We start from the raw sequence: 56,172 nt of genomic DNA, 5'->3' as shown, positions 1-56,172 counted from the left end.
GGCATCCTTGCCTTGTTCACGCCTTTGATGGACATGGACAAAGCGGCCTCGCGCAGCGTCAGCCACACCGCGCTGGTCGAAGTGCGCGGCTTGATTGCCGATCAGGAGCCCGCCAGCGCTGACAACGTCGTCGGTGGCTTGCGCGAGGCGTTCAAGGATCCGAAAACCAAGGCGGTGGTCCTGCGCATCAATAGTCCGGGTGGCAGCCCGGTGCAGTCAGGGTACATCTACGACGAAATTCGCCGCCTGCGCGCAGAGTACCCAGCCATCAAGCTGTATGCGGTAATCAGTGACCTGGGCGCTTCCGGTGCCTACTACATTGCCAGTGCCGCTGATCAGATCTATGCCGACAAGGCCAGCCTGGTTGGCTCCATCGGTGTGACGGCGGCCGGCTACGGCTTTGTCGGCACCATGGAGAAGCTCGGTGTCGAGCGTCGTACCTACACCGCTGGCGAGCACAAGGCCTTCCTTGATCCGTTCCAGCCGCAAAAGCCTGAAGAGACAGCGTTCTGGCAGGGCGTGCTGGAAACCACGCACAAGCAGTTCATCGCCAGTGTCAAACAGGGTCGTGGCGAGCGCCTCAAGGACAAGGAGCATCCTGAGCTGTTCAGTGGCCTGATCTGGTCGGGTGAGCAGGCGCTGGCCCTGGGGCTGGTGGATGGTCTGGGCAGTGCCGGTTACGTGGCGCGTGAAGTGGTAGGGGAGAAGGAGCTGGTCGACTTCACTGTCGAAGAGTCGCCGTTCGATCGCTTCTCCAAGCGCCTGGGTGCCAGTGTTGCCGAGCGCCTGGCCATGTGGATGGGCTTTCAGGGGCCATCGCTGCGCTGATTGTATTGCCTGATGAAAAGCCGGCCCTTGGAGGCCGGCTTTTTTGTGCTCGCGGTATCAGGGCAAGCTCACGCCTTCAGCCAGCAGCATATCCACCAGGCGAATCAGCGGCAGGCCGATCAGGCTGGTGGCATCCACCCCGTGGGTGCTCTGGAACAGGCTCACGCCCAGGCCTTCGGCCTTGAAGCTGCCGGCGCAGTCGTAGGGCTGTTCGGCGCGCAGGTAGCGTTCGATGCGCTTCAGGTCCAGCTCGCGCATGTTTACCGTGAAGGGCACGCAGTCGACCTGGCAGTGGCCGGTAGTGCTGTTGAGCAGCGCCAGGCCGGTGAGAAAGCTCACATGATTGCCGCTGGCGGCCAGCAGCTGCTCGCAGGCGCGCTCGAAGGTGTGTGGTTTGCCGAGGATCTGCTCGCCCAGCACTGCCACCTGGTCGGAGCCGATGATCAGGTGCCCGGGATGGCTGTCGGCCAGGGCCAGGGCTTTTTCCCGGGCCAGGCGCTTGACCAGGTCAAGGGCGGGTTCCTCGGGCAGACGCTGTTCGTCGATATCCGGGGCGGCGCAGCTGAAAGGCAGGCGCAGGCGCTCGAGCAGTTCGCGCCGGTAAGGTGAGCTGGAAGCCAGTAATAAAGGCAGCATGATAGACTCCTGGGCAGGTGAAACGATTCTAACATGCTGAACGGAGCCGAATTTCCTTTGACAGGGGCGGGGGTCATCCCTAGAATGCTGCGCCTATGTTGAATGACCCGATTCCACCTCACGTTGACCCGCGCAAATTGGCCGATCGTGGTGTTTCCCTCGAAGGAACACTGCAGCTCGCCGATTTGGAGAGACTCTGCGACCCGCTTTCCGACACTGTCGGTACGGTGCAGGCTAAATTCGATTTTGAGCGCGACGAGCAGAAGGCTGTGGTTATCCACACCGACCTGAGCGTCGAGGTCAAGATGGTTTGCCAGCGTTGTCTTGAGCTGGTCACCCTGCCGATCCACAGCGAATGTACTTACGCCGTGGTGAAGGAGGGTGCGAATACCCAGTCGTTGCCGAAAGGTTATGACGTGCTGGAACTGGGCGAAGATCCTTTGGATCTGCAGGCCTTGGTCGAGGAAGAGCTTCTGCTCGCCTTGCCTATCGTGCCTGCTCATCATCCGGAAGAATGCCAGCAGCCGGCGGGCGCCGATGAGCCCGAACCGAGCAAGGACGAGGTAACACGGTCCAACCCGTTCAGTGTATTGGCGCAGTTAAAGCGTGACCCAAACGTTTAGGAGTTAATCAATTATGGCTGTTCAGCAGAACAAAAAATCCCGCTCTGCCCGTGACATGCGCCGTTCGCACGACGCCCTCTCGGAAAACGCTCTGTCCGTAGAGAAAACCACTGGTGAAGTGCACCTGCGTCACCACGTATCGCCAGAAGGCGTATACCGTGGTCGTAAAGTGATCGACAAGGGCGCTGACGAGTAATCCTTGTCCGCTCAGATCATCGCGATTGACGCAATGGGCGGGGACTTCGGTCCCCGCAGCATTGTTCAGGCGAGTATTGCTTGCCTGTCGGCTACCCCCTCGCTGCACCTGACCCTCGTCGGTCAACCCTCCCTCCTTGAAGATCTAGTCGCTGGCCAGTCGGCAGCGGATCGCGCGCGCCTGCAGATCGTGGCCGCCAGCGAGGTGATCGGCATGGATGAGCGGCCGTCCCAGGCGTTGCGCGGCAAGCCCGATTCGTCCATGCGCGTGGCCCTGGAACTATTGCGTGATGGCAAGGTTCAAGCCTGCGTGAGTGCCGGCAACACCGGTGCGCTGATGGCGCTGTCGCGCTATGTATTGAAAACCCTGCCCGGCATCGACCGCCCGGCCATGGTTGCCGCCATTCCCACCCAGACCGGTTATTGCCAGTTGCTCGACCTGGGCGCCAATGTCGACTGCAGCGCGGAAAACCTCTACCAGTTCGCCGTGATGGGCTCGGTGGCCGCCCAGGCCCTGGGGATTTCCCGGCCGCGTGTGGCCTTGCTCAACGTCGGTACCGAAGACATCAAGGGCAACCAGCAGGTCAAGCTTGCCGCGAACTTGCTGCAGAACGCCCGTGGGCTGAACTACATCGGCTTTGTCGAAGGTGACGGGTTGTACCGTGGCGAAGCGGATGTGGTGGTGTGCGACGGCTTTGTCGGCAATATCCTGCTCAAGTCCAGCGAAGGCCTGGCGACCATGATCGGTTCGCGCATCGAGGCCCTGTTCAAGGGCGGGTTCGGTGCGCGCCTGGCCGGTGCTGTGGCCATGCCGCTGCTGCGCCGCCTGCAGGCTGACCTGGCGCCGGCGCGACATAATGGCGCAAGCTTCCTTGGCCTGCAGGGCATCGTCATCAAAAGTCATGGCTCTGCCGGTGTACAGGGCTTTCAGAGCGCCATCCAGCGCGCGCTGATCGAGATCCAGGAGAACCTGCCGCAACGCTTGCACGGCCGTCTGGAAGACCTGTTGCTTTAGGTATATGCCTCAGGAAGTGGTTAAATGTGACCGCTTGGTCCTCGTTACCATCCAACTCTTCAGTTTCTTGTGCTCAGCCTGGTGCTGGGCGCTTTATTTCCGACGACAAGATCACTAGGGGCTTGTTCAATGTCTGCATCCCTCGCATTCGTCTTTCCCGGTCAAGGTTCGCAGTCCCTCGGCATGCTTGCCGAGTTGGGTGCCCAGTATCCGCTGGTCATTGATACCTTCCGTGAGGCCTCCGAGGCTCTGGGCTATGACCTCTGGGCGTTGACCCAGGCCGGTCCGGAAGAGCAACTCAACCAAACCGACAAAACCCAACCGGCCATTCTCACTGCCTCGATCGCCTTGTGGCGCCTGTGGCTGGCAGAGGGCGGTGCGCGTCCGGCGTTCGTTTCCGGTCACAGCCTGGGCGAATACAGCGCCCTGGTCGCCGCTGGCAGCCTGAGCCTGGGTGACGCTGTGAGGCTGGTCAAGCGTCGCGGCGAACTCATGCAGGAGGCCGTGCCGGCCGGGCAGGGCGCCATGGCGGCGATTCTCGGCCTGGACGATGCTGTCGTCGTGGGTATCTGCGCAGAAGCTGCCCAGGGCGAAGTGGTCAGTGCGGTGAACTTCAACTCGCCAGGTCAGGTAGTCATCGCCGGTGCCAAGGCCGCCGTTGAGCGTGCCATGGAAGCCTGTAAAGCCGCTGGCGCCAAGCGCGCACTGCCACTGCCGGTCAGCGTGCCGTCGCACTGCGAGCTGATGCGCCCGGCTGCCGAGCGCTTTGCCGAATCGGTCAATGCCATCGACTGGCAGGCCCCGCAGATCCCGGTGGTGCAGAACGTCAGCGCTGCCGTTGCAGCTGATCTCGATACCCTCAAGCGCGACCTGCTGGAGCAGCTGTACAAGCCGGTCCGCTGGGTCGAGTGCGTGCAGACCCTGGCTGCCAAAGACGCGGTAAACCTGGTCGAGTGCGGCCCGGGCAAGGTTCTGGCCGGCCTGAACAAGCGCTGCGCCGACGGCGTCAACACCTCTAACCTCAATACCCCGGATGCTTTCGCCGCGACGCTCGCGGCGCAGGCCTGATTTAGGAGAAGCTTGCATGAGCCTGCAAGGTAAAGTTGCCCTAGTTACCGGCGCCAGCCGTGGTATCGGCCAGGCTATCGCCCTGGAACTGGGCCGTCTGGGCGCTACCGTGATCGGTACCGCCACCTCCGCTTCGGGCGCCGAGCGTATCGCCGCGACCCTCAAGGAGCACGGCATCACCGGTACCGGCCTTGAGCTGAACGTGACCAGCGACGAGTCGGTCACCGCTACCCTGGCCAAGATCCAGGAGCAGTTCGGTGCGCCGACCATCCTGGTCAACAACGCCGGTATCACCCGTGACAACCTCATGCTGCGCATGAAGGACGACGAGTGGTTCGACGTCATCGACACCAACCTGAACAGCCTCTACCGTCTGTCCAAGGGCGTGCTGCGCGGCATGACCAAGGCACGCTGGGGTCGTATCATCAGCATCGGCTCGGTGGTCGGTGCCATGGGTAACGTCGGCCAGGTCAACTACGCTGCCGCCAAGGCCGGTCTGGAAGGTTTCAGCCGCGCCCTGGCGCGTGAAGTCGGCTCCCGTGCGATCACCGTCAACTCGGTGACCCCGGGCTTCATCGACACCGACATGACCCGCGAGCTGCCTGAAGCTCAGCGTGAAGCGCTGCAGATCCAGATCCCCCTGGGGCGTCTGGGCCAGGCTCAGGAAATTGCCAATGTGGTAGCTTTCCTGGCCTCTGAAGGTGCAGGCTATGTGACCGGCGCGACCATCCCGGTCAACGGTGGCATGTACATGTAAAATCGGATGTGACGGATTGCTTCAAAAAAATGTCATACGAGCTGTCTAAAATCCGTTATAAAGCTGCAACCAGATTCTAGTCGGTTGGCAGGTGTGGTCTTGCAAGGCGTGTTGCGCTTGAAAAGCAGACGTCTTTCTATACACTTACACACCGGCCAGCTGCCTGACATATGTCCATTAGGAGTGAAAACAAGGTATGAGCACCATCGAAGAACGCGTCAAGAAAATCGTCGCCGAGCAACTGGGCGTTAAAGAAGAAGAAGTGAAGAACGAATCTTCCTTCGTCGAAGATCTGGGTGCCGATTCCCTTGACACTGTTGAGCTGGTGATGGCTCTGGAAGAGGAATTCGAGACCGAAATCCCTGACGAAGAAGCCGAGAAGATCACTACTGTTCAAGCTGCTATCGACTACGTCAACAGCCACCAGGCTTAAGACGTTGTAGTCGTCGCTTCTTGTCATGGAAAAACCGCACTGCCTTTGCCGGCGTGCGGTTTTTTCTTTACAAGAGATGTAGTCAATTGAATAAGGAGAGTGCTGTGTCGCGTAGACGCGTCGTGGTCACCGGTATGGGTATGCTGTCGCCACTGGGTACGGATGTGCCGAGCAGTTGGCAGGGCATTCTGGCTGGCCGCAGTGGCATAGGTCTGATCGAGCATACTGACCTGTCTGCCTACTCCACCCGTTTTGGCGGCTCGGTAAAGGGCTTTGAAGTCGAGCAGTACCTGTCGGTCAAGGAAGCCCGCAAGCTCGATCTGTTCATTCAGTACGGCCTGGCTGCCGGTTTTCAGGCGGTGCGTAATGCCGGCCTGGAAGTAACCGATGCCAACCGCGAGCGCATTGGCGTGGCCATGGGCTCGGGTATCGGTGGCCTGACCAATATCGAAGAAACCAGCCGGACCTTGCATGACCAGGGCCCGCGGCGTATTTCGCCATTCTTCGTACCGGGTTCGATCATCAACATGATTTCCGGTTTCCTGTCGATCCACTTGGGGGTACAGGGGCCTAACTACGCTATTTCCACTGCGTGCACCACGGGTACCCATTGTATCGGCATGGCCGCGCGCAACATCGCCTTCGGTGAAGCCGACGTGATGATTGCCGGCGGTGCGGAGATGGCCGCCTGTGGTCTGGGCATGGGCGGTTTCGGTGCGTCGCGGGCGCTGTCGACCCGCAATGACGACCCGACCCGTGCCAGCCGTCCGTGGGACAAGGGGCGTGACGGTTTCGTGCTCGCCGACGGTGCCGGTGCGCTGGTGCTCGAAGAGCTCGAGCACGCCAAGGCGCGCGGCGCAACCATCTATGCCGAGCTGGTTGGTTTCGGCATGAGCGGTGACGCCTACCACATGACCTCGCCGCCAGAAGACGGCAGCGGGGCTGCGCGCTGCATGGCCAACGCCCTGCGCGATGCCGGCCTGAATGCCAGCGACGTTGATTACATCAACGCCCACGGTACCTCGACGCCAGCCGGCGACCTGGCTGAAGCGTCGGCGATCAAGTCGGTGTTCGGCGAGCACGCCTACACGCTGGCGGTCAGCTCGACCAAGTCGATGACCGGTCACCTGCTCGGCGCTGCCGGTGCAGTCGAGGCGATCTTCAGCGTGCTGTCGATCAACAGCCAGGTGGCGCCGCCGACCATCAACCTGGATGAGCCGAGCGAAGGCTGCGACCTCGATTTCGTGCCGCACCAGGCACGCAACATGCCGATCGAGGTGGTGCTGTCCAACTCCTTCGGGTTTGGCGGTACCAACGGCTCGCTGGTGTTCCGCCGGTTCGCCGGCTGATGCACAGCTGGGTCGACGGCCAGCCGGCAGATGCACTGACGGTGCAGAGCCGGGGGCTGGCCTACGGCGATGGTCTGTTCGAGACCATTGCCGTGCGGGCCGGTCGGCCGTCACTGCTCGAGTATCACCTCGATCGCCTGGCGCTGGGTTGCCAGCGGCTGGCGATTTGCGCTGATCACGGCCTGATTCGCGACGAGATATGCCGTTATGCCAGCCTGCTGGGTGACGGCGTGCTCAAGCTTATTGTTACCCGTGGCGACAGTCAGCGCGGCTATGCGCCGGCCGCTGGCGTGGCGCCACGGCGTATTCTCCAGGGCAGCCCCTTGCCCGGTTATCCCACGCAGCATGCCGAGCAGGGTGTTCGCTTGTTCGACTGCCAGACGCGCCTGGCCGAGCAACCGCTGCTGGCGGGTTTGAAGCACCTCAATCGCCTCGAGCAAGTATTGGCTCGCGCCGAATGGCAGGACGCCACGTACGCTGAAGGTTTGATGCGCGATGTTTCCGGGCGCATTATCGAAGGGGTGTATAGCAACCTGTTCCTGGTGCGTGACGGCCAGCTGCTGACCGCCGACCTGAGCCGCTGCGGTGTGGCCGGGGTGATGCGCGCAGCCTTGCTCGATCACGCCAGGGCAGTTGGAATCCCCCTGCGAATAACCGACCTGAGCCTGCGGGACCTGCAGCAGGCCGACGAAGTCTTCGTCTGCAACAGCGTCTACGGCATCTGGCCGGTACAGGCTTTTACATCGCTGAACTGGCCGCCGGGGCCGCTCACCCGTAAACTGCAGGCCATTGCCCGTACGCTACTGGATGCCTGATTTGTGAGACGTAAATTCTTGGTGCTGCTGGAGACCGGGTTGATCCTGGCCGGCCTGATGTTGGGGTATTCGGCCTGGAAGGTGAATTCGGCGCTGGAGCAGCCCCTGCACGTGTCTCAGGAGCGGTTGCTCGACGTGCCCACCGGTACCACCCCCAATCGTATGTTCTACCGCATGGAGAGCGACGGTGTGCTGGAAGATGCCTTCTGGCTGCGCCTGTACTGGCGCTTCAACATGGCTGGCGTGCCGCTGCACACCGGCGAATACCGCATGACCCCGGGCATGAGCGTGCGCGATCTGTTCGAAGTCTGGCGCCGCGGTGATGTGGTGCAGTACACCCTGACCCTGGTAGAAGGCTGGAATTTCCGCCAGGTGCGCGCGGCGCTGGCCAAGCACGAGAAGATCAAGAAGACCCTCGACGGCCTGAGCGACGCCGAGGTCATGGACAAGCTCGGCCACCCGGGCGTGTTCCCGGAAGGCCGCTTCTTTCCTGATACCTACCGCTTCGTGCGGGGCATGACCGACGTCGAGTTCCTTCAGCAAGCCTATGCGCGCCTGGAAGAGGTGCTGGCCAAGGAATGGGCGGAACGCTCCAGCGACGTGCCGTATCGCGACCCGTACCAGGCGCTGATCATGGCCTCGCTGGTCGAGAAAGAGACCGGCGTGCCTCAGGAACGCGGGCAGATTGCCGGGGTGTTCGTGCGGCGCATGCGCATCGGCATGCTGCTGCAGACCGACCCAACAGTGATCTACGGCATGGGCGAGCGCTACAACGGCAAGATTACCCGTGCCGACCTGCGCGAGCCGACGCCGTATAACACCTACACCAACGCCGGTTTGCCGCCGACGCCGATTGCCATGGTCGGCCGTGAAGCCATTCATGCCGCATTGAACCCGACCCCGGGCAGCAGCTTGTATTTCGTCGCTCGTGGCGATGGCAGTCATGTGTTCTCCGATGACCTGGATGCGCACAATTCGGCGGTGCGCGAATACCAGATCAAGCGCCGCGCCGACTACCGTTCGAGCCCGGCCCCTGTTACCGAACCCGAGGCCCAGCCGCAGGCGCCGCAAACCCCGGACGTCAGCCCTGCGCCGGCGCCCGAGCAAGCGGCGCCGGCCAGCGAAGCGGCCTCTTCGCAATGAACAACTGTAAGGACTGCCTGTGAGCGGCTTGTTTATCACCCTGGAAGGTCCCGAAGGCGCGGGCAAGAGCACCAATCGCGAGTACCTCGCCGAACACCTGCGGGCCCAGGGCCTGGATGTCGTGCTGACCCGCGAACCGGGCGGCACGCCGCTCGCCGAGCGGATCCGCGAGCTGCTGCTGGCGCCCAGCGACGAAAAAATGGACGCCGACACCGAGTTGTTGCTGGTGTTTGCCGCCCGTGCCCAGCACCTGGCCGAAGTGATTCGCCCGGCCCTGGCCCGCGGCGCGGTGGTGCTGTGTGACCGTTTTACTGATGCCACTTACGCCTACCAGGGCGGTGGCCGCGGCCTGTCGTTGGCGCGCATCGCCACCCTGGAGAATTTCGTCCAGGGCGATTTGCGTCCGGACCTGACCCTGGTGTTCGACCTGCCGGTGGAAATCGGCCTGTCCCGCGCAGCCGCCCGCGGCCGCCTGGACCGTTTCGAGCAGGAAGGCCAGGCCTTCTTCGAAGCGGTACGTCAGGCCTACCTGGCCCGCGCCCAGGCTGCGCCGCAGCAATACCGGCTGATCGATGCCGCGCTGCCGCTGGCACAGGTACAGCAGTCTCTGGACGCCTTGCTGCCGCAGATCCTGGAGCGTTGCCGTGGCTGAGGCCTTCCCTTGGCAGCAGGCCTTGTGGCAGCAACTGGCCGGGCGTACCCAGCATGCCCATGCCTACCTGCTGCACGGCCCGCAGGGCATCGGCAAGCGCGCCCTGGCCGAACGCCTGATGGCCCTGTTGCTGTGCCAGCGTCCAGAAGGGCTGCAGGCTTGCGGGCAATGCAAGTCGTGCCTGTTGCTCGCAGCAGGTAGCCATCCGGACAACTACGTGCTGGAGCCGGAAGAGGCCGACAAGCCGATCAAGGTCGATCAGGTTCGCGACCTGGTGTCCTTCGTGGTGCAGACCGCGCAGTTGGGTGGGCGCAAGGTGGTGTTGATCGAGCCGGTCGAGGCGATGAACGTCAACGCCGCCAACGCCTTGCTCAAAAGCCTCGAAGAGCCCTCGGGCAATACCGTGTTGCTCTTGGTCAGCCATCAGCCCAGCCGCTTGCTGGCGACCATCAAGAGCCGCTGCCAGCAGCAGGCCTGCCCGCTGCCGAGTCGGCAGCAAAGCCTGGCCTGGCTCGAGCAGGCCTTGCCCGACTGCGACGAGCAGGAGCGCCTGGAACTGCTCAGCCTGGCGGCCGGTTCGCCGTTGGCGGCGGTCAGCCTGCAGGCCCAGGGTGTGCGCGAGCAGCGCGCGCTGGTGGTCGATGGGGTGAAGAAGCTGCTCAAGCAGCAGCAATCGCCCAGCCAGCTGGCCGAAGCCTGGAATGCCATTCCTTTGTTGCAACTGTTTGACTGGTTCTGTGACTGGTCCAACCTGGTCCTGCGTTATCAGTTGACCCAGGACGAGGAGGGGTTAGGCTTGAGCGATATGCGCAAGGTGGTTCAGTACCTGGCGCAGAAGAGCAGCCAGGGCAAGGTCCTGGAGATCCAGGACTGGATTCTGGCCCAGCGCCAGAAGGTCCTGGGCAAGGCCAACCTCAATCGGGTGCTGTTGCTCGAGGCGCTGCTGGCGTCCTGGGCGATGTTGCCGGGCCAGCGTTGAGCTGCGCCGTCCCTTCATTACTTTTCAGCGTTGTCATGTGCCCATGCTTGTAGATTCCCATTGCCACCTCGACCGTCTAGACCTTACCGCCCACCAGGGCTCCCTGGATGCGGCGCTTGATGCTGCCCGCGCGCGTGGCGTCGGGCACTTTCTGTGCATCGGCGTCAGCGCCGACAACGCCCAGGCGGTCAAGGACCTCAGCGAGCGCTACAGCGATGTCGACTGTTCAGTGGGTATCCACCCGCTGGACCTCACCCCTGACGGTGCGCCGGCGCTGGACTGGTTGCTCAAGGAGCTTGAGCACCCGCACGTGGTGGCCATCGGTGAAACCGGCCTGGACTATCACTACGAACCGGAAGCGGCCCAGGTGCAGCAGGACTCGTTCCGCCTGCACCTGGAGGCGGCGAAGGTCACGGGCAAGCCGGTGGTCATCCATACCCGCGCGGCGCGTGCCGATACCCTGGCACTGCTGCGCGAAGCAGATTTGCCGCAGGCCGGCGTGCTGCACTGCTTCACCGAAGACTGGGACATGGCCAGGGCGGCGCTGGACCTGGGCTATTACATCTCGTTGTCGGGCATTGTCACCTTCCGCAATGCCGATGCACTGCGCGACGTGGCGCGGCAAGTACCGGCCGATCGCCTGCTGGTCGAGACCGATTCGCCGTACCTGGCACCCATTCCCTATCGCGGTAAAGCCAACCTGCCGCAATACGTACGGGAAGTGGCGGAGTTCGTGGCGATGGTACGCGGCGAGGGCTATGAGCAATTGGCCGAGCAGACCACCGCGAACTTCAAGCGGCTGTTTCCGTTGGCGCGGGTAAGCTGAGTTCGCCTGCTGAAAAACAGGCAAAAAAAACCCGGGTTCTGGGGGGTGAATCCGGGTTAAGACCATTAGGAGTAAAACAAAGGTACGCGGTCCCTGAGCACCTTTATCGACGCGCCACTTGGGGGGATGCGCCGCGTCAACACCTGAAGTATTGGTCAGGATTGGCGCGCCGCCAGCATCAGCTGCTCGTTTTTTAAACAGATTTGGAATACGGCTGCGGCTGCTGAGCACTCATCGCTCTGCAATCTGCCGCACAATCGCCAGAGTTTCTTCGATTATCTGCTTAGGTGTGTAGAAGTGCGGGGAAAATCGAACGCCCGGGCCTCGTGGGATGCATATCACCTGTTGCTGCTTGAGCTGCTGATAGACCTGCAGGTTTTCAACCCCTTCAATGCTGAAGGACACAATCCCTGAGCGGCGCGCCGGGTCTTGCGGGTTGTGCAGCGTTACCCCGGGTATTGCGGCCAGGCCCTCATTGAGCCACTGCACCCGTTCCTGCAGCTCGGCTGCCACGCGATCCATTCCCACGTCTTCGAGCAACGACAGGCTGGCTTCCAGTGCCGCGGCCCCGAGCATGTTCGGGCTGCCACATTCAAAGCGCCGGGCGCTGTGGGCCGGTTGCCATTCACTGCGGGTGTAGTCGCCCATGTGCTCGAGCATGTGCCAGCCGTACTCGCTGAGCTTGAGCAGCGGGCGCACCTCGGCGCGGCAATAGAACACCCCCAGGCCTTCCGGACCGAGCAGCCATTTATGGCCATCCGCCATGGCGAAGTCGCATTGATAGGCCTGGACGTCGAAGGGCAGGGCGCCCAATTGCTGGATGGCGTCGATGCAGAACAGCACTTCGCGATCACGGCAGCCTTGGCCCAGGCGCGGCAGGTCCAGGCGCAGGCCGCTGGCGAACTGCACGGCGCTGATCGCCAGCAGGCGTACCTTGGGGCCGCAGGCAGCCAGTAAGGCGCCTTCCGGGTCGCTGCCCTTGAGGCTGACCTGAATGACGCTGACGCCTTTGTCGGCCAGGGCCTCCCAAACGATCCGGTTGGAAGGGAACTCTTCGTCGCTGATGACGATCTGGTCGCCGGCCTGCCAGTCGATGCCGAAGGCGACGAAAGACAATGCCTCGGAGGTGTTCTTGACCAAGGCAATGTCATCCGTCGACGGTGCGTTCGTCAGGCGCATCAGGCGTTCACGTAGACGCTGCTCCATGGCTAGCCAGTCCGGATAGTCCCTTGCGCCGAGCAAAACGTTCTCGTTGGCGAAGCGCGAAACCGCCTGGCTGGCGCGTTTCGGCCAGGGTGCCACGGCAGCATGGTTCAGATAGCGAAGGCCCGGGGCCTGTTCAAACTCATCAAGAAACATAGACATGGTTGGATGATCCGTGCATTTTGGCGCAAGTTAGGCATAATAACCGGCTTCGATTTTGATCCAGTCCTTCTTATGCAGAAAGAACCTCGTAAGGTCCGTGAGTTTCGTCGCCGTGAGCAAGAAATTCTCGATACCGCGCTCAAGCTGTTTCTCGAACAGGGTGAAGACAGTGTCACCGTCGAGATGATCGCTGATGCCGTCGGTATCGGCAAAGGCACGATCTACAAGCACTTCAAATCCAAGGCGGAGATCTACCTGCGCCTGATGCTCGACTACGAGCGCGATTTGAACGAACTGCTGCACTCTGCCGACGTCGACCGCGACAAGGAAGCCCTGTCGCGCGCCTACTTCGAATTCCGCATGCGTGATCCGCAGCGCTACCGCCTGTTCGACCGCCTCGAAGAGAAGGTGGTCAAGGGCAACCAGGTGCCGGAGATGGTCGGGGAGCTGCACAAGATCCGCGCCTCCAACTTCGACCGCCTGACCCTGCTGATCAAGGGCCGCATCAGCGAAGGCAAGCTCGAAGACGTGCCGCCGTACTTCCATTACTGCGCTGCCTGGGCACTGGTGCATGGGGCGGTGGCGCTCTATCACTCGCCGTTCTGGAGCAATGTGCTGGAAGATCAGGAAGGCTTCTTCCAGTTCCTCATGGACATCGGCGTGCGCATGGGCAACAAGCGCAAGCGCGACCCGGATAGCACCGGTAGCTGAGACATTCAGCCAAACCATGGCGCTACTGGGATTGGGTGGCGAGGAATATACTCAGGTATGAGGCTTGCAAAAACCTGATTTTTGAGTCAGGTTTTGCAGGCCCGATTCACCCATGCCGGAGTCACCCATGATCGTCGACCGCCAAGGCAGGCGTTTTCGCAATTTGCGTGTCAGCCTGACGGCTGCCTGCAACTACGCCTGTACCTATTGTGTGCCGGACGGCAAGCGTCTGGTCGCGGCCCAGGACGAGCTCTCGGCCGAGGCCATGGCCCGTGGCGTAGCTTACCTGGTGGAGGCTGCCGGCATCGAGCGGGTGCGCGTCACTGGTGGCGAGCCGCTGGTCAGCCCCAAGCTTGAAACCTTCCTCGCTTCAATCGCCACCCTCGGCCTGGATGAAATCAGCCTGACCACCAATGGTCAGTTGCTGGCGCGCAAGCTGCCCTTGCTGCGCGCGGCGGGTATCCGTCGTCTTAACGTTTCCCTCGATACTCTTGACCCGGACGCCTTCCGGCGCATTGCCCGTGGCGGCGACCTGGCCACCGTGCTGGACGGCATGAGCCAGGCCAGCGCCGCGGGCATGAAGATCAAGGTCAACATGGTGCCGCTGCGCGGGCAGAACTTCGACCAGGTCCTGCCGCTGCTGGAGTATTGCCTGGCCCACGGCTACGAGCTGCGCTTCATCGAGCTGATGCGCATGGGGCACCTGGCTCGCGACAGCAATGCCTTTTTGCAGCAGTTCGTCAGCCTCGAGCACTTGTTGCAATTGATTGGCGGGCAGTACGAGTACCTGCAGGCCAATGCACCGGTGGATGCCACCGCCTTGCGCTATCAGATCCCGGGGCAGGGCTACTTCGGCATTATCGCCAACGAGAGCGTACCGTTCTGCCGCACCTGCTCGCGCTTGCGCCTGTCGTCCACCGGGTGGCTGCACGGTTGCCTGTCGTCGAGCAACCGTCACTATATCGGCGATCTGCTCGACAAGCCGCGCCATCAGGCCTTGCCGGCGCTGCAGGGCTTGCTGGTCAAAGCCCTTGGCGACAAGCAGTCGGTGGCGTTTTCCGGCGGCGCGACGGTGATGAAGATCATTGGCGGCTAAGACTGGCGCAAAAGCTGCATCTGCCAGCCGTTCGCCGGTTTTCCGTCACCGGCCACTGGAGGATAGATGCGTAGCCTGGTTTTGCTGCTGGCGCTGACGGCGCTGGGCGGCTGCATGAATGTCAGCGATATGGGCGAGGGCGCCCGATATCACATGAGCGATGCCGGTCTGCTCGATCACAGCGACACCCGTCGTTCGCTGTCGGTGCGCCTGCAGCCTGATTCATTCATTTACATTGGCCAGGGTGCCTTCGTGCCGCCGGGCAAGGGCCCGTATCCGCGCCCTAACGTGGTGGCCGAAGAGGCCTTCAAGGGTTTTATCGAGTACTTCCCCCTGGTTCGCCGCGCCCCGGCGCCGTTGGGCCTGGAGCAGGCGCTGATCGAGGCGCGTGAAGTCGGCGCCCATTACCTGCTGTACACCCGCTTTGCCCGCACCGATGATCGCATCGGCAATGGCGATGAGTGGTACGACGAACAGGCGGTTGACCGCCTGGGCATCGATACCGGGGTGGTGCAACTGATGCTGATCGAAACCAGCACCCGTTACCTGATCGACACCGCGCAGATCAAAAGCCGCGGCGGTTTGCTGACGTTCCATGACAACAAGCCGGAAGATTTGCTCAGGTCCCCGCTTGAGGATTACGCTCGCAGCCTGTTAGGCATGAGTCGTTGAGGAGAGGGTGATGCAAGATACCGGCAAGGCCAGTGATCTGCTGGCGCAGATTCCCAAGGCAGAAAAAGGCCTGCCGCCCGTGCATCTGTGGAACCCGGATTTTTGCGGCGACATCGACATGCGCATCGCCCGCGATGGCACCTGGTACTACCTGGGTACGCCAATCGGGCGAAAACCGATGGTGCGGCTGTTCTCGACCATCATTCGCCGCGACGGTGACGACTACTTCCTGGTGACGCCGGTGGAGAAGGTCGGTATCAAGGTCGATGACGCGCCCTTTGTCGCTGTCAGCCTTGAAGTGCAGGGCGAAGGCGAGCAGCAGCTGCTGCGTTTTACCAGCAATGTCGACGACCAGGTCGAGGCTGGCCCCGAGCATCCGCTACGCTTTGAGATCGATGCGCAAACCCAGGAGCCTTCGCCGTATGTGCACATGCGCAGCAACCTCGAAGCGCTGATCCACCGCAACGTCTTCTACCAGTTGGTCGAGCTGGCGGTGCCGCGGCAGATTGATGGCCAGCAGTGGCTGGGTGTCTGGAGTGGTGGCCGCTTCTACCCCATTGGCCAGGTTGCCGGTATGGAGCCTGGTGGATGAGCCGCTGCCGGTGACCGAATCCTATAGCCAGTAGCGAAACTTCTGTTCGGGCAGAAACGAAAAAACCTCCAGTGCTCAGGGCAACTGGAGGTTTTTCAGGTGTTTGGCTCCGCGACCAGGACTCGAACCTGGGACCCAATGATTAACAGTCATTTGCTCTACCGACTGAGCTATCGCGGAATCTGTGGCGTATCTTACTGATTGCTAAGGGGAAGTCAAGCCTCCCCCGTGCATTTCAGTAATTACAGAACCTCAACGATCGCCTTGGTCACCACATGGATGTTGCTTTGGTTGAGCGAGGCGACACAGATGCGGCCGGTATCCAGCGCATAGATACCGAATTCGTTCTTCAGGCGGGCGACCTGCTCAACGGTGAGGCCCGAGTAGGAGAACATGCCGCACTGGCGACCGACGAAGCTGAAGTCCTGCTTGGCGCCGTACTGGGCCAGCAGCTCGACCATCTGCTTGCGCATGCCGTGGATGCGCAGGCGCATCTCGGCCAGCTCGTCTTCCCACATCGTGCGCAGCTCTGGGCTGTTGAGCACGGTGGCGACGATGGTGGCGCCATGGGTTGGCGGGTTGGAATAGTTGGTGCGGATCACGCGCTTGACCTGCGACAGCACGCGAGTGGCCTCTTCCTTGGACTCGGTGACGATCGACAGTGCGCCAACGCGTTCGCCGTACAGCGAGAAGGACTTGGAGAACGAGCTGGAAACGAAGAAGTTCAGGCCCGACTCGGCGAACAGGCGTACGGCGGCGGCGTCTTCGCTGATGCCGTCGCCAAAGCCCTGGTAGGCCATGTCGAGGAACGGCACGTGGCCTTTGGCCTTGATTACTTCGAGGACGTTTTTCCAGTCTTGCGGGGTCAGGTCGACACCAGTCGGGTTGTGGCAGCAGGCGTGCAGCACAATGATCGAGCCGGACGGCAGGGCGTTGAGGTCTTCGAGCATGCCGCTGCGGTTGACGTCGTGGGTGGCGGCGTCGTAGTAGCGGTAGTTCTGCACCGGGAAACCGGCGGTTTCAAACAGCGCGCGGTGGTTTTCCCAGCTCGGGTCGCTGATGGCGACGACGGCGTTCGGCGACAGTTGCTTGAGGAAGTCGGCGCCGATCTTCAGGGCGCCGGTACCGCCGACGGCCTGGGTGGTGATCACGCGACCGGCGCTCAACAGCGGCGACTCGGCACCGAACAGCAGCTTCTGCACGGCCTGGTCATAAGCGACGATACCGTCGATCGGCAGGTAACCGCGGGAAGCGTGCTGGGCAGCGCGCTGGGTTTCGGCTTCGATCACTGCGCGCAGCAGTGGGATACGCCCTTCTTCGTTGCAGTAAACACCCACACCCAGGTTGACCTTGTTGCTACGGGTATCGGCGTTGAAAGCTTCGTTGAGGCCCAGAATGGGGTCGCGTGGTGCCAGCTCGACAGCGGAAAACAGGCTCATTATTACCTTGGCTCTGAATGGAGAGTGGAAGAGGTCGCACGCTCCAGTCGCTTGCACTAGAGCGGTGCACAAACGGGGAGTCAGTATAGTGATACTGGCTGGTCACGGCGACAGTCTGTCGCAGCTTTTCCTGCTGTTTGGCCGAATATTTTTCGACCGTTAGTCGATTTCACCGGTCCATCGTCAGAAATGCCCGCAACACTGAGTTGAAACTGGCGCTCGGGGCCCTAAATTCGGTATAACTACTGTCTATAAATACAGTTGCCCGCGCCAGCGATGAAACCATCGCGATCACACAGAGGTTTGTCATGTCCGAGTTCCAGCTCGTCACCCGTTTCCAGCCGGCCGGCGACCAGCCCGAGGCCATTCGCCTGATGGTCGAAGGAATCGAGGCGGGCCTTGCGCACCAGACCCTGCTCGGGGTGACCGGCTCGGGCAAGACCTTCAGCATCGCCAACGTGATCGCCCAGGTGCAGCGCCCGACCCTGGTGCTGGCGCCGAACAAGACCCTGGCAGCGCAGCTGTACGGCGAGTTCAAGGCGTTCTTCCCGAACAACGCCGTGGAGTATTTCGTGTCCTATTACGACTACTACCAGCCTGAAGCCTACGTGCCGTCCTCCGACACCTTTATCGAGAAGGACGCCTCGATCAACGACCATATCGAGCAGATGCGCCTGTCGGCGACCAAGGCGCTGCTGGAGCGGCGCGATGCGATCATCGTCACCACCGTTTCCTGCATCTATGGCCTGGGCAGCCCGGAAACCTACCTGAAGATGGTCCTGCACGTGGATCGCGGCGACAAGCTCGACCAGCGCGCGCTGCTGCGCCGCCTGGCCGACCTGCAGTACACCCGCAACGAGATGGACTTTGCCCGCGCCACTTTCCGCGTGCGCGGTGATGTGATCGACATCTTCCCGGCCGAATCGGACCTGGAAGCCATCCGCATCGAGCTGTTCGATGACGAAGTGGAAAACATCGCCGCCTTCGATCCGCTGACCGGCGAGGTGATCCGCAAGCTGCCGCGCTTCACCTTCTACCCCAAGAGCCACTACGTGACCCCGCGCGAGACGCTGCTGGAGGCGGTGGACGGTATCAAGGTGGAACTGGCCCAGCGCCTTGAGTACCTGCACAAGGCCAACAAGCTGGTCGAAGCCCAGCGCCTGGAGCAGCGCACCCGTTTCGACCTGGAGATGATCCTCGAACTGGGGTACTGCAACGGCATCGAAAACTACTCGCGTTACCTGTCCGGGCGTCCGGCCGGGGCGCCGCCACCGACCCTTTACGACTACCTGCCGGACGACGCCCTGCTGGTGATCGACGAATCCCACGTCAGCGTTCCGCAAGTCGGGGCCATGTACAAGGGCGACCGCTCGCGCAAGGAAACCCTGGTCGAGTACGGTTTTCGCCTGCCTTCGGCGCTGGACAACCGGCCGATGCGTTTCGATGAATGGGAGGCGGTCAGCCCGCAGACCATCTTTGTCTCGGCGACCCCGGGCAACTACGAAGCCGAACATGCCGGCCGCGTGGTTGAGCAGGTAGTGCGCCCGACCGGCCTGGTCGACCCGCAGGTCGAGGTGCGCCCGGCCACCACCCAGGTCGACGATCTGCTCTCGGAGATTCGCAAGCGCGTGGCGGTGGAAGAGCGGGTGCTGGTGACCACCCTGACCAAGCGCATGGCCGAAGACCTCACCGACTACCTGGCCGACCACGACGTGCGCGTGCGCTACCTGCACTCGGACATCGACACCGTCGAGCGGGTCGAGATCATCCGCGACCTGCGCCTGGGCACCTTCGATGTGCTGGTGGGCATCAACCTGCTGCGTGAAGGCCTGGACATGCCCGAGGTGTCGCTGGTGGCGATCCTCGATGCCGACAAGGAAGGCTTCCTGCGTTCCGAGCGTTCACTGATCCAGACCATCGGCCGCGCCGCGCGTAACCTCAATGGTCGCGCGATCCTCTATGCCGACAACATGACCGGCTCCATGCAGCGGGCGATTGGCGAGACCGAGCGGCGCCGCGACAAACAGATTGCCTTCAACGCCGCCAATGGCATCGTGCCCAAGGGTGTGGTCAAGGACATCACCGACATCATGGAAGGCGCCAACGTGCCCGGCTCGCGCAGCAAGAAGCGCAAGGGCATGGCCAAGGCGGCAGAGGAGAGCGCCCGTTACGAAGCCGAGCTGCGCTCACCGGGCGAGATCGCCAAGCGCATCAAGCAGCTGGAAGAGAAGATGTACCAGCTGGCGCGCGACCTGGAGTTCGAGGCGGCGGCGCAACTGCGCGACGAAATTACCGCGTTGCGCGAGCGCATGATCACGGCGTGAGGGCGACGATCGCGCCCATTGCTGGAGCCCGATGCCCGCTCCCTGTTAACATCCCGCCTTTGTTTCATCTCTAGTTCGAGACTGTCCATGACCACCGTTCGCACGCGTATCGCGCCATCGCCTACTGGCGATCCCCACGTCGGCACCGCTTACATTGCCCTGTTCAACTACTGCTTTGCCAAGCAGCACGGCGGCGAGTTCATCCTGCGTATCGAAGATACCGACCAGTTGCGTTCGACCCGCGAGTCGGAACAGCAGATCTTCGACGCCCTGCGCTGGCTCGGCATCGAGTGGAGCGAAGGTCCGGACGTCGGCGGCCCGCACGGCCCTTATCGGCAGAGCGAGCGCGGCGATATCTACAAGCAGTATGCCCAGCAGCTGGTTGACCTTGGTCACGCCTTCCCGTGCTTCTGCACCGCCGAAGAGCTCGACCAGATGCGCGCCGAGCAGATGGCCCGCGGCGAAACCCCGCGCTACGACGGCCGCGCCTTGCTGCTGTCGGCAGAAGAAGTGCAGCGCCGCCTGGCCGCTGGCGAGCCGCACGTGATCCGCATGAAAGTGCCGAGCGAAGGCGTCTGCGTGGTCCCGGACATGCTCCGTGGCGACGTCGAGATTCCGTGGGATCGCATGGACATGCAGGTACTGATGAAAACCGACGGCCTGCCTACCTACTTCCTGGCCAACGTCGTCGATGACCACCTGATGGGCATCACCCACGTGCTGCGCGGCGAAGAGTGGCTGCCGTCGGCGCCCAAGCTGATCAAGCTGTACGAGTACTTCGGCTGGGAACAACCGGCCCTGTGCTACATGCCGCTGCTGCGTAACCCGGACAAGAGCAAGCTGTCCAAGCGCAAGAACCCGACCTCGGTGACCTTCTACGAGCGCATGGGCTTCATGCCTGAAGCCATGCTCAACTACCTGGGCCGCATGGGCTGGTCGATGCCGGACGAGCGCGAGAAGTTCTCCCTGGCCGAGATGGTCGAGCACTTCGACTTGTCGCGCGTCTCCCTCGGCGGGCCGATTTTCGACATCGAGAAGCTGTCGTGGCTCAACGGCCAGTGGCTGCGTGACCTGCCGGTGGAAGAGTTCGCCGCGCGCCTGCAGAAGTGGGCGTTCAATCGCGACTACATGATGCAGATCGCACCGCACGTGCAGGGCAGGGTAGAGACCTTCAGCCAGGTTGTGCCATTGGGCGGCTTCTTCTTCGAAGGTGGCCTCAAGCTCGATGCCAAGCTGTTCGAGAGCAAGAAACTCTCGGCCGACCAGGTACGCCAGGTCATCCAGCTGATCCTGTGGAAGCTCGAAAGCCTGCGCCAGTGGGAAAAAGACCGTATCACCGGCTGCATCCAGGCGGTTGTCGACGCCCTGGAACTGAAGCTGCGTGACGCCATGCCGCTGATGTTTGCCGCGATCACCGGCCAGGCCAGTTCTGTCTCGGTGCTCGATGCCATGGAAATCCTTGGCCCGGACCTGACCCGCTACCGCCTGCGCCAGGCCCTGGACCTGCTTGGTGGTGTGTCGAAGAAAGAAAACAAAGAGTGGGAAAAGCTCTTGGGCACCATCGCCTGATTGCTTTTCAGGGCTGCTTTGCAGCCCATCGCTGGCAAGCCAGCTCCCACGGGGGAGCTTTGTGGGAGCTGGCTTGCCAGCGATGAGGCCAGGATGGCGGGTAGGGAATTAGCTGTAGTAGAGCGGTTGCACCCCAGTAAATACGGGGTGTTTCCCGGTTTCGGGCGGTAAGTGTTTGTTATCTCGGAAATTTTTTTTGAATTTTGTTGAAAATATATTTGACAGGTTCGCCATCCGATCTTAATATGCGCCCCGTCCACAGCGATGAACGAAACGAAACGCGAAGCACCCAGCCAAGCGGTTCAGTTCAAAGCGACATTGTGGGGCTATAGCTCAGCTGGGAGAGCGCCTGCATGGCATGCAGGAGGTCAGCGGTTCGATCCCGCTTAGCTCCACCAAATTCCGATTCGTAGTCAGCTAGGCTGACTGCGAAATCAACCGGGTTCCAGCGACCAGGTTGGTAAGGTAAGAAGGTTCGTCCCCTTCGTCTAGTGGCCTAGGACACCGCCCTTTCACGGCGGTAACAGGGGTTCGAGTCCCCTAGGGGACGCCAGTTTCACACAAGCAACGTCGAAAGAAGTTGCTGGGCCGCGAGGCTAAAAATCTGGGGCTATAGCTCAGCTGGGAGAGCGCCTGCATGGCATGCAGGAGGTCAGCGGTTCGATCCCGCTTAGCTCCACCAATTTTGCCAGGATTCGTGAAAACGGATCTGCACGAAGGTTACAAGTCCCCTTCGTCTAGTGGCCTAGGACACCGCCCTTTCACGGCGGTAACAGGGGTTCGAGTCCCCTAGGGGACGCCATTTTACCCACTTTGTGGGATTTCAAGGCTCATTCGATTATTGAATGAGCCTTTTGTTTTTGCCTCGAAAAAACTTTCCCCCCAACCCTCTCTTGCCTGACGCGACAAGCGGCAGCACTTTCTGCTTGCGGAAAAATATTATGAGAATAATATTCTAACCATAATATTTTGGAGGCGAGCATGAACGACAAAAAGGCGAAAACCCGCGAACGGATTCTCGATGCAGCCTGCAGTGCGCTGATTCAGCACGGCCCGGCCGAGCCCAGCGTCAATCAGGTAATGGGGGCTGCCGGCTTGACTGTCGGAGGCTTTTACGCCCATTTCGACAGCAAGGACGCGCTGATGCTCGAAGCCTTTCGCCAGTTGCTGGACGAGCGTCGGGCGCTACTCGCCGAAGTCGACCCGAACATGAGTGGCGAGGAGCGCCGTGCCCTGGTCGCCGCCTTTTATCTTTCTCGCAAGCACCGCGACGCCACCGAGCGCGCCTGCCCGCTGCCCACCTCGCTGGGCGAAATGGCGCGCCTGCCGGAGGCCTTCCGGGCGGTGCTGTCCGAGCACATCGAATTGATGATGGCCAATCTTGCCGACAGCCCTGAGGAGGCCGACAAGGTCCTGGCCGACATGGCCCTGATGATCGGTGGCCTGGCCCTGGCCCGCGCTTTGGGCACTGGCGAGCTGTCTGACCGCATCCTGCGTGCCGCCAAGTCGGCGGTTGTCTGAACCACGCGCTATCCACCGGAGCAAAGCGATGAATACCTTGAGCTGGATTCGTAGCGTCAACGGCACCCTTGGGCACATTGCGCCGGAGCATGTCGCGCGCAAGATGCGCCGGGCCTTCATGACCCCGCGCAACCTGCCGCCACGGGAATGGGAGCTGCCACTGCTGGCCCGTGCCGAGCGCATCACCTTGCGCTTCGGGCTTTCTGCGCTGCGCTGGGGCCAGGGCCCGACAGTGCTGTTGATGCACGGTTGGGAAGGGCGCCCAACCCAGTTCGCACGCTTGATCGACACCCTGGTCGAGGCTGGCTACACCGCCGTGGCGCTGGAAGGCCCGGCGCATGGCCGTTCGCCGGGTAGCGAAGCCAATGTGGTGCTGTTTGCCCGGGCCTTGCTTGAGGCCGCCGCCGAACTGCCGGCGCTGCAGGCGGTGATCGGCCACTCCATGGGCGGTGCCAGCATGCTCCTGGCCCTGCAGTGGGGCCTGCGCGCCGAAGTGGCGGTGAGCATCGCCGCGCCAGCCCAGTTGCTTGGCGTGGTCCGTGGCTTTGCGCGGCACCTGGGCATGCCGGCACGGGCGCGGGCGGCGTTTATCCGCCAGATCGAGCGTGATGTCGGTGTGCAAATTGCCCGCCTTGATGTCAGTGGCTACCAATTGGAGCTGCCTGGCTTGATCGTGCATGCCGAGGATGACCCGCTGGTACCGGTCAAGGAGTCCGACGCCATTCACCGGGCCTGGTTCGACAGCCGCCTGCTGCGCCTGCCTGACGGCGGCCATCAGCGCGTGCTGGCTGACCCGCAACTGGTCGAGGGGGTGCTGGCGTTGCTGCAGCGCAGCAGTTCACCGGCGCGGCAATCGGCCTGAGCATCCGGTACACTCTGCCCGTTCACCACGGACCTGGAGCGGGCATGAGTTGGGATCTGGCAACACCGTTCATCATCGACCTGCGGGTCGCTGCCGACGACATCGACGGCCTCGGCCACGCCAACAACGCAGTCTACGTCACTTGGCTTGAGCGTTGCGCCTGGCGCCACTCCCAGCGCCTGGGGCTGGACCTGGCCGAGTACCGGCGCCTGGACCGGGCCATGGCCGTGGTCCGCCACGAAATCGACTACCTTGCCGCCGCCTATGAAGACGACGAGTTGCAACTGGCAACCTGGATCGTCGACTGGGACCAACGGCTGAAAATGACCCGGCGCTTCCAGCTGGTTCGTCCCAGCGACGGCACCACCTTGCTGCGCGCGCAGACCACCTTCGTCTGCATTGAGTTATCCACGGGGCGGCCCAAGCGCATGCCGGGCGAGTTTATTGACGGCTATGGCCCGGCGCTGATGGCCGGAGCGCTGTAGGTCGCGGATTTTGCTAGACTGCCGGCCTTTTCCAGCCGAGATGCAACCCATGCAAATTGCCCTGGCCCCGATGGAGGGGCTGGTCGACGACATTCTTCGCGACGTACTGACCCAGGTGGGCGGCATCGACTGGTGTGTCACCGAGTTCATTCGGGTCTGCGACCGCTTGTTGCCGGCGGCCACCTTCGAAAAGCTCGCGCCGGAGCTGAGCCAGGGCGCGCAGACCGCTGCCGGGGTGCCGTTGCGCGTGCAATTGCTGGGCTCCGACCCGGTGTGCCTGGCCGAAAACGCGGTGCTGGCCTGTGAGCTGGGCGCGCCGGTGATCGACCTCAACTTCGGCTGTCCGGCCAAGACCGTGAACAAGTCGCGTGGCGGTGCGGTGTTGCTCAAGGAACCAGAGCTGCTGCATGCCATCTTGCGAGAAGTGCGTCGCGCGGTTCCTGCGCATATTCCGGTCACGGCCAAGATGCGCCTGGGCTTCGACAGCCCCGACGGCGCCCTGGACTGTGCCCGGGCCCTGGCCGAAGGCGGCGCCGAGCAATTGGTGGTGCATGCGCGAACCAAGGTCGACGGCTACAAGCCGCCTGCCCATTGGGAGTGGGTGGCGCGGGTGCAGGACGTGGTCAAGGTGCCGGTGTATGCCAACGGCGAGGTCTGGACCCTGGAAGACTGGCGGCGTTGCCGAGAAGTCAGCGGTGTTGAAGACATCATGCTGGGCCGTGGCCTGGTTTCGCGCCCGGACCTTGCCCGGCAGATCGCCGCCGAACGTGATGGTGTCGAGTTCGTGCCCATGGACTGGCACAGCTTGCTGCCGCTGATCCGGGACTTCTGGGGCCAGGCCCGGGCGCAGATGACGCCGCGCCAGGCACCGGGGCGCTTGAAACAGTGGGTGGCGATGTTGACCCGCACCTACCCCGAGGCGGTGGCGCTGTTCACTGAATTGCGCCGGGAAACCGACTGTGACCGGGTCGGGCAGTTGATCGGTGTGCCGGCCTGCGAGGCGGCCTGAAAAAAAATTTGCAGGGTTGCTTGAAAAGCAGGCGAGGGTCCTTATCTAGGGAGTACGCGATGCCGAAGTCGGGTCGCGCTACTACACAACCTCGCTGATTTTCAGGAGATGCATCATGACTACTGCTTTTTCTCTGGCTCCACTGTTCCGTCATTCCGTGGGTTTCGACCGTTTCAACGACCTGTTCGAATCTGCGGCGCGTAATGAGGCGGGTAGCAGCTACCCTCCCTACAACGTTGAAAAACATGGCGATGACCACTATCGAATCGTCGTTGCTGCGGCAGGTTTCCAGGAGCAGGATCTGGATCTGCAAGTGGAAAAAGGCGTCTTGACCGTGACTGGCGGCAAGCGTGACAGCAACGCTGAAAGCGTTACCTATCTGCATCAGGGCATTGCCCAACGGGCGTTCAAGTTGTCGTTCCGGTTGGCTGACCATATCGAGGTCAAGGCGGCTGGTCTGGCTAACGGGCTGCTGAGCATTGATCTGCTGAGGATCGTGCCGGAAGAGGCCAAGGCCAAGCGGATCCCGATCAATGGGGATGGCAAGCCTGCTCTGAATTGATTGGTTGATGTTGATGTTGATGAGGGCACCTTCGGGTGCCCTTTTTTATGGTCTTTGGTTTTTGGTGATTATCCGTTGGCGAGGGTGGTGCTGAGTCACCTTTCCGCCCTTACGGCGGGTTACTTTGGCAGTCGCCCCAAAGTAACCAAAGGGCTTGCCCCACCAGGGGCCCTACGCTGCGCTTCGGGTTCCCTCGCTACGGTGTCGCTACGGGGCATTGCGAACTACGAGTTGCAAGCAACTCTACGTTTCGCAACTTCGGCTAACGCCGAAGGTGCTGCGCACTAGCCCCTTCGCAACACCTGCACTCGGCCCTTCTGGTTAACGGGGCCGGTAGATCAAGATCACAAGCAGATCAAGATCAAGAGCACAATTCGCTTCGCTCTTGCTTTGTGGAAGCGGGCTTGATCCGCGATGCGATTTGGCAGGCAGGGCGCTATCGCGGGGCAAGCCCGCTCCTACATTTTCGGTCGCTTTAGTAGCCTGCCGGCGCTTCAAGCAACATCGCCCGAAACTCCCCCAGCGGCAACGGCCGGCTATGCAGGTACCCCTGGTACAAATGACACCCCAGCCGCTCGAGAAACTCCAGCTGCTCCGACAGCTCCACCCCTTCGGCGATCACCGCCAGGTCCAGGCTGCGGGCCATGGCGACGATGGCGCGGACGATCTCGGCGTCGTTGGGGTCCAGCGGTGCGTCGCGGACGAACGATTGGTCGATCTTCAGGGCGTCCACCGGCAGGCGTTTGAGGTAGGTCAGCGAAGAGTAGCCAGTACCAAAGTCATCCATGGCAAAGCTCACGCCCAAGGCCTTGAGCTCGCGCATTTTGCTGATGGTGTCTTCCAGGTTCTGAATGACGATGCCTTCGGTAATCTCCAGCGTGAGGATTCTGTGCGGCAGGCGGAAGTCGTCGAGGCTGCGCATCACCCGCTCGACGAAGTCGTTCTGGCGGAACTGTCGCGGGCTGATGTTCACGCACAGGCTGAAGTCGTCCGGAGCGATCAGGCCGTCGCGTAGCATGCCGGCACAGGCATCGCAGGCTTCGTCGAGGATCCAGCTGCCAACTTCCAGTATCAGCCCGCTTTCTTCCAGCACCTGGATGAACTGCGCCGGCGGCTGCTGGCCCAGTTGCGGGTGGTGCCAGCGCAACAGCACTTCGGCACCGACGATGCGGTTGTCGCGGGCATCGACCTGGGGCTGGAAGTGCAGGGCCAGTTCGCCGCGGGCCAAGGCCAGGCGCAGGTCGTTTTCCATGCGCAGGCGCTCGCTGGCGGCCTTTTGCATGGTGGTGTGGAACATTTGCGTGGTGTTGCGCCCGGAATCCTTGGCCCGGTACAGGGCGATGTCGGCGCGTTTGAGCAGGTCGGCCGGGGTCGAGCCGTGGTCGGGGATCAGCGCCACGCCGATACTCGGCGTCACCTGCAGGCGCTGGCCGTCCAGCGACATCGGCTCGGCCAGCAGTTCGCGCAGGGTGTCGGCCAGTTCGCGGACTTTCTCCGTGACTTCCTCGCGGCTGCCTTCCAGGCCGCTGAGCAGGACCACGAATTCGTCACCGCCCAGGCGCGCGACGGTGTCCTCCAGGCGCACGCTGGCTTCCAGGCGCGCAGTGATGATCTTGAGCACCGTATCGCCGACCGGATGGCCGAGGGAATCGTTGATGTGCTTGAAGTGATCGAGGTCGAGAAACAGCAGGGCGCCACGCAGGTTGTGGCGCTTGAGCAGGGCGATCTGCTGGCTCAGGCGGTCCATCAGCAGGGCGCGGTTGGGCAGGTTGGTCAGCGGGTCGTGGTAGGCCAGGTGACGGATTTGCGCCTGGGCGTTCTTCAACTGGCTGACGTCGCGGGCGGTGAGCAGCAGGCACTCGGTTTCGTTGAGGTTGATCGGCTCGATCGACACCTCGACGGTAAGAATGTCGCCGCGCTTGTTGCGCCCGAGCATTTCCCGGTGATGCACACGGCCTTTTTCCTGAAATTCGCTGAGCAGCGCCGCGCGCTGCTTGTCGTCGGCCCAGATGCCGATGTCGTGCACGGTCTGGCCGATCACTTCGGCGGCGCTGTAGCCGGTCAGGCGGCAGAAGCCATCGTTGACCTCCAGGTAGCGGCCGCTGTCGCGCTCGGTGATGGTGATGGCATCGGGGCTGGAGTGAAACGCCTTGGCGAATTTCTCTTCGCTGGCCTTGAGCGCCGCCTCGGCGCGCTGCTGCTGGGTGATATCGCGCAGGGTGGTGACGCTGCAGGGCTGGTTGTCGACCTTGATCAGGCGGCTGGAGATCACGCAGGTCAGCGGCTGGCCGTCCTTGTGGTTGACCACCACGGCGACGTTGTTCAGGGCCTGGTCACGGATCACCCGTTCGATGCGTCGGGCGCGTTCGGCGGACTCGGCCCATAGGCCGATCTGTTCGGCGGTGTTGCCCAGTACCTGCTCGGCGTTCCAGCCAAACACCTGGGTAAAGGCCGGGTTGATCTCGATGAACTGGCCGCTGTCCTGGCGAGTGACGCAGATCGGGTCGGGGCTGGCCTGGAACAGGCTGGCGAACTTTTCTTCGGAGCTGGTCAGGCGCTGTTCGCGTTCGACCTGGTCGCTGATGTCCAGCAAGGTGCCGGCCATGCGCAGCGGGTTGCCTTGTTCGTCGCGGTACAGCCGTGCACGGCTTTCGATGTAGCGCGAGGTGCCATCTTCCAGCTGGATGCGGTAGGTGATCTGGTAGTTGCCGGCCGGGCCTTCACGCAGGCTGCGATAGGCCTGGCGCATGGTGCTGCGCTCCAGTTCCGGCACGCCTTCGAAAAACGCCTCGAAGGATTCGTGAAAGGGGGCCGGTTCAAGGCCGTGTAACTGGGCCGCGCGCGCCGAGCCGTAAAGCATGCCGCTGGGGATGTGCCAGTCCCAGGTGCCCAGTTGCGCCGAGTCCAGGGCCAGGTCCAGGCGTTCCTGGCTGTCCTTGAGTGCTTGTTCGGCGCGCTTGCGTTCGCTGGTGTCGACAAAGGTACTGAGCAGGTAGGCGGTGCCTTCCAGCTCGATATTCTGGGTGCAGAGAATGCCGTCGTGAATTTCGCCGTTGCTGCCGCGAAACTGCACTTCGAGGGTCACCGGGCCGCTGGTGCCGCTGGTCGCCGCCAGTACCTGGTGGCGCTGCTGTGGATGGACCCACAGGCCCAGCTCCAGGGTGCTCTTGTGGATGATCTGGTGGCCCGGCCAGCCGAGGATGTTCTCAAAATGCTGGTTGACCTCGTAGATCATGCCGTCGGCACGGCGGGTCAGCAGGATGACATTGGGGCTCAGGTGGAAGAGGGTGGCGAAGCGCTTTTCCGAGTTGATCAGCGCCGCTTCCCGTTCGCGTTGACGGGTGATCTCGCGGATTACCCCGACCATTTGCCGCCGTCCGCTGCGGTCCTTGGTCATGCTGCCATTGATTTCCAGCCAGTGCAGGCTGCCATCGGGCCAACGGATGCGATGGCGCAGGGCCTGCTCCACCGGCTCGCCATTGACCACTGCATGAAATGCCTGCAGGGCACGGGGGCGGTCTTCCATGGGCACTAGTTCGAGGTAGTCCAGGTCGTTGGGCAGTGGGTGGTGCGGATCGAAGCCGAACAGTGCCTGGGTGCCGCGCGACCAGCTGATCTGCCCGGTCTCGACATCCCAGAACCAGGCACCCAGGCGCGCACCGTTGAGTGCCGCCAGCAGTTGCGGGGCGTTTTCCCAGGTTTGCTCCGATTCCTGAGGGTCCGCCGCATGAATTCGGGGCATGCGCGGAAAACGGTTTGCTGATTTGGGCATCGATACCAGACCTTTGGCAGATAACGCGTCCTTGAGCGGGCAGGCTTGCCCGGATGCTACCTCAGTGGTTCAAGGGGCTTGCTTGGCTGTCGAGCAGTGCCATAAAGGCCCTGGCGGCATTCGATAACGTTCGCTCGGTGTGCAGAATGTAGCCTAGCTGGCGCGACAGCTGTATGCCCGGCAAGGCGATGGGCGCAACCTGCTCATCGAGCATAGTACGTGGCAACACACTCCATGCCAGGCCGATGGAAACCATCATCTTGATAGTTTCCAGGTAGTTGGTGCTCATGGCGATGTTCGGTGCCAGGCCCTGGGCTTCGAACAGGCGCTGGACAATATGGTGTGTGAAGGTGTTGCCGCCGGGAAAAACCGCCGGATGGTGGGCAATGTCGGCCAGGCTCACCGCGCCCTTGCGCGCCAGTGGATGCTCGGGGGCGGCGACGAAGTCCAGCGGGTCGTCCCATACCGGCACGGCGCGTACCAGGTGGTGGGGCTCCGGGGCCAGGGTGATTACGGCAATTTCCGCTCGGCCATGGAGGATTTCTTCGTAAGCTACTTCTGAATCGAGAAACTGGATGTCCAGCGCCACCGCCGGGTACTGGCGGGTAAAGGCTCTTAATAGCGGTGGCAGGCGGTGCAGGCCGATGTGATGGCTGGTGGCCAGGGTCAGGCGCCCGCTGACTTCACCGGTGAGGTTGCTCAGGGCCCGGCGGGTGTCGTCCAGCACATTGAGTATCTGGTAGGCGCGCGGCAGCAAGGCGCGGCCGGCCTCGGTCAGGTTGACCTCGCGGCCCAGGCGGTCGAACAGGCGCACATCCAGCTGCTGCTCAAGGCCGGCGATGCGTTTGCTGATCGCCGGCTGGGTCAGGTGCAGGCGTTCGCCGGCCCCGGAAAAGCTGCCGGTCTCGGCGATCGCGATAAAGGCATTGAGGTTGGCCAGGTCCACTACTCGAATTCCTTTTGGTTATCCAAAGCATAAAAATTATGAATTTGAGTTATTCAATCTACCGGCATAGCATCGTCCGTACAAGCCAAGGGGTTATTGGCATAGAAAGACGCTGATGAGGAACAGTCTGATGGCCGGCAAAACGCTTTACGACAAGCTCTGGGATTCGCATTTGGTCAAGCAGCGCGACGATGGTTCGGCGCTGATCTACATCGACCGTCACATCATTCACGAAGTGACGTCGCCGCAAGCCTTCGAAGGCCTGCGCCTGGCCAATCGCAAACCCTGGCGCATCGATGCCAACATCGCCACGCCTGATCACAACGTGCCCACCACTCCTGAGCGCAAGGGCGGTATCGACGCCATTGTCGACCAGGTTTCGCGTTTGCAGGTTCAGACCCTCGATGAAAACTGCGACGAGTATGGCATCGTCGAATTCAAGATGAATGACGTGCGTCAGGGCATCGTCCACGTCATCGGCCCGGAGCAGGGCGCGACCTTGCCGGGCATGACCGTGGTCTGCGGCGACTCGCACACCTCGACCCACGGTGCCTTCGGCGCCCTGGCCCACGGTATCGGCACCTCCGAGGTCGAGCACGTGCTCGCGACCCAGTGCCTGGTGGCCAAGAAAATGAAGAACATGCTGGTGCGCGTCGAAGGCAAATTGCCGTTCGGCGTCACTGCCAAGGACATCGTCCTCGCCGTGATCGGCAAGATCGGTACCGCAGGCGGCAACGGCCATGCCATGGAATTTGCCGGCAGCGCCATTCGCGAGTTGTCGGTCGAAGGCCGCATGACCATCTGCAACATGTCCATCGAAGCCGGTGCCCGGGTTGGCCTGGTGGCTACCGATGAAAAAACCATCGAGTACGTCAAGGGCCGCCCGTATGCGCCCAAAGGCGAGCAGTGGGCACAAGCGGTCGAAGCCTGGAAAGACCTGGTGTCCGACGCCGATGCGGTGTTCGACACAGTGATCGAGCTGGACGCTGCGCAGATCAAGCCGCAGGTCAGCTGGGGCACCTCGCCGGAGATGGTCCTGGCCGTCGACCAGCACGTGCCGGACCCGGCTGCCGAAGCCGACCTGGTCAAGCGTGGCTCGATCGAACGGGCCTTGAAGTACATGGGCTTGAGCGCCAACCAGGCGATCACCGACATCCAGCTTGACCGGGTGTTCATCGGCTCCTGCACCAACTCGCGCATCGAAGACCTGCGCGCCGCCGCCGAAATCGCCAAGGGCCGCAAGGTGGCCGCGACCATCAAGCAGGCGATCGTGGTGCCGGGCTCGGGCCTGGTCAAAGCCCAGGCGGAAAAAGAAGGCCTGGACAAGATTTTCCTCGAAGCGGGCTTTGAGTGGCGTGAACCGGGTTGCTCGATGTGCCTGGCGATGAACCCCGACCGCCTGGAGAGTGGCGAGCATTGCGCCTCCACCTCCAATCGCAACTTTGAAGGGCGCCAGGGTGCCGGTGGTCGTACCCACCTGGTGAGCCCGGCAATGGCCGCCGCCGCCGCCGTTACCGGCCGTTTTATCGATGTACGTGAGTTGATCCAAGGGAGCGCAGCATGAAAGCCTTTACCCAGCACACTGGCCTTGTCGCGCCATTGGACCGTGCCAACGTCGACACCGACCAGATCATTCCCAAGCAATTCTTGAAGTCGATCAAGCGCACCGGCTTTGGCCCCAACCTGTTCGATGAATGGCGCTACCTGGATGTCGGCCAGCCGTACCAGGACAACAGCAAGCGCCCGCAGAACCCGGATTTCGTACTCAACCACGCGCGTTACCAGGGGGCCAGCGTATTGCTCGCCCGCGAGAACTTCGGTTGCGGTTCGAGCCGCGAGCATGCGCCCTGGGCCCTGGAAGAATACGGCTTTCGCAGCATCATCGCGCCGAGCTACGCCGACATCTTCTTCAACAACAGCTTCAAGAACGGCTTGCTGCCGATCATCCTCAGCGAGCAAGAGGTCGATGAGCTGTTCAAGCAGGTCGAAGCCGAGCCTGGCTACCAGTTGAACGTGGACTTGCAGGCGCAGACCGTGACCCGCCCGGACGGCAAGGTGCTGAGCTTCGAGATCGACGCGTTTCGCAAGCACTGCCTGCTCAACGGCCTGGATGACATCGGCCTGACCTTGCAGGACGGCGATGCGATCGCCGCCTTTGAAGCCAAGCATCGGGCTAGCCAGCCCTGGTTGTTTCGTGACGTCTGACTAATACGGTGAACCGGCTGACGCCATCGCCGGCAAGACCGGCTCCCACAGGTGCTGTGAGCACCACAGCCTGTGTGGGAGCTGGCGTTGCCAGCGATGAGGCCAAGGAGATCGCAATGACCAGCACCACCCATAAGGACGTCGTCCAGCGCCAGTTCGGCGAACAGGCCAGTGCCTACCTGAGCAGCGCCGTGCATGCCCAGGGCAGTGAGTTTGCCTTGTTGCAGGCCGAACTTGCCGGCCAAGGCCGCGCACGCCTGCTGGACCTTGGCTGTGGCGCCGGCCATGTGAGTTTCCACGTTGCCCCGCTGGTGCGTGAAGTGGTGGCCTATGACCTGTCGCAGCAGATGCTCGACGTGGTTGCCGCCGCAGCTGCCGAACGCGGCTTCGAGAACATCGTTACCGAGCGTGGCGCCGCCGAGCGTCTGCCGTTCGCCGATGCTTCCTTCGATTTCGTCTTCAGCCGCTACTCGGCGCACCACTGGAGCGACCTCGGCCTGGCCTTGCGTGAAGTGCGCCGGGTGCTCAAGCCGGGTGGCGTGGCGGCCTTCATCGACGTGATGTCGCCGGGCAGCCCGCTGCTCGATACCTACCTGCAGAGCGTCGAAGTGCTGCGCGATACCAGCCATGTGCGCGATTATTCGGCCAGCGAATGGCTGCAACAGGTCAGCGAAGCCGGCCTCTTCACCCGCAGCCACAGCCGCCAGCGCCTGCGCCTGGAGTACAGCTCCTGGGTCGAGCGCATGCGCACCCCTGAAGTGATGCGTGGCGCCATTCGCCAATTGCAGCAGGCGATGGGCGAAGAAGTACGGCAGTATTACCAGATTGAAGCCGACGGCTCGTTCAGCACCGATGTCGTGGTGCTCTGGGCCGAACGCTAGGTTTTTTCCGGCAGGCCAACAGGGCGTGCCGCTTGAATTGAATAGAGGAAAGCATGAGCAAGCAGATTCTGATTCTTCCAGGTGATGGCATTGGTCCGGAAATCATGGCCGAGGCGGTCAAGGTTCTGGAGCTGGCCAACGACAAGTTCCAGCTCGGCTTCAGCCTGGAGCACGACGTGATCGGTGGCGCCGCCATCGACAAGCACGGCGTACCCCTGGCCGACGAGACCCTGGCTCGTGCACGCAAGGCCGATGCAGTGCTGCTCGGCGCCGTTGGCGGGCCGAAGTGGGACAAGATCGAGCGCGACATTCGCCCCGAGCGCGGCCTGCTGAAGATCCGTTCACAACTGGGCCTGTTCGCCAACCTGCGCCCGGCGATCCTCTACCCGCAACTGGCCGACGCCTCGTCGCTCAAGCCGGAAATCGTCGCGGGCCTGGACATCCTCATCGTTCGTGAGCTGACCGGCGGCATCTACTTCGGCGCGCCACGCGGCACCCGCGAGCTGCAAGGCGGCGAGCGCCAGGCCTACGACACCCTGCCGTACAGCGAAAGCGAAATCCGCCGTATCGCCCGGGTCGGTTTCGACATGGCCCGCGTGCGCGGCAAGAAGCTCTGCTCGGTGGACAAGGCCAACGTCCTGGCTTCCAGCCAGCTGTGGCGCGAGATCGTCGAGGAAGTGGCCAAGGACTACCCGGATGTCGAGCTCAGCCACATGTACGTCGACAACGCCGCCATGCAACTGGTGCGTGCACCCAAGCAGTTCGATGTGATGGTCACCGACAACATGTTCGGCGACATCCTGTCGGATGAAGCTTCCATGCTCACCGGCTCCATTGGCATGCTGCCATCAGCGTCGCTGGATGCCGACAACAAAGGCATGTACGAGCCTTGCCACGGCTCGGCACCGGACATCGCCGGCCAGGGCATTGCCAACCCGTTGGCGACCATTCTTTCGGTGTCGATGATGCTGCGCTACAGCTTCAACCAGCAGGCGGCAGCCGAAGCCATTGAAAAGGCCGTCAGCCTGGTGTTGGATCAGGGGCTGCGCACCGGCGACATCTGGTCGGCCGGTTGCAGCAAGGTAGGTACGCAGGAAATGGGCGACGCAGTAGTCGCAGCGCTGCGGAATCTGTAATCTCTCGGGCCCGCTGCTGTTTTTCCTTGTGAAGCAGCGGCCCACTTTTTAGCAAAGGTGTAGTTGCGATGAAACGTGTAGGTCTGATCGGTTGGCGCGGTATGGTCGGTTCCGTGCTCATGCAGCGGATGCTGGAAGAGCAGGATTTTGATCTGATCGAGCCGGTGTTCTTCACCACCTCCAACGTCGGTGGCCAGGGTCCGGCAGTGGGCAAGGATATTGCTCCGCTCAAGGACGCTTACAGCATTGAAGAGCTCAAGACCCTCGATGTGATCCTGACCTGTCAGGGCGGCGACTACACCAACGAAGTCTTCCCCAAGCTGCGCGAAGCCGGCTGGCAGGGCTACTGGATCGACGCCGCCTCCAGCCTGCGCATGCAGGATGACGCGGTCATCGTCCTCGACCCGGTCAACCGCAAGGTCATCGACCAGCAGCTCGACGCGGGCACCAAGAACTACATCGGCGGCAACTGCACCGTCAGCCTGATGCTGATGGGCCTGGGCGGCCTGTTCGAAGCGGGCCTGGTCGAGTGGATGAGCGCCATGACCTATCAGGCAGCCTCCGGCGCCGGCGCGCAGAACATGCGTGAGCTGATCCGCCAGATGGGTGCCACCCACGCCGCCGTGGCCGATGACCTGGCCAACCCGGCCAGCGCCATCCTCGACATCGACCGCAAGGTCGCCGAGGCCATGCGCAGTGAAGCCTACCCGACCGAGAACTTCGGTGTGCCGCTGGCTGGCAGCCTGATCCCGTGGATCGACAAGGAACTGCCTAACGGCCAGAGCCGTGAAGAGTGGAAGGCCCAGGCCGAGACCAACAAGATCCTCGGCCGCTTCAAGAGCCCGATCCCGGTCGACGGTATTTGCGTGCGCATCGGCGCCATGCGTTGCCACAGCCAGGCGCTGACCATCAAGCTGAACAAGGACGTGCCGATCGCCGACATCGAAGGCATGATCAGCCAGCACAACCCTTGGGTGAAACTGGTGCCGAACCAGCGTGAAATCAGCATGCAGGAGCTCAGCCCGACCAACGTCACCGGGACGCTGAACATCCCGGTGGGTCGCCTGCGCAAGCTGAACATGGGCTCCCAGTACCTGGGCGCCTTCACCGTCGGTGACCAGCTGCTGTGGGGTGCGGCCGAGCCGCTGCGGCGCATGCTGCGGATCCTGCTGGAGCGTTGATCGCCAGTCAGTGTTGAACCCAAGCCCGTGCTGGAAACAGCGCGGGCTTTTTTGCTTTTCATGGGGCCGCTATGAGGCCTCTCGTGGGAGCTGGCGTTGCCAGCGATGGGCTGCGCAGCAGCCCCAATACAGCCTTGCACAAGACTGCAAGGGCAAATCCAAGTAAAGTGCCGCTCCCGCCGTTCCAGCAGAGGATTTTTCCATGAGCCAGCCTATTGATATCGCCGTCATCGGTGCCACCGGTACAGTCGGTGAGACCCTTGTACAAATTCTGGATGAATGCGATTTCCCGGTCGGCACCCTGCACCTGCTGGCCAGCAACGAATCGGCGGGCAGCGGCGTGATGTTTCGCAGCAAGAGCCTGCGCGTGCGCGAGGTCGACAGCTTCGACTTCAGCAAGGTCAAGCTGGCTTTCTTTGCCGCCGGCCCGGCGGTGACCCGCAGCTTCGCGCCACGGGCGCAGGCGGCCGGTTGTGCGGTGATCGACCTGTCCGGCGGCCTGCCGGCCGAACAGGCGCCGGCGGTGGTGCCAGAAGCCAACCCGGCGGTGCTCGACAACCTCAAGGCGCCGCTGCAACTGAGTAGCCCAAGCGCCGCCGCGATCGCCCTGGCGGTCACCTTGGCGCCACTCAAGGGCTTGCTGGAGCTTGAGCGCATCAACGTTACCGCGTGCCTGGCAGTCTCGGCCCAAGGGCGCGAGGCGGTCAACGAGCTGGCCCGGCAGACTGCCGAGCTGCTCAATGCCCGGCCGCTGGAGCCACGCTTCTTCGACCGGCAGATGGCCTTCAACCTGCTGGCCCAGGTCGGCGCCAGCGATGCCGAAGGCCATGGCGCCCTGGAGCGCCGCCTGGTCAGCGAGTTGCGCGAGGTGCTCGGCTTGCCTTCACTGAAGATTTCCGTGAGCTGCGTTCAAGTCCCGGTGTTTTTCGGCGATAGCTACAGTGTGTCCGTGCAAAGCCGTACGCCGGTCGACCTGGCGGCGGTCAACGCCGCGCTGGAAGCCGCTGACAGCATCGAGCTGGTGGAGGAGGGCGATTATCCGACGCCAGTGGGTGACGCAGTGGGCCAGGACGTGGTCTATGTTGGACGGGTACGCGGTGGAATCGACGAGGCTGAGCAGCTCAACCTCTGGCTGACCACCGACAATGTGCGCAAAGGCGCGGCCCTGAACGCGGTCCAGCTGGCGCAATTGTTGATAAAAGGCCTTGTGTAAAAGATACTTGCCGACAATTTGCCCCACTTGTTCTCGGTTGCCGGGGAAGGTTCATTCAAAGGAAGAGGTCATGCTTCGAATTCGCAAACTGGTCTTAGCAATTGCCGCGGCGTCGGCGCTGTCGTCCGGTATGGCGCATGCCCTCGGGTTGGGCGAGCTGACGTTGAAGTCAGCGCAGAACCAACCCCTGGATGCCGAGATCGAACTGCTCGATGTCCGCGACCTGACGGCGGCCGAAGTGGCGCCGAGCCTGGCGCCGCCCGAGGAGTTCGCCAAGGCCGGTGTCGAGCGCCAGGCGTTTCTCAATGACCTGACCTTCACCACGGTGATCAACCCCAACGGCAAGAGCGTGTTGCGGGTGACCTCGAGCCAACCGCTGCCGGCCCCGATGGTCAAGTTCCTGGTTCAAGTCATGTGGCCGAGCGGTCGACTGCTGCGCGACTATAGCGTGCTGGTCGACCCGGCCAAGTTCAACACGCCGGCCGGGCAACCGGCGCCGGCGGGCGTTGCACCTGCGGTGACGGCAGCCAACTACACCACCGTGCGTCGCGATACCCTGTGGGAAATCGCCTCGAAAGCCCGTCAGGGTGGTTCGGTGCAGCAGACGATGCTGGCCATCCAGGCGTTGAACCCGGATGCCTTCATCAACGGCAACATCAACCTGCTGAAAACCGGCCAGGTCCTGCGCCTGCCCGATCAGCAGCAGATCACCAGTATTCCTCAGGCCCAGGCCGTCACCGAAGTCGCCGAGCAGTACGCTGCCTGGCGCGAAGGCCGGCGCCTGGGCCCGCGTGCGCGCCAGCTCGACGCCACCCGGCGCAGCGGCACCGAGGCGGCGCCGGCGCGCATCGCCAATCAGGACAACCTCAAGCTGGTCGCGCCCGGCAGCAAGGCCGCCGCGGGCAGCAAAGGCCTCAGCGACAAATTGGCCGTGGCCCAGGAAAGCCTGGACACCAGCCGTCGCGACAATGAAGAACTCAAAGGCCGCATGGCCGACCTGCAGAGCCAACTGGACAAACTGCAGCGCCTGATTGCGCTGAAGAACGACCAGTTGGCCAAGCTCGAGGCCCAGGGCGCCGCAGATGCCGCTGCGCCTGAAGCCGCCGCGACCCAGCCACCGGCGATCTCTGCCGAGCTGCAACCGGCCCCGGCACCTGCGCAGCCAGCAGTCACGCCAGCGCCGGCAGCGGTCGATACCGCACCGGTTGACCCGGCGCAGCCTGCGGTCGCCGAACAGGCGCCGGCCGATTCGAACAAAATGCTCGACGATCTGCTCGGCAACCCATTGCTGCTGGCGCTGATTGCCGGCTCCGCGGTGTTGGTGCTGTTGCTTTTGCTGCTGTTGCTGGCCCGCAAGCGCAAGGCCGACCAGGAAGCGGAAAAACACCTGCGCATGGCCCGGGCCCTGGCTGAGGAGGGCGAGCGCGCTGCAGACCTGGACCTGCCGCCAAGCAGCTTTGAAGGCCTGGACGTGGTGCCGCCGAGCGTTACCCTGGCGCCGGCCGTGGTGGCCGCGTCCGCTGCTGCCGCGACAGCCGCCGCATTGCCTGCCGAAGAGCCTGCGCCTGAACCTGCGCAAGCTGCGCCGAGCACACCGGTGCAAGGCCCGATTGCCGCGCCGCTGGTTGCCCCGGCGGCCAGCGCTGCGGCACCGACCGGCGATGCCTTGCTCGACGAAGTGGAGCTGAACATCGCCCGTGGCCGCCTCAATCACGCCGCCGAGCTACTGGAGCCCGCGGTTGCCGCCGCGCCGGAGCGCAGCGACCTGCGCTTGAAGCTGATGGAAGTCTACGCCCGTCAGGGCGACCGGGATGGCTTTGTCGGCCACGAGCGCCAGTTGATCGCCACCGGCCAGAACCATGCCGATGTCGAAGCCTTGAAAAACCGCTTCCCGGCCATGCTGGCAGTCGCTGGCGCAGGTGTCAGTGCTGCGGCGCTGGCGGCCGAACTGGACGCCCAGTACGTCCAGGAGCTGCTGCAGGACGAAGCGCTTGCCGAGCCGGTCGCTGAAGTCGAGCCTGTGCTTGAGGCCGAGCCGGTCGTTGAGCCTGAGCCTGCCGTTGAGGAGCCGCTGGCGGATCTTGAGCCGTTGCCTGAAGACGACCTGGACAGCGCTTTCGACCTGAGCCTGGAGGAAGATCTGCAAGGCCTGGAACTGGACGAACCGCCACTGCTCGATGAGCCTTCGCTGGCCGTTGAAGAACCGCAGGTGGCAGAAGTCGCGGGCGAAACCAGCCCCGCTCAACCCGACTTCGACGCCTTGCTGGAAGAGCATCTTGCCCAGCCTGAGCAGGCCCTGGACGACCTGGCCGATTTTGACCTCGATGTCGCCAGCGACGAGCCTGCGCCACAGCCGAGCAGCGAGAACGTCGATGTCGCCGCCGAGCTGGCGGCGTTCGATGAAACCATGCCGGAGTTCGACCCGCTGAGCGAGCTGGACCTGCCGGAAGACTTCGACCTGTCGCTGTCGCTGGACGACTCGGAGGCGGACAAGCACTTTGCCTCGGAGCTCGATGACGTCAACGCCGAACTCGACAAGTTGTCGCAAAGCCTTGAGCAGCCATCGATCGAAGCGCACTTCACTGAAGCGGACGCCGCCTTGAGCGACGACCTGGACGATGATTTCGACTACCTCGGCGGTGCCGACGAAGTGGCCACCAAGCTTGACCTGGCCCGGGCCTATATCGACATGGGCGACCATGACGGCGCCCGCGACATCCTCGATGAAGTGCGCAAGGACGGCAGCGATGCCCAGCGCCAGGAAGCCGACGAGCTGCTCTCGCGCCTGGTCTGAGTTCAGCCTGTGTACCGCCGACGGCAGCCCAAGTGGCTGCCGTTGTCGTTATAATTACCGCCATCTGCTAAACCAACAGGCTGTATCCCTTGGAAATCATTGATAACGCGGCTGCCGAAGTGGCGGCCGAAGGCTTCTTTCGTATTGCTTTGGGCGTTGAGTACAAAGGCTCGCGCTACCGCGGCTGGCAGCGCCAGGCCAGTGGCGTGGCGAGCGTGCAGCAAACCCTGGAAGAAGCCTTGTCGCGGGTGGCTGATTCGCCGGTCACCCTGCACTGCGCCGGGCGCACCGATGCGGGCGTGCATGCCTGTGGCCAGGTGGTGCATTTCGACACCCAGGCGGTGCGCAGCATGAAGGGCTGGACCATGGGCGCCAATATCAACCTGCCCCATGACATCAGCGTGTCCTGGGCCAAGGAAATGCCCGCGCACTTCCATGCGCGCTTCAAGGCCATCGCCCGGCGTTACCGCTATGTGATCTACAACGACCAGATCCGCCCGGCGCACCTGGGCGAAGAGGTGACCTGGAACCACCGGCCGCTGGACGTCGAGCGCATGGCCCTGGCCGCCGAGTACCTGGTCGGCACCCACGACTTCAGCGCCTTCCGCGCTGGCCAGTGCCAGGCCAAGTCGCCGATCAAGAATCTTCATCACCTGCGCGTTACCCGCCACGGCCAGATGATTGTCCTCGACATCCGCGCCAGTGCCTTCCTCCACCATATGGTGCGCAACATTGCCGGCGTGCTGATGACCATCGGCGCCGGCGAGCGTCCGCCGGAGTGGGCCAGGGAAGTGCTGGAAAGCCGCGAGCGGCGCGCCGGCGGGGTGACCGCGCATCCGTACGGGCTGTACCTGGTGCAGGTCGAGTACCACGACGAGTTCGAGCTGCCCGAGCGTTACATTGGCCCACACTTCCTGACCGGCTATGAGACATTGACAGGCTGACGGCCCGCAAGCCATTTGCTAACATCCGGGACTTTCCGCTTTCTGCTGAGGTTCACAGGTCATGAGCGCCGTTCGCAGCAAAATCTGCGGCATTACCCGCATCGAGGATGCGCTGGCCGCAGCCGAGGCGGGTGCCGATGCCATCGGCCTGGTGTTCTATGCCAAAAGCCCGCGGGCGGTCAGTGTGCAGCAGGCGCGGGCGATCATCGCCGCACTGCCGCCGTTCGTCACCACCGTGGGTCTGTTCGTCAACGCCAGCCGCTGTGAGCTGACGGAAATCCTCGAAGCGGTGCCGCTGGACCTGCTGCAGTTTCATGGCGATGAAACCCCGGCCGAGTGCGCAGGTCTCAACCGCCCATGGATCAAGGCATTGCGGGTGCGCCCGGGCGACGACCTGGAGGCCAGCTGCAAGCTCTACAGCGGTGCCAGCGGTATTCTTCTCGATACCTACGTGGCCGGCGTGCCTGGCGGTACCGGCGAGGCCTTCGACTGGTCGCTGGTGCCTGCGCAACTGAGCAAGCCGATCATCCTCGCCGGTGGCTTGTCGCCTGAGAACGTGGCGCACGCCATCCAGCAGGTGCGGCCTTACGCGGTGGATGTCAGCGGGGGCGTGGAGCAGGCCAAGGGCATCAAGGACCCGGCACGGATCGAGGCATTTATCCGCGCGGTCAAGCAGGCGTGAAATCGCTGCATGCTGCGGATGTGACGGCTGGCCGCGCGCCATCGTCCATAGCTTTCGCAGCCAGGTGCTGCCGGATCGCGCCCATGGGCCGGTCGAAATTACCGGGTGACGCCACTGGCGTCGCCCTTACAGGTTGACGATGGTGCGGTATCGGGGTGGCTCGCTGCAGGCGGGCGCCGGAGCCGGACCATCATCGCGTCATACACGAATTGAGCTCAAGGGCATACGCGCGAGCTGGCAGCCATAGCCTGCCGGTCGCCGCTACTGGAGAAAGAAAGCATGAGCAACTGGTTAGTAGACAAACTGATCCCTTCGATCATGCGTTCCGAGGTGAAGAAGAGTTCGGTCCCTGAAGGTCTGTGGCACAAGTGCCCGTCCTGCGAGGCCGTGCTGTATCGTCCGGAGCTGGAAAAGACCCTGGATGTCTGCCCTAAGTGCAACCATCACATGCGTATTGGCGCCCGCGCCCGTATCGACATTTTCCTCGACGCCGAAGGCCGTGTTGAGCTGGGTGCCGACCTGGAACCGGTCGATCGCCTGAAGTTCCGCGATGGCAAGAAGTACAAGGACCGCCTGACTGCCGCGCAGAAGCAGACCGGCGAGAAAGACGCGCTGATCTCCATGAGCGGTACCCTGCTGGGCATGCCGGTCGTGGTCAGTGCCTTCGAATTCTCCTTCATGGGGGGCTCCATGGGCGCCATCGTCGGCGAGCGTTTCGTGCGTGCCGCCAACTATGCCCTGGAACACCGCTGCCCGATGGTCTGCTTCTCGGCCTCCGGTGGTGCGCGCATGCAGGAAGCGCTGATCTCGCTGATGCAGATGGCCAAGACCTCGGCGGTACTGGCGCGCTTGCGCGAAGAAGGCATCCCGTTCATCTCGGTGCTGACCGACCCGGTCTACGGCGGCGTTTCCGCCAGCCTGGCGATGCTCGGCGACGTTATCGTCGGTGAGCCCAAGGCGCTGATCGGCTTCGCCGGCCCGCGCGTGATCGAGCAGACCGTACGCGAGAAGCTGCCAGAAGGCTTCCAGCGCAGCGAGTTCCTCCTCGAGCACGGTGCCATCGACATGATCATCCCGCGTCAGGAACTGCGTCAGCGCCTGGGCAGCTTGCTGGCGCAAATGATGGGCCTGCCGACGCCGAAGTTCGTCGCTCCAGTGAGCGAGCCGCTCGTCGTTCCGCCGGCGCCTGCCACCGTATGACCCAACGTACCCTTGGCGACTGGCTCGCCTATCTCGAGCAGTTGCATCCGTCGGCCATCGACATGGGCCTGGAGCGTTCGCAACAGGTCGCTGCGCGGCTCGGGCTGGGCCAGCCGGCGCCACGGGTAATCACCGTGACCGGCACCAACGGCAAGGGCTCGACCTGCGCCTTCATGGCCGCGTTACTGCGCGCCCAGGGTCTCAAGGTCGGGGTCTACAGCTCGCCGCACCTGCTGCGTTACAACGAGCGGGTGCAGATCGACGGCGCTGAAGCCGGCGATGAGCAGCTGTGCGAAGCCTTTGCCGCCGTCGAGGCGGCCCGTGGCGAAATTACCCTGACCTACTTCGAAGCCGGCACCCTGGCGGCGTTCTGGCTGTTCAAGCAGGCGGCGCTGGACGCCGTGGTGCTCGAAGTCGGCCTGGGCGGGCGCCTGGATACCGTCAATATCGTCGATGCCGACCTGGCGCTGGTGACCAGCATCGGTGTCGATCATAGCGATTACCTGGGGGATACCCGCGAGTCGGTAGCCTTCGAGAAGGCCGGGATTTTCCGCGCAGGCAAGCCGGCCCTGTGCGGCGACCTCAATCCGCCACAGCCCTTGCTGGACAAGGCTCGCGCCTTGCACAGCCCGCTGTTCCTGCGTGGCCGCGACTTCGACCTGGCCAGCACCGACCAGTTCTGGCAGTGGCGCGGGGTCGATGCCCGCGGCGAGGTGGTCGAGTTGCAGGACCTGCCGTTACTCGACCTGCCGATGGAAAACGCCGCGTTGGCGCTGCAGGCCTACCTGTTGCTCGACCTGCCGTGGGATGCCGGGCAAATCGCCGCGGCCCTGCGCAGTACACGCATGGTCGGCCGCCTTGATCGCCGGGCCTTTACCTGGCAAGGCAAAGCGTTGACTATCCTCATGGATGTCGGGCACAACCCGCATGCTGCCGAGTACCTGGCTCAGCGCCTGGCCGCCCGGCCGCTGCCGGGCAAGCGCCTGGCGGTGTTCGGTCTGCTCGCCGACAAGGACCTCGAGGGTGTGCTCAAGCCGCTGCAGCAACAGGTTCAGGCCTGGGCCGTGGCGCCGCTGGATACCGCCCGCAGCCGGCCGGTCGCCGAGCTGCACGCGGCGCTGACGAACCTTGGCGCTGCGGTGCAGTCTTACGCCAGTGTCGCTGCCGCTCTGGAAGGGCAGTGCGCGCAGGCAACGGCGGATGATGAAATCCTGCTGTTCGGATCATTTTTCTGTGTCGGCGAAGCCTTGCAGTGGCTCGACCGGCAGGCCACGGAGGACGGGGCAAATGGCATTGCTGGATAAAGTGGTCAAGCAACGCATGGTCGGGGCGCTGGTGCTGGTGGCACTGGCGGTGATCTTCCTGCCGATGCTGTTCTCCCGCGAAGATGAAATGCGCCAGGTGCGCGTCGAAGCCCCTGAGGCGCCGGCTGCACCGACCCTGCCGCAAGTGCAGGTGGAGCCGGTGCAGGTGCCGGAGCCGCAGGTATTGCCTGAGGAGCCCGTCATCGTCGAGCAGTCCGCTGCCCCGGTGCAGGCGCCCAACGCGCCAATTGCCCCTGTGCCAAGTGCCACGCCGGCGCCAACCCCGGCCCCGGCTGTACCGGCTGTCGCCGCAAAACCGGCCGAGCCTGCGCCAGCCAAGGCGCCGGCCAAGCCCGCGGCCACGGTCGCCACGGCGCCCAAGCCGGCAGCGGGCAAGATCGACGCCAACGGCCTGCCGGTCAGCTGGTCGATCCAGATGGCCAGCTTGTCCAACCGCGCCAGTGCCGACAACCTGCAGAAAACCCTGCGCAGCCAGGGCTACAACGCCTATATCCGTTCGGCCGAAGGCATGAACCGGGTGTATGTCGGGCCGTTGATCGAGCGCGCTGAGGCCGAGCGCCTGCGTGATGTGATCAACCGCCAGCAGAAGCTCAAGGGCTTTGTCGTACGCTTCCAACCCGAGCGCAGTTGAACCCTTGCCGCCCGGCCCGCACCGGGCGGTAAATCACTGCTTACCGACAGCCCGTTGCTCTGGTAAAATGCGCCGCCTTATCCGTTTGCAGGCACCACTGTGGCATTTACCTGGGTCGACTGGGCGATTCTCGCGATCATCGCCATTTCTTCGCTGATCAGTCTCAAGCGCGGCTTTGTCAAAGAGGCCTTGTCGCTGCTTACCTGGATCATCGCCGGTGCCGTGGCCTGGATGTTCGGTGGCTCGCTGTCGCAGTACCTGGAAGCCTATATCCAGACGCCTTCGGCCCGGGTCATCGGCGGATGCGCCATTCTTTTCGTCGCCACCCTGCTGGTGGGGGCCATGATCAACTTTCTCATCGGCGAGCTGATTCGCGTCACCGGGCTGTCCGGGACCGATCGCTTCCTGGGCATGGCCTTTGGCGCTGCCCGCGGGGCCTTGCTGGTGGTAGTGGCCGTCGGGTTGTTGAGCCTGGGGCCGGTACAACAGGATCAGTGGTGGCAGGAGTCTCGCCTCCTGCCACAATTTCTATTGGTAGCTGACTGGTCGAAAAACCTCATTCTGGGGTTCACCAGTCAGTGGCTAGCCAGCGGGATCAGCGCACCGGCTGATCTCCCGTTCCAGGAACAGCTGCTTGGGCCCAAAACGCCTTGACCGCTGTTCAGTCCAGTTTCATTAAGTAGGGGTTGCGTCGCATGTGTGGCATCGTCGGTATCGTCGGTAAGTCGAACGTCAATCAGGCGCTGTATGACGCGCTAACCGTCCTCCAGCACCGCGGCCAGGACGCTGCCGGTATTGTGACCAGCCATGATGGCCGGTTATTCCTGCGCAAGGACAATGGCCTGGTCCGTGACGTGTTCCAGCAGCGTCATATGCAGCGCCTGGTCGGTCACATGGGTATTGGCCACGTGCGCTACCCGACCGCGGGCAGCTCGACCTCGGCCGAGGCTCAGCCGTTCTACGTCAACTCGCCCTACGGCATCACCCTGGCGCACAACGGCAACCTGACCAACGTCGAACAGTTGGCCAAGGAGATCTACGAGTCCGACCTGCGCCACGTCAACACCAGTTCCGACTCGGAAGTGCTGCTCAACGTCTTCGCCCATGAGCTGGCGGTGCGTGGCAAGCTGCAACCGACCGAAGAAGACGTATTCGCCGCGGTCACCGACGTGCACAACCGTTGCGTCGGCGGTTACGCGGTGGTGGCGATGATCACCGGCTACGGCATCGTTGGCTTCCGTGACCCCAATGGCATCCGCCCGATCGTTTTCGGCCAGCGTCACACCGACGAAGGCGTCGAGTACATGATCGCCTCCGAAAGCGTTTCGCTGGACGTGCTGGGCTTCACCCTGATCCGTGACCTGGCGCCGGGCGAAGCGGTGTACATCACTGAAGAGGGCAAGCTGCACACCCGTCAGTGCGCGACCAACCCGCAGCTGTCGCCGTGCATCTTCGAGCACGTCTACCTGGCTCGCCCTGACTCGATCATCGACGGCGTTTCGGTCTACAAGGCGCGCCTGCGCATGGGCGAGAAGCTGGCCGAGAAGATCCAGCGCGAGCGTCCGGACCACGACATCGACGTGGTCATCCCGATTCCCGACACCAGCCGCACCGCGGCGCTGGAGCTGGCCAACCACCTGGGCGTCAAGTTCCGCGAAGGTTTCGTCAAGAACCGCTATATCGGCCGTACCTTCATCATGCCCGGCCAGGCCGCACGCAAGAAGTCGGTGCGCCAGAAACTCAACGCCATCGAACTGGAATTTCGCGGCAAGAACGTGATGCTGGTGGACGACTCGATCGTGCGCGGCACCACCTGCAAGCAGATCATCCAGATGGCCCGCGAAGCCGGCGCGAAAAACGTCTACTTCTGCTCGGCCGCCCCGGCGGTACGCTTCCCTAACGTCTACGGCATCGACATGCCGAGTGCCCACGAGCTGATTGCTCATAACCGCAGCACCCAGGATGTCGCCGAACTGATCGGCGCCGACTGGCTGGTCTACCAGGACCTGCCGGACCTGATCGAAGCGGTCGGCGGTGGCAAGATCAAGATCGAGCATTTCGATTGCGCGGTGTTCGACGGCAAGTACGTCACCGGCGACATCGACGAAGCCTACCTGGACAAGATCGAGCAGGCGCGCAACGACGCCTCCAAGGTCAAGAACCAGGCGGTCAGCGCGATCATCGACCTCTACAACAACTAAGTTAGGAGCAGCGGCATGACACAGGAATGGGATGCCGGGCGCCTGGACAGCGACCTCGAAGGGGTCGCTTTCGACACGCTGGCGGTACGCGCCGGCCAGCATCGCACGCCGGAAGGTGAGCACAGCGATCCGCTGTTCTTCACCTCCAGCTATGTGTTCCGTACGGCGGCCGATGCCGCCGCGCGGTTCGCCGGCGAGGTTCCAGGCAACGTCTATTCACGCTACACCAACCCGACCGTGCGCGCCTTCGAAGAGCGCATCGCCGCCCTTGAAGGCGCCGAGCAGGCGGTGGCCACCTCCACCGGCATGTCGGCGATCCTTTCGACCGTCATGGCCCTGTGCAGCGCCGGCGATCATGTGCTGGTCTCGCAGAGCGTCTTCGGTTCGACCATCAGCCTGTTCGAGAAGTACTTCAAGCGCTTCGGCGTGCAGGTCGATTACGTGCCGCTGACCGATCTGGCCGCCTGGAACCAGGCGATCAAGGCCAACACCAGGCTGCTGTTCGTCGAGTCGCCCTCAAACCCCTTGGCTGAGCTGGTGGATATCGCCGCCCTGGCCGAGATTGCCCATGCCAAGGGCGCGCAACTGGTGGTCGACAACTGCTTCAGCACTCCGGCCTTGCAGCAGCCGCTGAAGCTGGGCGCCGACATTGTCGTGCACTCGGCGACCAAGTTCATCGACGGCCAGGGCCGTTGCATGGGCGGCGTGGTTGCCGGGCGCAGCGAGCAGATGAAGGAAGTGGTGGGCTTTTTGCGCACCGCCGGGCCGTCGCTGAGCCCATTCAACGCCTGGATCTTCCTCAAGGGCCTGGAGACCCTCAACCTGCGCATGCGCGCCCACTGCGCCAACGCCCAGGCCCTGGCCGAATGGCTGGAGCAGCAGGAGGGCATCGACAAGGTCCACTACGCGGGCCTGCAGAGCCATCCGCAGCATGAGCTGGCCAAGCAGCAGATGAGCGGTTTCGGCGCCGTGGTGAGCTTTGAGGTCAAGGGCGGCAAAGAGGGCGCCTGGCGCTTCATCGATGCCACCCGGCTGATTTCGATCACCGCCAACCTGGGTGACAGCAAGACCACCATCACCCACCCGGGCACCACCTCCCACGGCCGTCTGTCGCCGCAGGAGCGTGAGGCCGCCGGCATTCGCGACAGCCTGATCCGGGTCGCGGTGGGGCTGGAAGACGTGGCTGACCTCAAGGCCGACCTGGCCCGCGGGTTGGCGGCGCTGTGATCGACTGGTCGGTGGGCGACAGCAGCCATAACGGTCGCGTCGCCCTGGTCACTGGCGCGGCGCGCGGTATTGGCCTGGGCATTGCTGCCTGGCTGATCAGCGAAGGCTGGCAGGTGGTGCTCACCGACCTCGACCGTGCCCGTGGCGCGAAAGTGGCCAAGGTGCTCGGCGACAACGCCTGGTTCGTCGGCATGGATGTCGCCGACGAAGCCCAGGTGATGACTGGTGTGGCTGAAGTGCTGGGCCAGTTTGGCCGGCTCGACGCCCTGGTGTGCAATGCGGCGATTGCCGACCCGCACAACACCACCCTCGAAAGCCTGAGCCTGGCGCACTGGAACCGGGTGCTGGCGGTCAACCTTGGCGGCCCGATGCTGCTGGCCAAGCACTGTGCGCCGTACCTGCGCGCCCATTGCGGGGCGATCGTCAACCTGGCGTCGACCCGCGCCGGGCAATCGGAACCCGACACCGAGGCCTATGCCGCGAGCAAGGGCGGGCTGCTGGCCCTGACCCATGCCCTGGCCATGAGCCTGGGCCCGGAGATTCGCGTCAACGCGGTGAGCCCCGGCTGGATCGATGCACGTGATCCTGCCCAGCGCCGTGCCGAGCCGCTGACCGAAGCCGACCATGCCCAGCATCCGGCGGGCAGGGTAGGGACGGTGGAAGACGTCGCGGCGATGGTGGCCTGGTTGCTGTCGCGCAATGCCGGCTTCGTTACCGGCCAGGAATTCGTGGTCGACGGTGGCATGACCAAGAAGATGATCTATCGGTAGCTGCAAGATGTCCGCAATGTGCTTTTGATTTTGCTTTTTCTTGTGGCTTGCAGCTTGAAGCTTGAAGCTGTTTTTTTCACCTCAGTGAAAAAAACTTCAATCAGGCTATTGACTTAGGTTCGATACCTGCGTAAATTTCGCCACCTCAGCGAAGCACACGGGTGATTAGCTCAGCCGGGAGAGCATCTGCCTTACAAGCAGAGGGTCGGCGGTTCGATCCCGTCATCACCCACCACTTCCTGAGATGTTCCTGACCCGACACTTTCGCAAGAAGGTGTTACCAGAGAGGAACCGGACGCAAGTCCATATGCGCAGCGGTAGTTCAGTCGGTTAGAATACCGGCCTGTCACGCCGGGGGTCGCGGGTTCGAGTCCCGTCCGCTGCGCCACTATTCTCCAGATCGGTTTAACGACCGGTTTGAGGTTCCAGGGCTTAACAGCCTTGTAGCCAGATCCCAGTTTCAAGCGGGCGCAAGCCTGTACGATACGCAGCGGTAGTTCAGTCGGTTAGAATACCGGCCTGTCACGCCGGGGGTCGCGGGTTCGAGTCCCGTCCGCTGCGCCATCTTCGCTTCGAGGCCCTTGAACTCCTCGAAGCAACAAAGAGAGCGACCTGAGGTTGCTTTTTTTGTGCCTGAGTTTTGCAGCCTTCGCGCAACTCGGGTGAGCACGACACGCAGCGGTAGTTCAGTCGGTTAGAATACCGGCCTGTCACGCCGGGGGTCGCGGGTTCGAGTCCCGTCCGCTGCGCCATATCGAAGTAACAAAGAAAGCGACCTTCGGGTCGCTTTTTTTGTGCCTGAATTTCGGCACCGTGGTGCGGCCATCGCCGGCAAGGCCGGCTCCCACAGGAGTGCGGTGTACACAAAACTTGTGGGAGCTGGCCTTGCCAGCGATGAGGCCTACTTGGTCTACATCCAGTCCTCACAACCGTTATGCTGGCGCCTTCAGTCTTCCACTGAGGTTCAGGATGAACAATCTTCAAGACTCGATCGCGGTGATCACCGGCGCCGGACGCGGCCTGGGTGCCGCCCTGGCCATCTCGCTGGCCGACGCCGGTTGCAAGGTGGTGCTGTGCGGGCGCAATGAAGCGGCGCTGGCACACGTCGCCGCCACTATCGAAACCCGCACAGGCCAGCTGCCGACCACGGTCCAGGTCGACCTGGCCGACAGCGCCAGCGTTACCCGCGCCACGCAAACCATCAGTCAGCGCTTTCCCACCCTCGACGTGCTGATCAACAACGGCGCCATGTGGCTGGAAGCGAACGAGCAGGGCTACTCGCCCGAAGACGTGCAGGGCGTGATCAACGCCGCGGTCACCGGCACCTTCCTCTTCACCCAGGGCCTGCTGGCGTCGCTACGCCGCTCCCGGCGCCCGGACATCGTCACCATAGGTTCGATCAGCGCATTGCCCAATGCCGCCTTGCACAGCGTCTCAGTGCCGTTCTACGCCGCCAAGCACGCCCAGCGGGCGCTGGCCGAAGGGTTGCGTCAACAGCTGGCGGGTACGCCGATCCGTTCGTTGTGCGTGCACCCGCCGTACCTGGACGATATCTCCCCGACCGAACCTGCCTGGGAGGCCGTCAGCGAGCGCCAGAAGGGTGAGCGCGGCACCAATCGGGATGTGGTCGAGGCGGTGCTGTTTGCCGTGACCCGGCCGCGGCATGTGAGCCTGTCGTCGATCGTCATCGACAGCGACGACGGCGGCCTGTTCGGCTGAGTCAACGGCTAAACCCTGAAGCGCGCCACCAGCTGTTGCAGTTCGCAGCCCAAGCGCGCCAGTTCCACTGACGAGGCCGCAGTCTGCTGTGAAGCGGTGGACGACTGTTCGGCGACATCACGAACGCTGAGCACGCTGCGGTTGATCGATTCGGCCACGGCGCTCTGCTGTTCGGCGGCGGTGGCGATCTGCAGGTTCATGGTCTGGATGCTGGTCACGGTCTGGGTGATGGCCTGCAGTTCGATACCGGCCTGATTGGCCATCTCTACCGTGCCGCCGACCTGCTGCTGGTTGGCGTGCATCATTTCGGCGGCCTTCTGTGCGCCCTGTTGCAAGGAGACGATCAGCGCTTCGATCTGTGCTGTCGACTGCTGGGTGCGCAGTGCCAGCCCGCGAACCTCGTCGGCCACCACGGCAAAACCGCGGCCGGCCTCGCCAGCGCGCGCCGCTTCGATGGCGGCATTGAGCGCCAGCAGGTTGGTCTGCTCGGCGATGGCGTTGATCACCGTCATCACCGTACCGATGCGTTCGCTTTCTTCCGACAGCTGGCTGATCGCGCTGGCCGAACTGCCGATATCGTCCGCCAGCTGGCCGATCTGGTTCAGGGCCTGCTGTACCACGCGGTTGCCCTGTTTGGCCTGGCTGTCGGCCTGGCGCGTGGCTTCGCTGGCTTCTTCGGCATTGCGCGCGACTTCCTGGACGGTGGCGACCATTTCGCTCATCGCCGTGGCCACCTGGTCAGTCTCGACCTTCTGGCTGGTGATGCCGGCGCTGGTCTGCTCGGTGATGGTCGACAGCGCTTCGGCGGCGCTCGACAGCTGGCGGGTGACATGCCCGGCCTGGCCGAGCATCTCCCGCAGGTTATCGCCGCTTTGCGCCAGCGCCTGCAACAGCTGGCCGAATTCGTCGCGGCGCGGTTCGCTGGCGGTGTTGGTCAGGTCGCCTTCGCCAATGCGCCGGGCAATCTCCAGCGCCTGGCGCAGTGGCTGGGTGACCTGGCGGATGATCAGCGCACTGATCAGCACACCCAGCACCAGGGCGGCGAACAGCAAGGCGAGCATCAGGCTGCGGCTGTTGCTGGATTCTTCGGTGCTCTTCTGGTTTTGCAGGGTGATCAACTGGTTGATCGCCTCCAGGCCCTGGTGGACGTTTTCCAGCAGTTGTTCGTGAAGCTTGGTCTGCAGCAGGGTGCCGCCGGTCGCCGCCTTGAGTTGCTCGAATTGTTCCAGGTACAGCTTGAGATCGTCCCCAGTGCCCTTGAGCAGGCGCTGCGAGTCGGCATCGGGCAGGGCGGCGAGGTTTTCCTCCACCAACGCTGTGGCCCGCTGATGGGCCTTGGTTAGCTGGCTGGTGAAGGTGCCTTCGCGGCGTTGCTCGAAGCTCAGCTGGGCGGCACGCATTTCATTGAGGTTGTCGAGGATGTAATTGACCGACACCAGGCGGTCGGCCCGTTGGGTCAGGGTATTCAGGCTACTGATGGCGGTAATGGCCAGCAGCGCCATCAATACCAGGATGGGCGTAAAGCCGAGCAGCAGCTTGATTTTCACGGATAGGTTTTTCACCGAGGTAACTCCTGTCGACCGGTATGGCGTCAATAATGGCTAGTTGCCAGCGTAGTCGCAGAATGTGCAGGGCAAAAGTCAGATGGATCCGATCAGACAGTAGGGTTTGAGTGAAGTAATTGTGGGCTTATCGACCAATGGTCAACCCTAGGCACCGGGGGTGATCGCTGGCGCTTTGGATGAATTTTCTGCGGTGATTGGCAGCCTACGGTTTCAGCATGCCGCCGATGTGATGCACAATAGGCACCGACCGTTTTCCTCAGGATTTGCAATGTCAAAGTCAACCGTCTGCGGTGCGCTCGGGCTGGCCCTTGTGCTGGCGGGTGTTTCCGGCTGTTCTTCGAAGAAAGCTGCCATTTACGAACACGAGAATTTCGACGACTCGGGTACCTTTTCGCGCAGCTTTCCGGTCAGTGAGGCCGGTACCTGCGAGGCTGCCCGCCGTGCCTTGCTCAGCCAGGGCTACATCATCACCAGCAGCGATGCAGGCCAGGTCAATGGCAACAAGAGTTTCCAGCAGACCGGCGATTCGCACCTGCAGATCAGCTTCAACGTGGTCTGCGCCCGTGACAGCGGCGACGAGCAGCGCTCGACCATGTTCGCCAACGCCCTGCAGGACCGCTATGCGCTGAAAAAATCCAACACGTCGGCCAGCCTTGGCGTGGGTGTGCTGGGGTCGGTGTCGATGCCGATCGGCTCCAGTGACGACTCGATGGTCAAGGTCGCCAGCGAAACCGTGACTTCGGCCAAGTTCTACGAGCGTTACTTCGCCCTGGTCGAAAGCTTCCTGCCCAAGGAAAACAAGAAAAAGGCCGGCCCCAAGCCTGCGGATAAGCCGGCAGTGGAACTGGGCGTGCCCGAGCCTGCGCCGCTAGCGCCAGCGGCCGCCCTGGCCCCGACGCCTGCGCCAGCACCTGCGACGCCAGCGCCGGCTGCAGCAGTACCGGTCACCGAGCCGGCTGCGGCGCCAGCTGCCGAGGTGCCTGCCGCACCCGTGGTCGATGACAGCAATGGCTCGCAGCCGGTACCGCCGCCGGCAGAAGCTGCGCCGATCAGTGTCCAGGACAGCAGCACGCCGGCTGCCGAACCGGCCCCGACCGTCGCCCCGGCAGCGCCGGCCAGCAGCGCCGAGCAGGCGCCGCTGTAACTTCGCCAGTGTCTGCTACGTTGTTTTGACAAGCGTCATTGTCATTTTTCTTTCATCACGGCACTTTAGGCTCGTTGACGAATCAATGACGTGAATGAGAAACGACGGAGCAGATGATGGACGACTATCAAGAAGAACTACTCGAATACCGCGCCATTGAGCTCGACCCGGTCGAGCCCGCTGAAGACGCCACCGAGCTGTAATCAGCCGGTACGCCGCTGGCTGCGGCGAAACTCGCCCGGGGTGATGCCGTTCCAGCGCTTGAACGCGCGTTGAAAGGCCTCTGCCGAGGCAAACCCGAGTAGATAGGCAATCTCGCCGAAGGCCAGCTCCGTGTCGCGAATGTAGGTCATGGCCAGGTCGCGCCGGGTATCGTTGAGGATCGCGCGAAACTGCGTGCCTTCCTCGGCCAGCTTGCGCCGCAGGGTCCAGGTCGGCAGTTGCAGGTGCCTGGCCACTTCCTCCAGATCCGGTTCTCGTCCACCGTTCAGCAACGGCCCCAGCAGATGGGCGATGCGCTCGCCCAGGCTGCGTATCCGCGTGCGCTGTTCAAGCTCGGCCTCACACAGTTGCAGCAGGTGCTGCCAGGTGCTCGGGCAGTGCGCGGGGTTGCGCAGGGCCAGGTTGGCGCGGCTCAGGCGCAGCTGATTGGTGCCTGCGCCGAACTGCACCGGGTTGCTGCTCAAGGCCTGGTAGTGGGCGGCGTAGGCAGGCGCGTCGAATTCGATCTCGACCCGTTCTGCCAGCAGGGTCACCCCCGCCAGGCTCGACAACTGCGCCAGCCAGCCGGCCAGCAGTGAGTCCACCACGAAGCGGTTGTAGGCGTTGTACGGGCTGATCGAGTAGAAACGCAGCCAGGCGCCGCCACTGTCTTCATGAAAGCTTGAATGCCCGCGGTAATTGGCCGCATACAGTGGTTCGAAGCGCAGCAAGGTGCGCGCGGCTTCGCCCACGGTCGGCGCTTGTGCCGCCGTGACGCCGGCCAGGCCTGCCTGGCCGAGGCGGCTGATATGGCCCATGTGCAGGCCCAGGGCCGGATCGCCGGTCAGCTCGATGGCGGCATGGCCCAGGTGCATGTAGCGCGGGATCGACAGGCGCGCCCCCGGTTCGGCCAGGCGCGCCGGGTCCAGGCCGTAGCGGGCGAGCAGGGGAGAGGGATCGATCCCGCGTTGCTGCAGGGTTTCACTCAGCGGCTGAATGAAACCGACCGACAGGTCGCCCAAGCGCACACGTGGGCGATTCATGCGTTTACAACCAGACGTTCAGCAGGCGCGCACCGGGGCTGGCAGTGCCGCCCAGGTTCACCCCGTTGAGCTGGGCAAAGCCCTGGCCATCGGCGGCCTGGTCCCAGAAGCGCCCGCGCAGGAACACACTCATGCTGCTGACCTTGGCGGTGTTGGCCTCCAGGGTCAGGCGCTGCCAGGCGTCGCGTTCGCTCACTTCGCCCGGCTTGAGCGTCAGCGACGAGGCCAGGGGTTGGTGGCGGTTGCCGCGCCATGGCGCGCTCCAGCTGTTGTGGCCGCTGAGGAACACCGGGTTGGCGACGATCTGGGCAAACTGGTTGACCAGTTGCTGCTGGTTGCTCGGGTACCAGCTGTCGCTGCCGATCAGCACGCCAAGGCGCCCGGCAGGGGTTTGCAGTACCTGTGGCGGTTGATCGGTGCCGCTGCTGATAAAGCGCCGCACTTCGCTGTCGGGGTACTGTTGGCGCTGCGGCTGGCCAAGCACCGAGCCGTCGCTGGCGAAGACCAGGCTGGCGTTGTACAGGGCACCGGAGCCGATCCGCAGGGTGCCGCGCTCGACATAGGGTTCAGGCAAGACGATAGAGCCCGCCACCAGGGTCACGCCGAACTCCTTGGCCAGGCCCCCAAACAACTGCTGGTAATCCTCGGCCATCTGCCCGGCTTTCATTCGCAGGTGCGCATCGGCACGGCGGTCGTCGCCTTCGGCGCCGAGCATGGCCAGGCCGTAGCGCAGCGGGTTGCTCAGCTCCAGCCACTGCAGGGCTTCGCGGCGCTCAGTGACCTGGTACAGCTCGTTTTTCTCGCCACGGGCCCACAGCCAGGTGCCGATGTGCTCGGGCAGGATGACGATGGTCTTGGCATTGACCAGGCCTTGGGCGCGGGCGTGTTCAAGGTAGGCGGCCAGCTTGCGGTGCAGGCGTTGCAAGCTTTGGTAGTCGCCAGGGAACAGTTGCGGCTCGACCCCCAGCAAATTGCCGTGATCGGCCGGCACGCCTTCGCTCAGGGCCAGCTCGATGCGCAGGTCCGACAGGTAGTGCCCGGCCGGGCGCTGCTCGGTCCAGAACCCGTAGCCACTCAGGGCGGCTATGACAACCAGCGCCAGGGCGCTCAACAGAAGTTTTCGCATGGCTCGGAATTTTACTGAGATTTGCCATAGCAATACAGCAAATCAACGGTTTAGTGCAGCTTTTCTCCCTTGTCGTTGGCTCGCCGCCCTTGGGTTTATGGAAAGGGGCTTAATAGCGATTCAGTCGCAAACAGCGGTTTTTACTACCGTCTGGAGAGGCTGAATGCCTCGAATTCTTGTCTGAACAGATGGGTGATGTTAATTTGCCACTAATTTTTCGATGGATCGAACATGTACCCCGTATTTCCAGGGACGCGGTTTTTGCCTGGCCTATTGGTTTTCAGCGCACTTCTTACGAGCACCGTCCACGCCGCTACATTGACTTCCCCGGGTGACCAGGACCTGATCCGTGACCGTCAGGACCGCCTGCTCGAAGAGCAGCGCCGACGCCTTGAGGAACTCAAGGATCTACCCGGCAAGCCTGCCACCCCTGCAGCGCCCGCGGCCCCTGCCGACAGCCGTTGTTTTCTCATCAAGCAGATCGAACTCAAGGGCGCCGATTCCCTTTCGGCCGTCGCGCGTGAGCGCCTCCTGCAGCCGTACATCGGCCAGTGCCTGGGCGTGGCCCAGCTCAACGAACTGCTCAAGGTCATCACCGATCACTACATCGAAAAAGGCCTGGTCACCAGTCGCGCCTATCTGCCGCAACAGGACCTTTCCAGCGGGCATCTGCAAGTGCTGGTGGTTGAAGGTCGCCTTGAGGGCTTGAAAGGAGCCGAGGGCAGCGAACTGTCCAGCCG

Annotated in this window: 51 protein-coding genes and 9 tRNA genes (2 of these 60 cut by a window edge); 51 read left to right on the top strand and 9 right to left on the bottom strand. The window is 63.0% G+C overall.

Annotation, left to right across the window (positions count from 1 at the left end; all coding sequences use genetic code 11):
* Positions 1 to 828, top strand: the 3' portion of a protein-coding gene (locus PspR32_RS18360; RefSeq protein ID WP_010223218.1) for a S49 family peptidase. Its footprint begins 156 nt before the window's first position; 828 of the gene's 984 nt are visible here — the last part of the coding sequence; its start codon lies beyond the left edge, outside the window; it ends in the stop codon at positions 826 to 828.
* Between the two features lie 57 nt (positions 829 to 885).
* Here the strand turns inward: PspR32_RS18360 and PspR32_RS18355 are convergent, their stop codons facing one another.
* Positions 886 to 1,464 carry a Maf family protein gene (locus PspR32_RS18355; RefSeq protein WP_036996486.1) on the bottom strand — a complete coding sequence of 193 codons (579 nt, stop codon included), beginning with the start codon at positions 1,462 to 1,464 and terminating at the stop codon, positions 886 to 888.
* 95 nt (positions 1,465 to 1,559) lie between these two features.
* On the opposite strand from PspR32_RS18355, the gene PspR32_RS18350 reads away from it, so the two are divergent.
* The 12 genes from PspR32_RS18350 to PspR32_RS18295 all read left to right on the top strand — a co-directional run bounded on the left by PspR32_RS18350 (position 1,560) and on the right by PspR32_RS18295 (position 11,319).
* Positions 1,560 to 2,087, top strand: a complete 528-nt coding sequence (locus PspR32_RS18350) for a YceD family protein (protein WP_010223220.1) — start codon at positions 1,560 to 1,562, stop codon at positions 2,085 to 2,087.
* 13 nt (positions 2,088 to 2,100) lie between these two features.
* A complete protein-coding gene (rpmF, locus tag PspR32_RS18345) occupies positions 2,101 to 2,283 on the top strand; it encodes a 50S ribosomal protein L32 (protein WP_010223221.1) in 183 nt (60 codons plus the stop codon).
* 3 nt (positions 2,284 to 2,286) lie between these two features.
* The gene (gene plsX / locus PspR32_RS18340) at positions 2,287 to 3,297 is read left to right on the top strand and encodes a phosphate acyltransferase PlsX (RefSeq protein ID WP_081492797.1); all 1,011 of its coding nucleotides are present in this window, start codon (positions 2,287 to 2,289) and stop codon (positions 3,295 to 3,297) included.
* Between the two features lie 129 nt (positions 3,298 to 3,426).
* Positions 3,427 to 4,365: an ACP S-malonyltransferase gene (gene fabD, locus PspR32_RS18335; protein WP_159388993.1), complete on the top strand. Its 939-nt coding sequence runs from the start codon at positions 3,427 to 3,429 to the stop codon at positions 4,363 to 4,365.
* Between the two features lie 16 nt (positions 4,366 to 4,381).
* Positions 4,382 to 5,122, top strand: coding sequence for a 3-oxoacyl-ACP reductase FabG (gene fabG / locus PspR32_RS18330; protein WP_010223224.1), 741 nt, complete (start codon positions 4,382 to 4,384; stop codon positions 5,120 to 5,122).
* 196 nt (positions 5,123 to 5,318) lie between these two features.
* Positions 5,319 to 5,555: an acyl carrier protein gene (acpP, locus tag PspR32_RS18325; RefSeq protein WP_010223225.1), complete on the top strand. Its 237-nt coding sequence runs from the start codon at positions 5,319 to 5,321 to the stop codon at positions 5,553 to 5,555.
* A 104-nt stretch (positions 5,556 to 5,659) separates the two neighbouring features.
* The gene (fabF, locus tag PspR32_RS18320) at positions 5,660 to 6,904 is read left to right on the top strand and encodes a beta-ketoacyl-ACP synthase II (RefSeq protein WP_036996485.1); all 1,245 of its coding nucleotides are present in this window, start codon (positions 5,660 to 5,662) and stop codon (positions 6,902 to 6,904) included.
* Positions 6,904 to 7,719 carry an aminodeoxychorismate lyase gene (gene pabC, locus PspR32_RS18315; RefSeq protein WP_159388992.1) on the top strand — a complete coding sequence of 272 codons (816 nt, stop codon included), beginning with the start codon at positions 6,904 to 6,906 and terminating at the stop codon, positions 7,717 to 7,719. Before fabF ends, pabC begins: the two co-directional genes overlap by 1 nt.
* Positions 7,720 to 7,722: 3 nt before the next feature.
* On the top strand, positions 7,723 to 8,862 hold the full coding sequence (gene mltG, locus PspR32_RS18310) for an endolytic transglycosylase MltG (RefSeq protein WP_100782046.1): 1,140 nt from the start codon (positions 7,723 to 7,725) through the stop codon (positions 8,860 to 8,862).
* A gap of 19 nt (positions 8,863 to 8,881) precedes the next feature.
* Positions 8,882 to 9,514, top strand: coding sequence for a dTMP kinase (gene tmk / locus PspR32_RS18305; RefSeq protein WP_036996483.1), 633 nt, complete (start codon positions 8,882 to 8,884; stop codon positions 9,512 to 9,514).
* On the top strand, positions 9,507 to 10,493 hold the full coding sequence (locus tag PspR32_RS18300) for a DNA polymerase III subunit delta' (RefSeq protein WP_010223231.1): 987 nt from the start codon (positions 9,507 to 9,509) through the stop codon (positions 10,491 to 10,493). Before tmk ends, PspR32_RS18300 begins: the two co-directional genes overlap by 8 nt.
* Before the next feature lie 43 nt (positions 10,494 to 10,536).
* Positions 10,537 to 11,319: a TatD family hydrolase gene (locus PspR32_RS18295; protein ID WP_036996481.1), complete on the top strand. Its 783-nt coding sequence runs from the start codon at positions 10,537 to 10,539 to the stop codon at positions 11,317 to 11,319.
* A 231-nt stretch (positions 11,320 to 11,550) separates the two neighbouring features.
* On the opposite strand, the gene PspR32_RS18290 is transcribed toward PspR32_RS18295, so the two are convergent.
* Complete coding sequence (locus tag PspR32_RS18290; RefSeq protein WP_036996480.1) at positions 11,551 to 12,684, bottom strand: aminotransferase class V-fold PLP-dependent enzyme; 1,134 nt, start codon at positions 12,682 to 12,684, stop codon at positions 11,551 to 11,553.
* Positions 12,685 to 12,756: 72 nt separating this feature from the next.
* Between PspR32_RS18290 and PspR32_RS18285 the strand changes: the two genes are divergently transcribed.
* From PspR32_RS18285 to PspR32_RS18270, 4 genes are all read left to right on the top strand, one after another.
* Positions 12,757 to 13,395: a TetR/AcrR family transcriptional regulator gene (locus PspR32_RS18285; protein WP_010223234.1), complete on the top strand. Its 639-nt coding sequence runs from the start codon at positions 12,757 to 12,759 to the stop codon at positions 13,393 to 13,395.
* Between the two features lie 127 nt (positions 13,396 to 13,522).
* Positions 13,523 to 14,491 carry a GTP 3',8-cyclase MoaA gene (locus tag PspR32_RS18280; protein ID WP_010223235.1) on the top strand — a complete coding sequence of 323 codons (969 nt, stop codon included), beginning with the start codon at positions 13,523 to 13,525 and terminating at the stop codon, positions 14,489 to 14,491.
* A gap of 66 nt (positions 14,492 to 14,557) precedes the next feature.
* Positions 14,558 to 15,163: a DUF4823 domain-containing protein gene (locus PspR32_RS18275; RefSeq protein WP_036996478.1), complete on the top strand. Its 606-nt coding sequence runs from the start codon at positions 14,558 to 14,560 to the stop codon at positions 15,161 to 15,163.
* Between the two features lie 10 nt (positions 15,164 to 15,173).
* A complete protein-coding gene (locus PspR32_RS18270; RefSeq protein WP_010223237.1) occupies positions 15,174 to 15,755 on the top strand; it encodes a DUF1285 domain-containing protein in 582 nt (193 codons plus the stop codon).
* A gap of 104 nt (positions 15,756 to 15,859) precedes the next feature.
* On the opposite strand, the gene PspR32_RS18265 is transcribed toward PspR32_RS18270, so the two are convergent.
* Together PspR32_RS18265 and PspR32_RS18260 are read right to left on the bottom strand one after the other, a co-directional pair.
* Positions 15,860 to 15,935 (bottom strand) — tRNA-Asn (locus PspR32_RS18265).
* Positions 15,936 to 15,997: 62 nt separating this feature from the next.
* Positions 15,998 to 17,194: an amino acid aminotransferase gene (locus tag PspR32_RS18260; RefSeq protein ID WP_010223238.1), complete on the bottom strand. Its 1,197-nt coding sequence runs from the start codon at positions 17,192 to 17,194 to the stop codon at positions 15,998 to 16,000.
* A gap of 308 nt (positions 17,195 to 17,502) precedes the next feature.
* Between PspR32_RS18260 and uvrB the strand changes: the two genes are divergently transcribed.
* From uvrB to PspR32_RS18205, 11 genes are all read left to right on the top strand, one after another.
* Positions 17,503 to 19,518, top strand: coding sequence for an excinuclease ABC subunit UvrB (uvrB, locus tag PspR32_RS18255; RefSeq protein WP_010223239.1), 2,016 nt, complete (start codon positions 17,503 to 17,505; stop codon positions 19,516 to 19,518).
* An 87-nt stretch (positions 19,519 to 19,605) separates the two neighbouring features.
* On the top strand, positions 19,606 to 21,087 hold the full coding sequence (gene gltX / locus PspR32_RS18250; RefSeq protein WP_100782042.1) for a glutamate--tRNA ligase: 1,482 nt from the start codon (positions 19,606 to 19,608) through the stop codon (positions 21,085 to 21,087).
* A gap of 322 nt (positions 21,088 to 21,409) precedes the next feature.
* Positions 21,410 to 21,485: transfer RNA gene (locus tag PspR32_RS18245), tRNA-Ala, on the top strand.
* Between the two features lie 79 nt (positions 21,486 to 21,564).
* Positions 21,565 to 21,640: transfer RNA gene (locus PspR32_RS18240), tRNA-Glu, on the top strand.
* 53 nt (positions 21,641 to 21,693) lie between these two features.
* Positions 21,694 to 21,769, top strand: a tRNA-Ala gene (locus tag PspR32_RS18235).
* A 44-nt stretch (positions 21,770 to 21,813) separates the two neighbouring features.
* Positions 21,814 to 21,889 (top strand) — tRNA-Glu (locus tag PspR32_RS18230).
* 179 nt (positions 21,890 to 22,068) lie between these two features.
* Complete coding sequence (locus PspR32_RS18225) at positions 22,069 to 22,608, top strand: TetR/AcrR family transcriptional regulator (protein WP_159388991.1); 540 nt, start codon at positions 22,069 to 22,071, stop codon at positions 22,606 to 22,608.
* 28 nt (positions 22,609 to 22,636) lie between these two features.
* Positions 22,637 to 23,470 carry an alpha/beta fold hydrolase gene (locus PspR32_RS18220; RefSeq protein ID WP_036996475.1) on the top strand — a complete coding sequence of 278 codons (834 nt, stop codon included), beginning with the start codon at positions 22,637 to 22,639 and terminating at the stop codon, positions 23,468 to 23,470.
* Between the two features lie 44 nt (positions 23,471 to 23,514).
* A complete protein-coding gene (locus PspR32_RS18215; protein ID WP_036996474.1) occupies positions 23,515 to 23,955 on the top strand; it encodes an acyl-CoA thioesterase in 441 nt (146 codons plus the stop codon).
* A gap of 49 nt (positions 23,956 to 24,004) precedes the next feature.
* Entirely contained in the window at positions 24,005 to 24,964 is a 960-nt protein-coding gene (locus PspR32_RS18210; RefSeq protein WP_159388990.1) for a tRNA dihydrouridine synthase, read from the top strand.
* Between the two features lie 115 nt (positions 24,965 to 25,079).
* Entirely contained in the window at positions 25,080 to 25,526 is a 447-nt protein-coding gene (locus tag PspR32_RS18205) for an Hsp20 family protein (protein ID WP_010223248.1), read from the top strand.
* A 475-nt stretch (positions 25,527 to 26,001) separates the two neighbouring features.
* Here the strand turns inward: PspR32_RS18205 and PspR32_RS18200 are convergent, their stop codons facing one another.
* Positions 26,002 to 29,298, bottom strand: a complete 3,297-nt coding sequence (locus PspR32_RS18200) for a sensor domain-containing protein (protein WP_100782039.1) — start codon at positions 29,296 to 29,298, stop codon at positions 26,002 to 26,004.
* Positions 29,299 to 29,359: 61 nt separating this feature from the next.
* Positions 29,360 to 30,244 carry a LysR family transcriptional regulator gene (locus PspR32_RS18195; protein WP_010223251.1) on the bottom strand — a complete coding sequence of 295 codons (885 nt, stop codon included), beginning with the start codon at positions 30,242 to 30,244 and terminating at the stop codon, positions 29,360 to 29,362.
* Between the two features lie 130 nt (positions 30,245 to 30,374).
* Between PspR32_RS18195 and leuC the strand changes: the two genes are divergently transcribed.
* The 21 genes from leuC (at position 30,375) to PspR32_RS18090 (ending at position 50,353) form a co-directional block, all read left to right on the top strand.
* The gene (gene leuC, locus PspR32_RS18190) at positions 30,375 to 31,808 is read left to right on the top strand and encodes a 3-isopropylmalate dehydratase large subunit (protein ID WP_159388989.1); all 1,434 of its coding nucleotides are present in this window, start codon (positions 30,375 to 30,377) and stop codon (positions 31,806 to 31,808) included.
* Positions 31,805 to 32,449: a 3-isopropylmalate dehydratase small subunit gene (gene leuD / locus PspR32_RS18185; protein ID WP_036996470.1), complete on the top strand. Its 645-nt coding sequence runs from the start codon at positions 31,805 to 31,807 to the stop codon at positions 32,447 to 32,449. Before leuC ends, leuD begins: the two co-directional genes overlap by 4 nt.
* A 116-nt stretch (positions 32,450 to 32,565) precedes the next feature.
* The gene (locus tag PspR32_RS18180; protein WP_010223254.1) at positions 32,566 to 33,330 is read left to right on the top strand and encodes a class I SAM-dependent methyltransferase; all 765 of its coding nucleotides are present in this window, start codon (positions 32,566 to 32,568) and stop codon (positions 33,328 to 33,330) included.
* Positions 33,331 to 33,383: 53 nt separating this feature from the next.
* Positions 33,384 to 34,466: a 3-isopropylmalate dehydrogenase gene (gene leuB / locus PspR32_RS18175; RefSeq protein WP_036996469.1), complete on the top strand. Its 1,083-nt coding sequence runs from the start codon at positions 33,384 to 33,386 to the stop codon at positions 34,464 to 34,466.
* 68 nt (positions 34,467 to 34,534) lie between these two features.
* Positions 34,535 to 35,647 (top strand): aspartate-semialdehyde dehydrogenase, encoded by a 1,113-nt coding sequence (asd, locus tag PspR32_RS18170; protein WP_010223256.1) that lies wholly within the window; start codon positions 34,535 to 34,537, stop codon positions 35,645 to 35,647.
* A 202-nt stretch (positions 35,648 to 35,849) separates the two neighbouring features.
* Positions 35,850 to 36,860, top strand: a complete 1,011-nt coding sequence (locus PspR32_RS18165; RefSeq protein WP_010223257.1) for an aspartate-semialdehyde dehydrogenase — start codon at positions 35,850 to 35,852, stop codon at positions 36,858 to 36,860.
* 70 nt (positions 36,861 to 36,930) lie between these two features.
* Positions 36,931 to 39,654: a FimV/HubP family polar landmark protein gene (locus PspR32_RS18160; protein WP_159388988.1), complete on the top strand. Its 2,724-nt coding sequence runs from the start codon at positions 36,931 to 36,933 to the stop codon at positions 39,652 to 39,654.
* Between the two features lie 119 nt (positions 39,655 to 39,773).
* Positions 39,774 to 40,598, top strand: coding sequence for a tRNA pseudouridine(38-40) synthase TruA (gene truA, locus PspR32_RS18155; RefSeq protein WP_010223259.1), 825 nt, complete (start codon positions 39,774 to 39,776; stop codon positions 40,596 to 40,598).
* A 61-nt stretch (positions 40,599 to 40,659) separates the two neighbouring features.
* On the top strand, positions 40,660 to 41,280 hold the full coding sequence (locus PspR32_RS18150) for a phosphoribosylanthranilate isomerase (RefSeq protein WP_010223260.1): 621 nt from the start codon (positions 40,660 to 40,662) through the stop codon (positions 41,278 to 41,280).
* Positions 41,281 to 41,559: 279 nt separating this feature from the next.
* A complete protein-coding gene (gene accD, locus PspR32_RS18145) occupies positions 41,560 to 42,480 on the top strand; it encodes an acetyl-CoA carboxylase, carboxyltransferase subunit beta (RefSeq protein ID WP_010223261.1) in 921 nt (306 codons plus the stop codon).
* Entirely contained in the window at positions 42,477 to 43,784 is a 1,308-nt protein-coding gene (gene folC / locus PspR32_RS18140; protein WP_010223262.1) for a bifunctional tetrahydrofolate synthase/dihydrofolate synthase, read from the top strand. The genes accD and folC overlap by 4 nt, the downstream gene beginning before the upstream one ends.
* Positions 43,768 to 44,436, top strand: coding sequence for an SPOR domain-containing protein (locus tag PspR32_RS18135; protein ID WP_159388987.1), 669 nt, complete (start codon positions 43,768 to 43,770; stop codon positions 44,434 to 44,436). The genes folC and PspR32_RS18135 overlap by 17 nt, the downstream gene beginning before the upstream one ends.
* A 99-nt stretch (positions 44,437 to 44,535) precedes the next feature.
* Entirely contained in the window at positions 44,536 to 45,090 is a 555-nt protein-coding gene (locus PspR32_RS18130; RefSeq protein ID WP_036996463.1) for a CvpA family protein, read from the top strand.
* Between the two features lie 41 nt (positions 45,091 to 45,131).
* On the top strand, positions 45,132 to 46,637 hold the full coding sequence (purF, locus tag PspR32_RS18125; protein WP_010223267.1) for an amidophosphoribosyltransferase: 1,506 nt from the start codon (positions 45,132 to 45,134) through the stop codon (positions 46,635 to 46,637).
* 15 nt (positions 46,638 to 46,652) lie between these two features.
* Positions 46,653 to 47,864: an O-succinylhomoserine sulfhydrylase gene (locus PspR32_RS18120; protein WP_010223268.1), complete on the top strand. Its 1,212-nt coding sequence runs from the start codon at positions 46,653 to 46,655 to the stop codon at positions 47,862 to 47,864.
* 11 nt (positions 47,865 to 47,875) lie between these two features.
* The gene (locus PspR32_RS18115) at positions 47,876 to 48,634 is read left to right on the top strand and encodes an SDR family oxidoreductase (RefSeq protein ID WP_174242333.1); all 759 of its coding nucleotides are present in this window, start codon (positions 47,876 to 47,878) and stop codon (positions 48,632 to 48,634) included.
* Between the two features lie 159 nt (positions 48,635 to 48,793).
* Positions 48,794 to 48,869, top strand: a tRNA-Val gene (locus tag PspR32_RS18110).
* Between the two features lie 76 nt (positions 48,870 to 48,945).
* Positions 48,946 to 49,022, top strand: a tRNA-Asp gene (locus PspR32_RS18105).
* Between the two features lie 99 nt (positions 49,023 to 49,121).
* Positions 49,122 to 49,198 (top strand) — tRNA-Asp (locus tag PspR32_RS18100).
* A 111-nt stretch (positions 49,199 to 49,309) separates the two neighbouring features.
* Positions 49,310 to 49,386, top strand: a tRNA-Asp gene (locus PspR32_RS18095).
* A 217-nt stretch (positions 49,387 to 49,603) separates the two neighbouring features.
* Positions 49,604 to 50,353, top strand: a complete 750-nt coding sequence (locus tag PspR32_RS18090; protein WP_010223270.1) for an SDR family oxidoreductase — start codon at positions 49,604 to 49,606, stop codon at positions 50,351 to 50,353.
* 8 nt (positions 50,354 to 50,361) lie between these two features.
* On the opposite strand, the gene PspR32_RS18085 is transcribed toward PspR32_RS18090, so the two are convergent.
* The gene (locus tag PspR32_RS18085; protein WP_335927175.1) at positions 50,362 to 51,915 is read right to left on the bottom strand and encodes a methyl-accepting chemotaxis protein; all 1,554 of its coding nucleotides are present in this window, start codon (positions 51,913 to 51,915) and stop codon (positions 50,362 to 50,364) included.
* Between the two features lie 271 nt (positions 51,916 to 52,186).
* Here PspR32_RS18085 and PspR32_RS18080 point away from each other — a divergent pair, with 271 nt between their 5' ends.
* Positions 52,187 to 53,062: a DUF2242 domain-containing protein gene (locus PspR32_RS18080; protein ID WP_036996460.1), complete on the top strand. Its 876-nt coding sequence runs from the start codon at positions 52,187 to 52,189 to the stop codon at positions 53,060 to 53,062.
* 203 nt (positions 53,063 to 53,265) lie between these two features.
* On the opposite strand, the gene PspR32_RS18075 is transcribed toward PspR32_RS18080, so the two are convergent.
* Both PspR32_RS18075 and PspR32_RS18070 read right to left on the bottom strand, forming a co-directional pair.
* Positions 53,266 to 54,306, bottom strand: a complete 1,041-nt coding sequence (locus PspR32_RS18075; RefSeq protein ID WP_036996459.1) for an AraC family transcriptional regulator — start codon at positions 54,304 to 54,306, stop codon at positions 53,266 to 53,268.
* A gap of 4 nt (positions 54,307 to 54,310) precedes the next feature.
* Entirely contained in the window at positions 54,311 to 55,432 is a 1,122-nt protein-coding gene (locus PspR32_RS18070) for a nitrilase-related carbon-nitrogen hydrolase (RefSeq protein WP_159388986.1), read from the bottom strand.
* Positions 55,433 to 55,663: 231 nt separating this feature from the next.
* Here PspR32_RS18070 and PspR32_RS18065 point away from each other — a divergent pair, with 231 nt between their 5' ends.
* Positions 55,664 to 56,172 carry the 5' end (the start) of a ShlB/FhaC/HecB family hemolysin secretion/activation protein gene (locus PspR32_RS18065; RefSeq protein ID WP_159388985.1) on the top strand. 1,219 nt of this gene lie beyond the right edge of the window, so 509 of the gene's 1,728 nt are visible here — the first part of the coding sequence; its start codon is at positions 55,664 to 55,666; its stop codon lies beyond the right edge, outside the window.

This window comes from Pseudomonas sp. R32, assembly GCF_009866705.1.
GTDB lineage: Bacteria > Pseudomonadota > Gammaproteobacteria > Pseudomonadales > Pseudomonadaceae > Aquipseudomonas > Aquipseudomonas donghuensis.
The sequence above is the reverse complement of the archived record's forward strand: the minus strand, read 5'-3'. Positions and strand labels throughout refer to the sequence as shown.

What these genes read in the sequence shown, in the direction of transcription:
- PspR32_RS18355 (WP_036996486.1), bottom strand. Translation starts at nt 1,464, where the DNA reads ATGCTGCCTTTATTACTGGCTTCCAGCTCACCTTACCGGCGCGAACTG.
- PspR32_RS18350 (WP_010223220.1), top strand. Translation starts at nt 1,560, where the DNA reads ATGTTGAATGACCCGATTCCACCTCACGTTGACCCGCGCAAATTGGCC.
- rpmF (WP_010223221.1), top strand. Translation starts at nt 2,101, where the DNA reads ATGGCTGTTCAGCAGAACAAAAAATCCCGCTCTGCCCGTGACATGCGC.
- fabD (WP_159388993.1), top strand. Translation starts at nt 3,427, where the DNA reads ATGTCTGCATCCCTCGCATTCGTCTTTCCCGGTCAAGGTTCGCAGTCC.
- fabG (WP_010223224.1), top strand. Translation starts at nt 4,382, where the DNA reads ATGAGCCTGCAAGGTAAAGTTGCCCTAGTTACCGGCGCCAGCCGTGGT.
- acpP (WP_010223225.1), top strand. Translation starts at nt 5,319, where the DNA reads ATGAGCACCATCGAAGAACGCGTCAAGAAAATCGTCGCCGAGCAACTG.
- pabC (WP_159388992.1), top strand. Translation starts at nt 6,904, where the DNA reads ATGCACAGCTGGGTCGACGGCCAGCCGGCAGATGCACTGACGGTGCAG.
- PspR32_RS18295 (WP_036996481.1), top strand. Translation starts at nt 10,537, where the DNA reads ATGCTTGTAGATTCCCATTGCCACCTCGACCGTCTAGACCTTACCGCC.
- PspR32_RS18290 (WP_036996480.1), bottom strand. Translation starts at nt 12,684, where the DNA reads ATGTCTATGTTTCTTGATGAGTTTGAACAGGCCCCGGGCCTTCGCTAT.
- PspR32_RS18285 (WP_010223234.1), top strand. Translation starts at nt 12,757, where the DNA reads ATGCAGAAAGAACCTCGTAAGGTCCGTGAGTTTCGTCGCCGTGAGCAA.
- PspR32_RS18280 (WP_010223235.1), top strand. Translation starts at nt 13,523, where the DNA reads ATGATCGTCGACCGCCAAGGCAGGCGTTTTCGCAATTTGCGTGTCAGC.
- PspR32_RS18275 (WP_036996478.1), top strand. Translation starts at nt 14,558, where the DNA reads ATGCGTAGCCTGGTTTTGCTGCTGGCGCTGACGGCGCTGGGCGGCTGC.
- PspR32_RS18270 (WP_010223237.1), top strand. Translation starts at nt 15,174, where the DNA reads ATGCAAGATACCGGCAAGGCCAGTGATCTGCTGGCGCAGATTCCCAAG.
- PspR32_RS18260 (WP_010223238.1), bottom strand. Translation starts at nt 17,194, where the DNA reads ATGAGCCTGTTTTCCGCTGTCGAGCTGGCACCACGCGACCCCATTCTG.
- uvrB (WP_010223239.1), top strand. Translation starts at nt 17,503, where the DNA reads ATGTCCGAGTTCCAGCTCGTCACCCGTTTCCAGCCGGCCGGCGACCAG.
- gltX (WP_100782042.1), top strand. Translation starts at nt 19,606, where the DNA reads ATGACCACCGTTCGCACGCGTATCGCGCCATCGCCTACTGGCGATCCC.
- PspR32_RS18225 (WP_159388991.1), top strand. Translation starts at nt 22,069, where the DNA reads ATGAACGACAAAAAGGCGAAAACCCGCGAACGGATTCTCGATGCAGCC.
- PspR32_RS18220 (WP_036996475.1), top strand. Translation starts at nt 22,637, where the DNA reads ATGAATACCTTGAGCTGGATTCGTAGCGTCAACGGCACCCTTGGGCAC.
- PspR32_RS18215 (WP_036996474.1), top strand. Translation starts at nt 23,515, where the DNA reads ATGAGTTGGGATCTGGCAACACCGTTCATCATCGACCTGCGGGTCGCT.
- PspR32_RS18210 (WP_159388990.1), top strand. Translation starts at nt 24,005, where the DNA reads ATGCAAATTGCCCTGGCCCCGATGGAGGGGCTGGTCGACGACATTCTT.
- PspR32_RS18205 (WP_010223248.1), top strand. Translation starts at nt 25,080, where the DNA reads ATGACTACTGCTTTTTCTCTGGCTCCACTGTTCCGTCATTCCGTGGGT.
- PspR32_RS18200 (WP_100782039.1), bottom strand. Translation starts at nt 29,298, where the DNA reads ATGCCCAAATCAGCAAACCGTTTTCCGCGCATGCCCCGAATTCATGCG.
- leuC (WP_159388989.1), top strand. Translation starts at nt 30,375, where the DNA reads ATGGCCGGCAAAACGCTTTACGACAAGCTCTGGGATTCGCATTTGGTC.
- leuD (WP_036996470.1), top strand. Translation starts at nt 31,805, where the DNA reads ATGAAAGCCTTTACCCAGCACACTGGCCTTGTCGCGCCATTGGACCGT.
- PspR32_RS18180 (WP_010223254.1), top strand. Translation starts at nt 32,566, where the DNA reads ATGACCAGCACCACCCATAAGGACGTCGTCCAGCGCCAGTTCGGCGAA.
- leuB (WP_036996469.1), top strand. Translation starts at nt 33,384, where the DNA reads ATGAGCAAGCAGATTCTGATTCTTCCAGGTGATGGCATTGGTCCGGAA.
- asd (WP_010223256.1), top strand. Translation starts at nt 34,535, where the DNA reads ATGAAACGTGTAGGTCTGATCGGTTGGCGCGGTATGGTCGGTTCCGTG.
- PspR32_RS18165 (WP_010223257.1), top strand. Translation starts at nt 35,850, where the DNA reads ATGAGCCAGCCTATTGATATCGCCGTCATCGGTGCCACCGGTACAGTC.
- PspR32_RS18160 (WP_159388988.1), top strand. Translation starts at nt 36,931, where the DNA reads ATGCTTCGAATTCGCAAACTGGTCTTAGCAATTGCCGCGGCGTCGGCG.
- PspR32_RS18150 (WP_010223260.1), top strand. Translation starts at nt 40,660, where the DNA reads ATGAGCGCCGTTCGCAGCAAAATCTGCGGCATTACCCGCATCGAGGAT.
- accD (WP_010223261.1), top strand. Translation starts at nt 41,560, where the DNA reads ATGAGCAACTGGTTAGTAGACAAACTGATCCCTTCGATCATGCGTTCC.
- folC (WP_010223262.1), top strand. Translation starts at nt 42,477, where the DNA reads ATGACCCAACGTACCCTTGGCGACTGGCTCGCCTATCTCGAGCAGTTG.
- PspR32_RS18135 (WP_159388987.1), top strand. Translation starts at nt 43,768, where the DNA reads ATGGCATTGCTGGATAAAGTGGTCAAGCAACGCATGGTCGGGGCGCTG.
- purF (WP_010223267.1), top strand. Translation starts at nt 45,132, where the DNA reads ATGTGTGGCATCGTCGGTATCGTCGGTAAGTCGAACGTCAATCAGGCG.
- PspR32_RS18120 (WP_010223268.1), top strand. Translation starts at nt 46,653, where the DNA reads ATGACACAGGAATGGGATGCCGGGCGCCTGGACAGCGACCTCGAAGGG.
- PspR32_RS18090 (WP_010223270.1), top strand. Translation starts at nt 49,604, where the DNA reads ATGAACAATCTTCAAGACTCGATCGCGGTGATCACCGGCGCCGGACGC.
- PspR32_RS18080 (WP_036996460.1), top strand. Translation starts at nt 52,187, where the DNA reads ATGTCAAAGTCAACCGTCTGCGGTGCGCTCGGGCTGGCCCTTGTGCTG.
- PspR32_RS18075 (WP_036996459.1), bottom strand. Translation starts at nt 54,306, where the DNA reads ATGAATCGCCCACGTGTGCGCTTGGGCGACCTGTCGGTCGGTTTCATT.
- PspR32_RS18070 (WP_159388986.1), bottom strand. Translation starts at nt 55,432, where the DNA reads ATGCGAAAACTTCTGTTGAGCGCCCTGGCGCTGGTTGTCATAGCCGCC.